This is a genomic window from Mucilaginibacter phenanthrenivorans (genome assembly GCF_024721155.1).
Lineage (GTDB): Bacteria > Bacteroidota > Bacteroidia > Sphingobacteriales > Sphingobacteriaceae > Mucilaginibacter > Mucilaginibacter phenanthrenivorans.
Genome location: NZ_JAHVAP010000003.1, coordinates 1 through 57,671, shown reverse-complemented (window position 1 = coordinate 57,671; position 57,671 = coordinate 1). Strand labels below are relative to the sequence as shown.

The following is a 57,671-nucleotide window of genomic DNA, read 5'->3' as shown; positions in this document are numbered from 1 at the left end:
ATTATTTATATTTGTTTATCAAAAATGATAGCATATACTTCTTATAGTGATACTGAACTAGCCAATTTGCTGCGGTCCAGGGATAGTATGGCCTATACGGAGATCTATCGCCGCTACTGGCGGATATTATATGGCCATATCTTTAAGATGCTCAGGGATGAAGACGAGTCCAAAGATATCCTGCAGGAGCTATTCAGCAGCTTATGGACGAAAGCAGAAAGAATTCCTGAGCAGCATAATCTGGCAGGTTACTTATATGTTACGGCGCGCAACCTGGTACTGAACAGCATCCGTCAGCGCAAATTTCGAAGTGATTATTTAAGTTCGATAGCAGCATTTGCCAACGAAGCCAGTGAAGCAACACTCCATCAGCTGGAAGAACGTGATCTGCTTGCAGCAATCGAGCGGGAGATCCAGGCGCTCCCGCCGAGGATGCGGCAGGTATTTGAAATGAGCCGCAAACAAAATTTAACACATAAAGAAATCGCTGAAAGTTTAGGGACCGCTGAAGAAACCGTAAAAAAGCAGGTCCATAAATCGCTCAAAATACTGCGTGCCAACCTTAAGGAGCCGGGAGGCACCGCTATGCTGCTTTTGCTGGCATCTTTACTGAAATAAGTTAAGCCAAAAAATTTTACGGTCCGATACCCCCCGGGTTATTTTCATGTGTTTTTCCTTTAAATGTCACCTCGTAAAGGTTTAAACAATGAATCAACAGGAAGCTGATCGGTTAATAGCGAAGTATCTGGACAATACGGCCGGGCCTGAAGAACGGGCGCTGATTGAAAACTGGTACATTAAAGAAGCTAATACAAGGAAACTTTCAGACGATGATAATTTTGATCATCTGGCGGGTGAGTTGTGGGCCGGCACACAACGCAGGGCAGGGTTGTCTGTTCAGCCTAAGGTAAACAGGCTTTGGCCGCGCATTGCGGTTGCCGCTTCGATATTGTTCATTTTATCTTTTGGTGCGTTTTTATTCCTGAAATATTATAGTACTGAACAGCAACCGGCAGAAAATCTTGCACTGGAAAACACACCGGCTATCTATCATCCCATACTGGTACTTGGCAGCGGGAAAAAGATCATCTTAAATAATTCCCAAAAAGGTTTGCTCGCCGAACAGGGCGTAAGTACCATCAGCAGATCGGCGAATGGTGTGATAAGCTACCATCAAGCCGCCGGGGACATAGCCGGTAACGCAACCTCGATCTACAATACGCTGGTGATTCCAGGCGGCACGAATAACCAGCAATTGGTATTGCCGGATGGAACTAAAGTGTGGATCAACGCTGCTTCATCGTTACGGTATCCCACTGCATTTACAAAGAACGAACGACAGGTCGAATTAAATGGGGAAGCCTATTTTGAAGTAGCGCATAACCCGCTTAAGCCTTTCCGGGTTGTGAGCAAGGGTCAAACAGTAGAAGTGTTAGGTACGCATTTTGACATCAACGCTTATGATGACGAACCTGCCGTCAAAACAACTTTGCTGGAAGGCAGGGTGAAGGTGACCGCTGCGGCAAATCATGCCATCCGCTACCTGGCTCCCGGTCAACAGGCTGCCTTAGATCCGGATTCTTTCACCGTAGTTCCATCGGACACGGAAGAAGCCATTGCCTGGAAAAACGGCCGCTTCGTTTTCCAAAATGATCACATCCAGCATATTATGCGGGTCATTGCCAGGTGGTATAATATGAAAATTGAATACAAGGGAAAAATTCCAGAGAACAGTTTTGGCGGGACGATCCTGCGGGATAAAAGCGTTTCCGAAAATCTGAATATCCTCCAGCTTACCGGAAAGGTCCGGTTCCATATCAAGGGAAGATTGATCATCGTGTCCAAATAACAGCAGCTATTCGATTTGAACCTATTTGATCTACAATGAAAAAAAACAGCCTTCTCATTTCAATAGCTATGATCCTGGTCAGCGCATCTTCCTATGCACAGCAAATCAACCTTTCACTTAACAAAGCTTCACTGAAGCAGGTATTTAAGGAATTGGAAACCCGGACCGGCTATAACTTTGTATATTCCGAAGAAGACCTGAAGGATGCCAAGCCGGTTACCTTACATGTAACTAAAGCAAAACTGGAGGACGTCCTTCAAAAGGTCTTTGACGGACAACCCGTTACCTACACCATCAGCAGTAAAACGGTCGTAATTAAAGAAAAACCCTCCGGACTGATTGAAAAACTGAAATCCTTTTTTAAATCACTGGTTGGCGTTGTCACTGACGAAAAAGGCAATCCACTTTTAGGCGTTACGGTAACCGTTCAGGGCTCGCAAAGCGGAACCGCGACCGGTCCGGACGGCAGATTTATACTCCACAACCTGGCCAGAGATGCTATCATACAAATCAGTTATGTTGGTTATCAAACCCAATTTATCAATGTTTCGGTTTTAAACGGCAATGAATTGACCGTTCAACTCAAGCCCAACGTTAACGAACTTGAAGAAGTGGTTATGGTCGGTTACGGTTCAACAAAAAGAAAAGATCTCACGGGTGCTGTTTCCTCAGTTAATATGGAAAATTTAAAAAATTCGTCATTTACCACCTTTGACCAGGCGCTTTCAGGGCAGGCAGCCGGTGTACAGGTCGTACAGGGAGACGGCTCTCCGGGAGGCCTGGCTAAAATCAGGATAAGAGGCGGCGCCTCGCTCATCGGGGGAAACGATCCGCTTTATGTGATTGATGGTGTGCAGGTTAACATAGCGAACAGGTATATCCAGGCAGCAGCCGACCTGGTCAACCCGGTCGAAAACCTAACGACTGATCCTTCTGCGGCAACTACTATCGGATCGTCGTTTGCCCGCGGACTGAATACGCTTGCAGGCTTAAACATTAATGATATAGTGTCTATTGATATTCTCAAGGACGCATCTGCAACAGCTATCTATGGATCGAAAGCGAGTAATGGTGTAGTCATCATTACGACCAAAAAGGGCTTTAAGAATCAAAAACCAATTGTAGAGGCGGGTTATTATCAGGCTTACAGCACGCCAAGAACGCTGAAGGTACTTAATGGGAGCCAATATGAATCCATACTCAAGGAAGGAGCTGCTAACCTTAACAAGGAGCTCGCACCCTATCATAATCTAAACGCAGATTCCATCCTGAATATACCATCTTATTTTAAAAATAACACCAACTGGATCGGTTTGGTAACACGCACGGGTGTTAGTCAAAACGCTGATGTAAGTATCCGGGGGGGCGGTTCGGATTCCAGGTATTATACTTCTATATCCTATACGGATCAAACAGGAACAGTGCTGGGTACAGATTTCAGCCGGGTGGCAGGTAAACTAAATCTCGAAAACGACATCACTAAACGGATACGGTTATCCGCCAACCTTGATTATGGTTTTACCAAAAATGATATCAGCAACGGGGTATACAGCTCGGCTGTGCTGGCACCTCCTAATTTAGTGCCTTATAACCCGGACGGATCACCCAAGAAATTTATCCCGGCATTTTTAACCGGGGCGGCCCCCCAAGGTGATCAAAACCCTTTTACGTTGCTGCAGGGAGTAGATCATGCCAACACGGCAATGCTTTTAGGCTCATTTTCTTTGGAATATGCTATACTAAAATCATTGAATTTTAAGAGCACCGTCTCCCTAAACTATACCCATTACCGCCAGCAAAATTATGTGCCTGATGCAGCTTATATTTACTCTACTGACCTGCAGTCAACCGGAGGCCTATCCACGCAAGGCCATACGCAGGAAACGGACATTTTTTACGAGAATACCCTAACCTGGGAAAAAAAATTCAATACGGCTAACCGGCTGACCTTATTAGGGGGAACATCGTGGCAGCAAACCAAAACAAATACTTTTTCTGCTTCCGGCGAAGGCTATCCCGACGACAATCTGGTAGCAGGTTTTTCCTCCGCAGCGGTTGCCTTACCATCGAGTCAATTTAATGATCAAAGCGCGTTGCTGAGCTTTTACCTTCGGGCAAATTACGCTTACCGGGAAAAATATTTGTTAACGATCACCGGCAGATCAGACGCCTCTTCTAAATTCCCGGCCAACAACCGGGTAGGTTATTTTCCTTCAGGAGGTTTGGCCTGGCTGCTCAACGAGGAAGATTTCCTGAAAAATGTTTCCTGGCTCAATGAGCTTAAATTTCGTGTAAGTGCCGGGCTGACCGGGACACAGAACATCAGTAACAATCTTTTCTATACCTTTTATACCCCTGCTATCTATGCAGGGAACAATGCCCTGGTCGCCTCAAAACTCGGCAGCGACATGACCAAATGGGAAACCACGCGGCAAAAAGATGCTGGAATTGACTTCGCATTTTTCAACTTCAGGCTTCGGGGGAGCATCGGTTATTATGATAAAAGATCTACGGATCTGCTGCTTGCATTACCCGTTCCGACCAGCACCGGTTTTTCCAATGCGCTGCAAAATTATGCGACCATTGATAACCGTGGACTTGAAATTGAATTGCGCGGCGATATGATAAAAAACAAGAATTTTCAATGGAACACTACGCTGAACATATCGGGTAACCGTTCCAAAGTACTAAAATTGAATCAGACACTCTCTGACCCGCTCTCCGGCCCCGCAACTGATAACGTTCAGGCAAATGCATTCTATCTTGGAAATACAGTTTTAGCCGTCGGGCAGCCGGTAGGATCGATCTATGGTACCAAATACATCGGCGTTTTGAAAACCATGGCCAAAAGCACTACCAATCCGTATCAATCCTACCCATATCTGCGGCTGGGATCACCACTCTTTCAATTGATCCAGTCAGGGCCATATGCGGGATCTGCGGCACATATGGTGATCGGACACGCTGAACCCAAATTCTTCGGCGGGCTCACTAATACGCTTACCTTCAAAAGTTTCAGTCTGACGACTTTGTTCAGCTTTTCCTACGGAGGTGACCTGATGTATCTTCCGCGGAAGAATGACATGGGCTTGCCTGATCAGTCAAACCATACCACGGCGATCTTAGATCATTACAGTGCATCCAATCCGGGATCTAATAATCCGGCCCTGATCCTGAACTTCAGCGGAAGTTCGCAGGACATCTCCAGCTTTGATGTATTTAATGCCTCATACCTTAAGTTGAAGTCTTTAACACTTACTTATCATTTGCCGCAAAAATTTACGGATAAGCTGCACATACATGAGGCTAACATCTTCCTCGGCGGTAATAATTTATTAATTGTTTCAAAATACCCGGGGCCGGATCCGGAAGTCAGTAATAATCCATACAGCCTGATCGGCGGTTACAGCGATGACGCGTCCTATCCAACCGCCCGTCAATATAGTTTTGGTTTAAGGATGAGGTTATAAAATAGTAAACATGGGCAACAAAACGATCATTAAAAGAGTACTCTCGGTAACTGCAGCGATCATGCTGACCTCGTGTTCCAAAGAACTGAGCATGCTGCCTAAGAATGCTGTGGTCGGCGTGGACGCGATAACCGGTGAAAGCACGGCGCAAATCGTGTTGAACGGCGCTTATTTTCGATTTGCGAACGGAAACGCCAGCAATTATACGGATTGGACCTACCATGAACTACCGGGAAGTGTTTTCGCCGGTTACCTTGGCAATGGGTTTGGTATTGCAGATTCGCAGGAATCCAATAATTATACAACCAGCAGCCCTTTTGTTCAGCCGATCTGGAATAACAATTACCAGTTGGTTGAAGCATCCAATGATCTGATCAGCGGTATTTCCAAACTCAGCGCCGGTGCCTTTACCGGTAGCAGGCGAAATGAAATGCTTGGAGAGGCTCGTTTTCTAAGGGCTTATGCTGATTTTCGCATATTAAGCTTTTTTGGCCAGTGGTGGGACATTTCCAGTAAGTTCGGGATCGTTATCCGGGACCAGCCTTCTGCGGTGAGTAATATAGCCAGGCCGCGAAGCAATGTCAGCGCGAGTTATGATTTTATCATCAGTGATCTTGATTTCGCCATTGCGAATGCACCGGCAACAAATCCTGACTATTACGCAACCAGGTGGGCAGCGATGGCATTAAAAATGCGCGTTTTAATAAGCCGCGGGGCTGCGGGAGATTATGTTCAGGTGATCGCGCTGGCTGAAGCCATCAAACAATCCGGAATCTACACGCTGGAGAATAACCTAAAGGATATTTTCTATGTAAAAGGCCTGGGCAGCTCCGAAGTTATCCTGGGAGTTCAGCCTTATACCGGTCAGGAAAAGGCGCTCACAAATCTAAGCCGGACCTATTACCCGGGAAATATTAATTATTATGTGACCAAAAAGTCCTTAAAAGATCTGTTGGGCGGTGATCCAAGGGGAGCCTGGCTGGTCGGCAAAGAAAACTTCTACATCGCGCTTGCTCCTGACACTTATTATTTTCAGAAATATATTGTTTACGGAGCTATGCCGACCCAATTATCGGAAACCGCCTATGCTTTTCGGCTAAGTGAAGTATACCTGCTGGAATCGGAAGCCACGATCCGATCCGGCGGCAACCTTGGCCAGGCCAAAACTTTACTGAAAGCAGTAATGACCAGGGCTGGTGTTACAGATTTCTCAGCCATCGATCAAGCAAACACGACTGACGAAATGTTATTGCAGAACTACTATGAGATCGTTAGAAATCTCGTCGGCGAGGACGGTGCGGACTGGATGGCGCTGCTGCGGTTACCGTTGGCGACGATCACCCAGTTAAGACCGACGATCACCTCGAGCCAGCAATATATTCTTCCGATCCCTGCAAGTGAATTACAGGCAAATCCGGATATAGGTCCTCAAAACCCGGGATATTGAAATTAAAAAAATAATTATGACTATCCTGATCAGGGAAAAAACGTACGCGCTATGAAAGTTAAGATCATCATTTTTATATTACTGATATGCCCGGCGAGTGTATTGCATGCGCAGAGCGCCGAGGAAAACCCCCGGAATTTGTTAGCAAAACTGGAAAAGATGCCTGCGGATACAGCAAAGATCGGCGCTCTGCTCGGCCTGGCAGAAAGCTTCAATGATCTGCCGGTGCAAAAAGATAGCAGAACGAACATGATCGGATTAATTCTAAACGAGGCACGCCAGCTTAATCATGTTTTCAAGATAAATAAATTCCAGGACCGCATCGATATTTTATCTGTGGAGCGCCAACTGGACAAAGATCCGACGCTTGATGTAAAAAAGCTTTTAATACCGGTCATTGAGCGCTGCCACGCTGCCGGTGACCTTAATAACGAATCCCGGGCATTGCAGACACTGGCCCTATACCAACCTGAGAACCCCGGTTCAAATTTATTTAAGCTTGGGTGTTACCGAAAGGCCCTGTCGATCGCGGTACAGTCAGGCGATCTGCAATCTGTGATCTATATCCGGGGGTGCATTGCACGTACTTACGCCGAGCAGGGGCATTTTGATCTTGCAGAAACTGAATTACTGCGGCTGGTCAGGCCGGAGCAAAAAGCATCGCACACTAACCTGCTGTTTGCCAACGACCTGCTTTGTAATCTGTATATTCAAAAAGGCCAGTATCAAAAAGCTTTAGCTTACGGCCTTCAGACGGTAAAGATGATGCAAAGCCGCAGCGATTCCCTACACGCACTCGGCTTTTACAGCCGGGTTGCCAAGATCCACAGAGATCTTGGCAATCTGTCTGAAAGCCTGGAATGGTATGAAAAAGCATATTCTGCCGTTTTACGCACAAACGAAAACTTCGCGCTGATCATCGCTGTAAAAACAGGTGTGATAGACGTCCTGCTGGCAATGGGGCGGCCGGAAGAAGCTTTGCGGCTGGCCGTTATTGACCGTAAAAAGATCAACTCGTTAAGTCCGACCACTAAAAGAATTTACCTGGTTCAGCTAAGCATTTGCTATGATGCACTTAAAATGTCTGCAGCTGCCGAGAAAAACTATCTGGATATGATTAACCTGGTAGCGCACAACAAAGATGTATTCCCGGATGTGGTTGTAGCAACCTGCTATCACAGGATCGGGAATTTCTACCTGTCGACGGGCCGCCCCGCCGCTGCAAAACCATATCTGCTGGAAGCACTCGAAAACGGTCAGGCAGCGGGTTCAATGAGCGACCTGAAAGATATTTTCCTGTCGCTTTTCAGGGCAGATTCAGCGGCGGGCAATTATCACCAGGCTATGGTCTACCTGCAAAAAAGCAATAAATTAAAAGACTCCATCTTTAACACGGCAAAAGATAAACAGTTGCAGGAGTTGCAGATTAAATTTGATACGGAACAAAAAAATAAGGATATCTCTGTGTTGCAGAATGCGGCTATACTGCAAAAGGCAAGCCTGAAAAATGCGGAGGGTACCCGTAACTGGATCATCGCAGGGTCTTGCCTGCTCCTGATCATCGCCGGGCTGCTTTACAGGCAGGCACTGACCGCCAGAAGGAGCAATCAACAGATCCAAAAGAAAAATCAAACCTTACAGCAGTTCCTCAAAGAAAAGGAGTGGTTGCTGAAAGAGGTCCATCACCGTGTCAAAAACAACCTGCATACCCTGATCTGTTTGCTGGAATCACAAGCGAAATATCTGAAAGACGACGCACTAAAAGCCATTGAAACCAGTCAGAACAGGATCTTTGCAATGTCTTTGATCCATCAGAAGTTATACCGTTCAGATGACATCAAGACGATCAATATGGCTGAATATGTTCCGGAACTCATTTTTAATCTGGAACGGAGCTTTGATATTTCCGATCAGATCCATTTTGATACAGATATTGCACCTATCTTTCTAAATGTCTCCTACGCGATCCCTTTTGGCCTGATCATTAACGAGGCGGTCACGAATGCTATTAAATATGCCTTTCCAACTAAAGGATTTGGCACCATTTCAGTTATGCTCTATCAATATCAAACAGAGGTTGTTTTGACGATCGCTGATGACGGCATAGGAATCCCCCGCAGCTTCAATGCAAAAAACAGTCAATCACTGGGCATTGAACTGATGAAAGGCCTTTGCCAGGACATTGGTGGTGAAATCTGCTTTGATACCAACAGCGGCACCAGGATCATGGTTAGCTGTGATCCTGGTGCCAGCTTTGAGAACGGCGTTCCTGTCAATCCGGAAAGTACCTCTTTCGCACCTTTGCAGAATGGCACCTACCCATATTAGCAGGCTTTGTTAAACGGCAGCATCAACGATGAATTTCTGTTATTTTTCAGCATGCCCGTGGGTAACCGGTCAAACTTCGAGATAATCCAGGTCTGCAGTAAAAGTTTCCCGGGTTCTGCTTACAGCCCAAAACGCGACGATCAGCGTAAGCAAACCTACCAGGAGTCCCGCGTATATCAAGGATCCCGAGAAGGCGCTTCGCAGGTATTGAAATAAAAGAGAAAGCGGAATTACAGCTCCTCTTACAAAGTTGGGTACGGTCGTCGTTACTGTTGCACGGATATTCGTACCGAACTGCTCTGCTGCGATCGTCAAAAAAAGCACCCAGTATCCCGCAGAGAAACCAAAAAAACCACAAACCAGATAGAACTGTAACAGGCTCAGGTTAGTCAAAAACAGGTAAGCGCCGATCGAGATCGCCGTCAATGTAAGAAACAGGTAAACGACCTTAAGCCGGCTTTTCAGATACTGACTGAGCAGGCCGCTGACCATATCACCGATCACGGATGCGCCATAACAGCAGGCGACAGCAGCTCCGGCATTAACCTGTCCCTTTACACCAAGAGCTTTACCGAACTCCGGTGACAGGGTGATCAGTATCCCAACGCCAAACCACAACGGCAGGCCTATCAGGATGCAGTACAGGTATTTGAAAAGGCGTTTTCTATCGGTGAACAAAGTAAGAAACCGGCCTTTTTTTTCAACACGCTGGCTGGCCTGGCGAAATAATGGCGATTCCGCCACGCTGATCCTCAGAAACAGCAGGCAAAGTCCCAGTCCGCCCCCGGTGAAGAAAGCCGTCCGCCAATCGAAAAATTGTGCCACAAAGTAGGCAGCCACAGCTCCAAGAATGCCTACGCCGGCAACGATAGTGGTGGCATACCCCCGCTTTGCCGAAGGCATTAATTCAACCACCAGGGTAATGCCCGCGCCAAGTTCCCCGGCGAGACCAAATCCTGCAATGAAGCGGAACAGTGCGTACCCGGATACGCCGGTAACAAAACCATTGGCAATATTTGCGATGGAATAAAGCAGGATAGAACCGAACAAAACATTAAGCCGGCCTTTTTTATCGCCGAGAATTCCCCAGAAAATCCCGCCAATCAGCAAACCTGCCATTTGCACATTCAACAGGAATATGCCTGTGGATGTCCCTTGAGCGCCTGTCAGCCCCAGCGACTTGAGGCTGGGCAGGCGTACGATGCTGAATAGCAGCAGGTCATACAGATCAACGAAATAGCCTAGTGAAGCCACGATTATTGCGGCAAAGGGAAGTATTGGGGTTTGAATAATATTGGATTGATTTTTTTTCATTTCAAGCAGATCAGATAAGTTTATGAATATCAGTGCGGATGTCGACGTTACCCCGCGGCTTCAGCAGCATCCTTCCATGCTGACCAGGTTTTTAGCCGTTCTTCATACTGCTTAATGACCAGCGGATAAGGCATGTCGCCGAGGAACAGGCGCAAGGGGGGCGCTTTTTCTTCAATAATTCTCAGGATCAGGCCGGTTGTAGCGTGGGGATTTCCTTTTTTTATGTTGAATTGCCGGTACAATTCCGCTCTTACCGAATCATAGGCTGCAATCCTGTTTTCCTGTACCGGTGGGTTTTCATCTTTGCTGGTCTCAAATATTCCCGGTTCAATAAGGGTTACTTTTATTCCAAAGTCCTTTACCTCCTGGGCCAACGTTTCAGAAAAAGCTTCCAATCCCCATTTAGAGGTGTGGTACATGCCGAGGCTTGGGAAAGTTATTATGCCTCCGATACTGGAAACCTGGATAATATGCCCTGAACGTTGCGAACGCATGACTGGCAGCGCAGCCTGGGTTACCCATAACGGGCCGAACAAATTGGTTTCCAGCTGAGTTCGAGCTTCTCTCTCAGTGGTCTCTTCGATCATGCCGTATAAGCTAAACCCGGCGACATTGATCACGACATCTAAGCCCCCGAAATGCCTGCTGCCTTCCGCTACGACGGCGAATACCTCGTCCCGGTTGGTCACATCAAGCTGCAGCGGCAGTACGGCCTCGCCATACCTGGCCTTAAGCCCATCCAGCGCCGAGACATTCCTGGCCGTGGCAATAACTTTATGGCCGTTTTCCAGGGCCGCTTCCGCCCATATCCTCCCGAATCCACGGGAGGCGGCAGTAATAAATATAATTTTTGAATTGTTCATTTCCATCAGGTATTTAAATACCTCAAAGCTCGTTGATGGAATTGCCTTAAAGAATCACCGAATCCGGTGAAATGTGTCACCGTAAACGATAATGCGGAGGCCAGGATCGCCGGTGACGGCCGGACAACGCCGGTTTATTTTATAAAAGAATGATTGACATCAGCAAAGCATTAACGATCCTCCATCCAAGTTAAAAAACTGTGCGATTTTTCTTTGTTGATCAGCAGTTTATCAGGAGTTGGAATAACCAGTTTCACGTATAGCTTTCGGAGAAAATAATGTTCCACCTCCTTGATCGCCTTGAAGTTTACGAGGAATTGCCTGTTCACTCTAAAGAATTGTTTGGCCGATACAGATCCCGCTACCTGGTCGAGTGACTGATTGATGGCAAATTCCTGCTGATCGAAGCACATGATCGATGTACTGTCATTCCTGATATGAAAGAAGGCAATATCCTCTGTTTGAATGGTAGCATATTTCTGATTCTTAAAGACCAGAAAGGTGGTCTTACCTGCCGGAGACCCTAATTTACTCAGGAGGTCACCCAGATCGGGCAGCACTTTTTGCTGAAAAAAGTTCTTGAGCTCATCAACCTTAGCCAGCGCCCGAGCGATGTCATCTTTTGAAAATGGTTTAAGCACATAATCCACGCCATTGCTTTTAAATGCCTCGAGCGAATATTCATCGAATGCGGTGCAAAAGACGACGGGTGCGGTGATCTTCACTGCTTTAAAGATTTCAAAGGATAATCCGTCGGCCAGCTGGATATCCATAAAGATCAGATCAGGCTGCGGATCATTTGCCAGCGCCGCTACCGAACTTTCAATGCTTTGGTACTGGCCGGTGATCCTGGCTTCGGGTCTTAGCGTTAAGATTATATTTTCAAGTGACTTAGCTGTTTTTAGCTCGTCTTCAATGATGATTATATTCATTTATGATGGGAAGTTTAATTTGAAAAAGTTTACCGTCATTATTAATTTGTATCTCCCTTTCCAGCAGGTGGCCGTAACGCAACTGGATATTTTTAAGGCCTACGCCAAGCGAGTTGTTCTCGCCCATTTTTAGCCGGATGGGATTTTCAATGATGATCTGATCATCTTCCATAAATAAGCGGATATGCAGCGGTTTCTCCAGTGAAACGATGTTGTGCTTAATGCAGTTTTCTACCAGCAGCTGGAGTGTAAATGGCGGGATGAGCGTTTGCAATACCTGTTCGGGCAAGTCGTCCTGAAAAGTGAAACCACCTTCAAAACGTGCATTTTGTAAAAACAGGTAAGCCTTCACGATTTCCATTTCTTCCGAAACATGGATCAGATCCAATTTGCGGCTTTCCAGCGTGTACCTGTAAAAGTTTGAAAGCTTCAATATGAAGTCCACAGCGTCCTTATCGCCGGTCTCTACCATAGCTTTGAGTGTATTCAGGCTATTAAATAAAAAATGCGGGTTAACCTGTTGTTTTAAAAGTTCATACTTTGCACCCAGGTTGTCGCTTTTGATCCGTTCCAGCTCCATGCTGACCGTTTGGTTCTCATAGTTCTGCTGGACGACATGCAGGAACATATAGAATACAAGATTGATCAGTATGCCGCGGACTTCAACCATTAGCATGACCGGACCGAAATTGATATGCGATAGGATCAGTTGCTGGATCCAGGCCAGTGCCAGCATGATCAGCAAGCCGAATAGCAGGCTTTCGATCAACCGGGCATAGGAAATGGTTTGTTTTACTTTTTTAGCCGGGTGCCTTGACAGCATAAAGATGTTGAAGTACCACATCACCAATGCGAATGTCGTCGTAATTCCGGCATTCACCGCGGCCTCCAAGGCATTAAAGTGCATGGCCGCGATCTGCGGAACAGAGGATAGCAATCCCAGGAAAATCGAACTGCCCCAAATGACTGCGGGTGCGATCCTGATGTTATTATTCATTTTTTTATCTTTCATTTTAAATCCTGGTCTTTCAAATTTAAAAAGAACTGGCATACTGTTCAAATTTACAGATCTGAAACGCCGAAGCGAGTCCTTAAGCTTTGAACCGGACACATATTAGCCCCAATCAGACAATAGTGGTTTTGAGTTATACAAGTCAAAAAAAGTGAATCAATTTTTATTAAACAATTTTGTTGAATAAAAATGTTGACTATCTTTGCTGCCGCCGCTTCGTGTGATGTTAAAGTAAAAAGGGGCTCAATTATGAGTATAGTGGTTAATGCCTTAAGGTACCATCATCCTGACAAGGAAATCCTATTTGAATCCCTTAATCTGAGTATAGGCAAAGGGGAAAAGGCTGCATTGGTTGGAAATAATGGTGCGGGCAAATCCACGCTTCTGCAACTTCTTGCAGGCGTCGTAACACCGACAGGCGGCGAAATTGTCGTCAGCGAAAAACCCTGGTTCGTTCCCCAGCACCTTGGGCAATACGATCAGTATTCCATCGCGCAGGCACTTGGCATAGCAAAAAAGCTGAAGGCGTTCAAAGCGATCACAGCCGGAGATCCTGACCTGTCGCTGTATGATGATCTGGAGGATGACTGGGAGATCGAAGATAAATTAAATACGGCGCTCAGCTATTGGGACATCAGCCATGTTTCTCCCGAGCAGTTAATGCAGGAGCTGAGCGGGGGAGAAAAGACCAGGATATTCTTAGCCGGCATCACGATATGGGATCCCGGGATCATCTTACTCGATGAGCCTACCAATCACCTTGATGGCGACAGCAGATCCAAACTTTACCAGCTCCTTACCTCCAGCCGCTCATCGATCCTCGTCGTCAGTCATGACAGGAAGCTGTTGAATCTGATCAACAAAACAATAGAACTGTCTAAATTCGGACTGGAAGTATTCGGCGGAAATTTTGATTTCTACCGGGATCAAAAGGAAGGCAAGTTAAATGCCCTGACCTCGCAGTTCGATGAACAATCAAAGTCACTCAAACAGGCGCAGCAGAAAGCCCGTGATCTGACCGAACAGCGGCAAAAAAAAGAAGCAAGGGGCAAGTCGCAAGGTCAAACCAATTCGCTGCCGAGGATCATTGCCGGGGGACTGAAAAGTAAAGCCGAACAGAGTACGGCGAAAGTATTGGATATCCAGGAGGAAAAGACTGCTGGAATTGCACATAACATACAGCAGTTACGCTCCCAGATCCAACAATACCAGGTGCTCAAAATAGATATACATTCATCAGGACTTCATCGCGGTAAGTTGCTGGTAGATGCTTTGAAGATTAATTACAGCTATGGTAATGGTTGGCTTTGGGGGCCTTTAAGTTTTCAGCTGCGGTCGGGCGAGCGCGTGCAGATCGCCGGTAATAACGGCAAAGGAAAAACAACGCTTATCCGGATAATCACTGGTGAAGCCGAACCGATGCAGGGGCAGATCAGCCGCAGCGACTTCCAGTATTTGCACCTTGATCAGGATTATACCATTATCGACGGGGGTTTAAGTGTTTTTGAGCAGGTATCACACTACAATAGCAGGAATCTGGAGGAACATCAGCTCAGATCGTTACTGATCTATTCCCAATTTCCGAAACACTCCTGGGATAGAAAGAGCAGAGATCTAAGCGGTGGAGAAAAAATGAAATTATCGCTTTGCTGCCTTGCTGTCACCACCAATACCCCTGATATGCTGATACTGGATGAGCCGACAAATAACCTGGATGTGCAAAGCCTCGAAATACTTACTGCTGCCGTAAAAACTTATAATGGTACATTGGTCGTTATTTCGCACGATGAGCAGTTCATAAAAGATATCGTTATGGACAAAGCAATCAGATTATAGCAATTCCATCTTAAATTAATTAACATATGCCACTTAAAGATACCGGAACAGAACGATTGATCAAAGATGCAGCCAAGCGCCTTTTATTTGCTGAAGGAAAATTATACGCAACGACCCAGGACATTGCCGATGCGGCGGGAATCAACCGTTCCGCGGTACATTATTATTACAGAACGAGGAATCAGCTGATATCTCAGGTGTTTGAGGAGTCGATGACCGCGCTGAGCTTGCGGCTTGATCAGGCTATGCTGTCAGATCATCCTTTTCCTAAAAAAATAGAAGAACTGATCGATATATACCTGGCCGAAATGATCGCCTATCCCTATGAAGAAACATTTATGGTGACAGAGATCAATAATGCCGGTCACAAACTGGTCACTAAAATTAAAGAGGGACCGGTAAGTTCATTTCTGGAAGAGGTCGCCAGGGAAATGGAGGCCGGCACCATTGATAAAATGAACCCGGTCCATTTTCTGATCAACCTTTTTTCCCTGCTGTCTTATCCTATTATTATGGCACCATTGTACCAGCAATTCTTTCAATTGGCTAAGGACGATTTCAATAAGATCATTCAGGAGCGGCGAGACCTCGTTTACCAAATGATCTTCAAAACAAAAGATGGAAAGACCGACCATGTTAAAATGTAAAACGAAGACAGGCATTACCCATCTTAAGGACAGGCCGCTGCCGTTTTGGTGAACTAAATACCCGGGACTGAGGCTTGAATGCAAAAAAAGGTATACTTTTGTAATCAGTAGCTATACATATACCTATGATTGACGAAAAACGGCTTGAGATGGTAAGGGAGGTACTCTCTAATCCACGAAATCAAAAAGAAGAAGTACAGGCATTACAGGATGCCATTTACGTAATTGGAGGAAAATGGAAATTGCCCATTATCAATTCGATCTGTAACGGGAACACGCGCTTCCGGGAGATCGAACGCAGTATTCCGGGTATTACCACAAGAATGCTTTCCCTGGATCTAAAAGAGATGGAAGCCAACCAGCTCATAAAAAGAACAGTCACACCAACTACACCGGTATCGGTTGAATACACGGCGACAGATTATTGCAGATCATTCGGGGATATTATCCTGGAAATGATCAAATGGGGTAAAACTCACAGGGAACGAATCAAAAAGAGTTGATTTATTTGCAATATGAATCAAACCCTTCGCCGGACAACCTCAATTGCTGAGATCCATAGAACAAAACCCTCCTGCTGACGGGCTTTGTTCTATGGAAAATTAGTGTTTAACGATGAAAATCTGAGACTTTGTTCGCCAGCAAACTAAATGTCTCCGTAATACCCTCAATGAAAGCCGCCGGATTTTCCCATGGGCCAAAGTGCCCCCCTGTTGGATAGGACTTGGCATAGACCGTGTTAAATTGTTTGGATGATGTGCCGTTCTCAAAAATCTTAATCCTGTTTTCTACCGTGGCATTAGGCGGAAACGCGTCACCGTTTAAAAAAGTAAACCCAGCCGGCGCTTCTATCAAAGGCTGACGCTGATGTGATGGCTTCCATGGATACCTTGCAGCATTCGCATAAGAACGGATGGAACTGCCAATGGCCTGATTAAGCCAAAAGATCATTGCAAACGTAATCACCTCATCTTTCGAAAATACCTCCTCGAACTTAATGCTTTGGTCACTCCACTTCATCCATCGCTGAAGTACCCAGGCAAGCATGCCTGCCGGCGAATCGTTTAATCCGTGCGTGATCGTTTGCGCATCAAGCATGTGAACCGCTACATGCGAGGCGTAAGTACGCTGGAAGTTTAATATGCCCTCCCTAAGTTCCGGCGACGCACTTTCAGGAACCAGATGACCTTCGGTCAGGTCCCAGGGACGTTCACTTTGGAAGATACGAAGCGACATTTCCTTGCCTAAATGAATTCCAATTAAACTCTCTGCATACTTATGCCCCAATTGGTTAGTGACAAGGGCACCATAGTCACATCCCGCAGCAGCATACTTTTTGTAGCCCAACTCTTCTGTCATCAATTTTTGCCAAAGATCCGCTATTTTCCAAAAATTCATTGTTCCGTCTTTTACCGGCGTTGAAAAGCCAAATCCCACAAGCGAAGGTATAACGACATCAAATGTGATCTCCGACTTAAGACCCAAACTTTCAGGATCTGTCAGCGCCTGGATAATCCTGCTCCAGTGCCAGTAGGTCCATGGCCAGCCATGTGACAGAATGATCGGTATAGAATTTTTATTCTTTCCTTTTACATGCAGAAAATGAATCGGCTGTTCATCAATCGTGACTTTAAATTGATCATAGGCGTTTAATTTCTTTTCCTGCTCCTTCCAGTCATAAATATGAGTCCAGTGATTCACCAGGTCTTTTAAATACTCGGTCTTTATACCATAAAAAGAATCCTCATTGTTCAGGTCATTTGACCAGCGTGTAGCTAACAGCCGATTGTTCAGGTCCTTCAGAACTTCATCGCTTACATCAATTTTAAATGGCTTTACTTTACTATTCATTTTCCTTCAATTAATAGGTGAACTCTAATTTGATCCTCGTTTGTTTAAGGTTGCTGATAAACCATTCACCATCTGTTTTTATAAAATCAGCGTGGTAATGACCAAAGCCGTGCATCCTCCTGAATGGAGGCATCGCACTTCCCTGCTGAGCTACTAATTTTTCATCCTCAGGACGAATAAGATAATCTTCCATTGCAAAGATTCCTTTCGCCCGGGTATCAGATTCAACTTCGATTTCAAAGGAAAAAAGGTGATGAATTGCTTTGGCGCGTCCCACGCTCTTTAACAGTTTAGCGGATATGTCCTCCCTGCCGGTCATTACCCTGATAGCTACTCCTTCCTCATTTAAGGGTGTGAATACTCCAGTAGGTGTAAATGACCCTGCGAGGCTAACCCAGTCCTTGTTGTCAGCATAACGGACATACCGGGCCATAACGGCTCTTAAATCGTCGGTTATCTTTAATTTCTCTAAATCAGTGATTTCCATTTTCAATATTATTTTATTCAAAAGTAGCCGATAACTGGTATAATATTTATACCAGTATAATCAATGATACCACAAACTGACAATTCTCTGATACCAAAGGGATACGATGTATTACCCTTGGTATCAGCTGAAACTTTTATCGTTAAACCCTATGATCTCATTGATCTTTAAAGAGACAGATTGATTTCCACATGGATGTTGCCACGTGTGGCTTTCGAATAAGGACAGGTTTGATGAGCTGCCTCGATCACTTTACTGGCATCCGCTAATGACAATCCCGGCAGGCTTACATTAAGGCGCGCCTGCAGAGTGAAGCCGTCAGGGCCGGTTGCCAGGTCAACCTCGGCATCGATAGCGGTGTCCTGAGGCAGTGCTATCTGCAGTGCAGCCGCATTGTGACGCATAGCACCGATGAAGCATGCTGACCATCCGGCGGCAAAAAGCTGCTCGGGATTAGTTCCGCTGCCGGCACCTCCCGGCGCAGACAACGTTACATTCAGACGTTCATCACTGCTTTTTGCGGCGCCTTCGCGTCCGCCTGTGATGTGAACTTTCCCGGTATAAAGTACCTTACTGATCAGGTTTCCCGATGTGTTTGCTGATTCAACGATTGGTTGATTTTCCATTTTTGTTATGATATATATTTGATAAATGATCATCTGCTATGCCGGGTCAGGCCATGCAGGTGATGGTTGAAACAATAGGTTACTGATATTTATCCTTGCGCCATTGCTGCCGCCTCTATGACCGCATCTGCAAATGCTTTTGGTGCTTCCTGCGGAAGATTGTGTCCGATACCGCCGTCCAGCGTATAGTGCTTGTATTTGTTTTTAAAATGGATAGCGTAGTCAGCCGGCTTAGGGTGCGGCGCACCGTTGGCATCTCCTTCCAGCGTTATGGCGGGCACAGTGATACCGGGAAAAGCAGCTAGCTTTTTCTCATACCCGTCATAGCGGCTCTCGCCCTGAGCGATGCCCAGGCGCCAGCGGTAATTATGAATAACGATATCGACATGATCCGCGTTATTGAAAGACGCGGCCGAACGGGCGAATGTAGCGTCATCGAATTTCCATTTCGGCGATGCTGATTGCCAGATCAGTTTGGCAAAATCATTTGTATTGGCTTTGTAGCCATCGTATCCGCGTTGGGTAGCGAAATAATATTGGTACCACCAGCTATATTCAGCTACCGGCGGCAACGGTTTTTTGTTTCCTTCCTGGCTGCCAATAAGATAGCCGCTTACGGAAATGAGGGCTTTACAGCGCTCCGGCCATAATGCCGCGATAATGTCCGCTGTGCGACCGCCCCAGTCAAAGCCACCGATCACTGCACTTTTAACTTTAAGCGCATCCATGAACTCCACGATATCCGAAGCAATTGCGGCCTGCTGACCGTTCCTGGCAGTTTGAGCAGACAAAAATTTAGTGGTTCCATGTCCGCGTAAATGCGGGATCAGTACCCGGTAACCCTGCGCAGTTAAAAGAGCGGATACATCGGCAAAGCTATGGATATCATAAGGCCAGCCATGCAGCAGGATGACAACGGGGCCGTTGGCGGGTCCTTCTTCAGCATAGCCGATATCGAGCAGCGATGTTTTAACCTGCTTGATGCTGAGGGTGCGAAGATCGGATTGGATCCCTTTGAATTTGTTTGAGGATTTAGCTATAGGCTTAGCCTGGAGCAAATTTAAGCCGGCAAATTGGGCTGCAGCAGCACCTACAGCGGCGATGCTCAGAAAGCGGCGGCGATTAAGACCATTTTGATTTTCCATATGATTAGTGATTTACTTTTTGATTCATGGCATTGGATCACGCTGATCGTCTGACTGAACAAATGTAGTTTCAAGCTGCCCGTATGGAAATAAGCGACACCCTGAAGTGGACAATTTGGATGGCTGATCAGGCATTTTCAAACCTGAACGTGCAGTGAAGTACGCCAGCAAACTGACTTGAAGCAATTCAGGTAGCCTTCATTTCTCCCGGTGCATTTTGCCCCAGTTGATCATTTCCAGAATGATCCCGCCAAAGGAAAGACAATAATCTGTCTCTGTATATTCCACAATGACCGGGTATGCGGGTATGACCGTTCTTTTAATCAACTGGTTTGCTTCCATGTCCTTCAGTTCACGGGACAGCATCCGGGTGGACATTTCTGGTATGCTTCTGTAAATATCCCGGAACCGCCTGTTGCCATTGCAGATCGAATTAATAATCATAAGCCGCCATTTGCCGCCTACCACGTATATCGTATCCTGGAGCGCCTGAACCTCTTCCTTTTGATTCCGCGGGTCAGAAAGCACTTCGCGGGCTCTTCTTATTAACTCTTCATTCATTATATCTTCAATTATAAGTTGATTACAAAATATATCATCCTGTTTTAAATCGAGCGAATGCCAGTTTGTTGCGCAACGGCTTAAATGAATTAAAGCGCAGATGAAATCACCCGCGCTTTGCAGTTGTCAAGGACAACTATGCATAGAGCGACAAAATAAAACTGATCTTGATACCGCCGCAAAAAGTGGTTTACAGACTAAAGCCGCCGTCGATCACGAGCTCTGCGCCAGTTATAAAACTGGCCGAATCCCCGCAGAAGTAAGCAACCAGCTTGGCCACGTCTTCCGCACTCCCGATCTTCCTTAAGGGAATCTTTGAGATCATCCAGTCGTCTAAACCTTTACGGGCTGCCTCATCCAATCCGAGCTTATTTAAGATCTCTGTTTGTGTAGGGCCCGGACTCACTGCATTCACACGTATTTTACGCGGTGCCAGTTCTGCCGCAGCGATCCTCATCACGGAATTGATTGCTGCTTTGCTTGATGTATACATAGAGGAATTTGCGGAATTGATATGTGCAACGTTAGAGGATAGGAATACTACAGACGCACCATCGTTCAGGATCGGGATGAAGCGACTCAGCGTGAAATAAGCACCTTTGAAGTTTACGTTCATTACGTAATCAAAATCCTCTTCTCTGGCACTTTCAATAGCTGCTCCGCCCAGCACTCCGGCGTTGATGAACAGGATGTCGATCTTACCGAATTTTTTAGTTACCTGCCCGGCCAGTTCTTCGATCGCGGAAACTTTCCCCTGATCGGCAACCAGACCAGTTGCACCTAATTCAGCCGCAGCCTGTTTCACTGCATCGGCACGTCTTCCGGTGATGATCACTTCTGCACCTTGTGCTATTAATTCTTTTGCAGCAGCATAACCTATACCGCTATTTCCACCTGTTACCAGGGCTTTTTTTCCTTTTAAAGATTCCATTTTGTGTCTTATTAATTTTTCAACAAAAGTAATATGAGTGTGATATAATTTTGTTACCAGTATAACAGATGTTACCAGCCTTTTCCATCGGTTATGACATTCGTTTAACAATTAGAAATTGCCTCCTGCGTGTTGTATTATTTCCAAGCAGTTCTTTCCATAGACTTTTGTGCCGGCGGTTTTAGCGTAAAAGACAGCAGCAGCATAATAACCGATACGCTGATCAGCAAAAAATATGATGATGAAAAACTACCGGTAAGATCCCGTAAAATGCCTACACATAAGGGGCCGGTTGCTGCAATCAAATAACCGATGAGTAGTGTAAATGCTGTCCAGGCATTGGTCTCAGCAGGTGAATTGGTATTATCGAGCGGAAGTGTCATTCCCAGTGTGAAAGTGCCGGCTAATCCCAGTGAGGTGAAAAAAACAACGAACTCGGGGAAAACGCTGGGTAAAAAAGCGATCATCAATATGCCGGCCAGGGTGAGTAAAGAGCAGCAGGCCAACCATATGCGCCGGTCATGAGACCTGGACAAAGCACTAACGGCAGGTGTGCCCACGATCAGTGCGGAGGTTAAATAGCCGAGTATACTGTTGGCTGATGCGCCGGGCTTTCCCGCTTCAAGGAACATCAGCGGCAGCCAGGCCAGTAAAGCATAAAAAAGAAGGTTGTTACACGCAAAGAAAATGGCAATCTTCCAGGCGCTTAAATTGCGCCAGGGTAATGAAACATGCTTACTCAATTGCACATTGGCGGTATTAACATTTTTGTGATGCCGGCTTAAAACATACCATGCGATCATCCCGATGAAGCAGAGTAGCGCATATATACCTGTAGCAAAACGCCAGCTTCCTGTTAAGGAAGCAATTGGAGCTGTTAGAAAAGCTGGTATTGTACTGCCTATGCACAAGGCGGTCGTATATACTCCCATCACCAATACCGCCCTGTTAGCGTAGCTCGATTTTATGAAACCCGATAAAAGCGCGCCGGTTACCGCGATACCTGTCCCAACTCCGGCAGTAGTCAATAAGAGGACAAACGGGTTCGGCGAAAATGCTCTTGCCACGGTCGATACCGATAAAATGAACATCGCAATTATGATGAGCTTATCCCTGCCAAGCCGGTGAGCCAGCCATGGCGTTGGCAGCGCCATTAACCCCATCAGCAGATCCGGTATAGCTGTCAGCAAACTGGCAGTGGTATGGGACAAGTGGAATGTTTGCGATATCAGGGGCAATACCGGGCCTACCGAAACGAGTGACGGCCGCAGCGCAAGCGCAACCAATACCAGACCGGCAATTCCTAATACCGTATTCTTCTTCTGACCGGGATGGCTTACAATACCCGCAGCGGCATTTTGCTGCGGGTTCGGATAGATGCTTTGCATAATGAATATGGCGTGTGCCTTTTAATTGGAACTGGTCTTTTATTTAACTAAAGGGCGCAGGGATTTGAAAGCTTTGCGAATCTCTTCACTGAACAGCTGTGGCTCTTCCCAGGCAGCAAAGTGCCCGCCCTTGTTCACTTCATTAAAATAGATGAGGTTATGATAAGCCCTGTTTGCCCATGTTTTAGGCGCTTTGTAGATCTCTCCGGGGAAAACGGTCACGGCTACCGGAAGGGTTAAATTAACCGCATTGAAGTTGTTGGAATGATCTTCCCAGTAGATCCTTGCAGATGAGGCACCGGTGTTGGTCAGCCAATACAGGGAGATATCGTCCAGCATTTCATCTTTGGTCAATGATTTTTCAGGGTCGCCGCCAGAAAATGTCCAGCCTGCGAATTCGTCGTACATCCAGGCAGCCTGTCCAACCGGTGAATCCGCCAGGCTATAACCGATCGTTTGCGGACGGGTTACCATCATGCCGGAGTATCCGGTACTTTTACGGTAAAAGATATCAAGTGTCTTGAATGCTTCCAGCTCTTTAGCCGATAATCCGGCCGGTGCCTTATCTCCATCGGTTAAGGCTTTGGCGATTTCCGGCGGAACAGTAGCAGGCATATTCACATGGATGCCGATCAAACCTTTTTCGTGGTTTTTTGCCATCCGCTGCGAGATCACCGAACCGCAGTCGCCCCCCTGTGATACATATTTTGTGTAACCCAGTCGCGCCATCAGTTCCGCCCACGCATGCCCGATATGATCCGAATCCCAGCCGGTAGCTGTTGGTTTACCTGAGAAGCCAAATCCGGGGATCGACGGGATGACCAAATCAAAGGCGTCTTCTGCCTTACCGCCATAAGCGACAGGATCAGTCAGCGGACCGATCACCTTCAGCAATTCAAAGATAGAACCGGGCCAGCCATGGGTCATGATCATGGGCATCGCATTCGGGTTCTTAGAACGAACATGTATAAAGTGAATATCCAGTCCATCGATATTGGTGATGAACTGCGGATAGGCGTTTAATTTTGCTTCCGCTTTGCGCCAGTCGTAATCAGTTGCCCAGTAGCTGGCCAGCTCTTGTAGCTTTTCCAGCTTCATCCCCTGTGACTGGTCTGCAACGGTTTCTTTTGCCGGCCAGCGGGTTTCAACTATTCTTTTACGCATATCTGCGATCGCAGCTTCCGGAATTTCAGCTTTAAAAGGCCGGATCGACTGATCGCCGGTAGCAGTCACCTGATCGGTGCCCCCGGCTGTTCCGGTTTGTGCAAAACTGGCAATGCCTGTAGTTAGCAGGATACTGGTTGCAATAAGCCTGCTGTAGATTTTGATGTTAGTTTTCATTTTTGAGTCTATTTTTTGCATTTCTGTGTAGTGATGAATCAAAAGTATTTCTGAGCAGTATATCAGCCTATAAAGGACAGGTTTAAGCGGGCGATTTGCCCCGTGTATCGGGCATTCCGGCCCCTGAACAGGATGCGCTTAATCGCGAAGTGATGCGTGCTGAATTCTCTGAGCGGGTGCGCGAAAAAAGAGTTTATCAAAAAATTCATTGCTTGACAATCCTGACCACCGGCTACAAAAAAAGGCGTACATGGTACACCTTCAGCATCATTTACCCCTATTGCCAGGGGTTTTATTGTACGCCGGTATCGTTAAGGAAATTATCCAGTATCCGGGTCATCATGTATTGGTTAGCCTTTATGTGAATAAGTCCGGTCAGCATTTCATTTTCAGATTGTATGAATTTCGCCGGCTGCAGTTCATCTCTGCAGTTTTCAATCATCAGGGCCAATGTTTCGCTGGTAGTTTCCAGATGGAACTGCAGCCCAAGCACATTGTTATTATAAAGAAAAGCCTGATTCCGGTTACCAGCAGATCGCAGCAGCTCAAATCCACCGTAAGGGATCTGAAATTTGTCCCCATGCCAATGAAGCACGACCGGATCGCCGGCAAATAAATCATAGAACCAGGGTAATCTTTCGCTGTCTTTAGTTGTGGTGACCGGAAACCAGCCAATCTCTTTATGCGGGGCGACACCTACCATCGAACCTAAACACCATGATGCGAGCTGCGCACCAAGGCATATTCCGAGCACCTTTTTACCAGCCTGTATACAATCTTCTATAAAAACTTTTTCAGCATGAAGCCAGCTGAATTCGTGTTCCGCAAATACATCCATAGGGCCGCCCATGATCACCAGCGCGTTCAGTTCTTCCAGACCAGGAAGCTGATAGCCGGGTTCGTAGAACCTGGTAAAGGTCAATTGATGACCATTTATCGTTGCCCAATCAGCAATAAAGCCGGGACCCTCAAATTTCACATGCTGTAATACGTGTAAAGTCATTGTAATTCCTCTTTATCATTCCCATATGCGGTTTCCCTAATCCCTAATTCTCCGGCAATACTGCGGCCGGCTGACCGGTGATCAGCTGGATCCGTTGCTCCCTGCTGACATCCGGTTCAATAGTGTTATTTCCTCCAGTGTTTTTTAGCAGGTACGAGTACCCTATCTTACCGGCAGGATCCTGAGCAACTGTAACGGTTTCGACGGCCAGAATTTTGCCGTTCATATTTGTTCCATACCAATGCGGCATCGGCCGTTGTCTCCAGGTTACCATTACATATTGCTCTCCGGCAGTGTGGGTTCTAACGGTATCCTGAGCTGAACGCAAAGCCGGTCCATTGCCGTAAATGATGGAGATGGTGTGATGTTTATTGTTGATCAGCGAGCTGATCACTTTCTGGTCACCTGCATTGTACAGGTATTCAGGCGCCAGCGCAGGGTGTTTACTTTGGCTGCAGGATACCAGCAATACGCCCAGTAGGACTGCATAAATTGGTTTGGTTAACATGATCTTTCTTTTGGTAAGTTATTTAGTCGGTATGTTAAATACAAAATCACTTTCAGGCACCAGCAATCGGTGGCAGTTGATACAGGTTGTAGCGAACAAAGCCGTCTTGCCGGATGGTTTGAGCCGGAGCCCTTCAAACTTGGCAAATCCCCAGCCTTCGGTTGACTTATATTTCTTACTGTCCTTGATCATGATCTGGACATTTTGAAAGTTTCCGGGCGAGATATTCCCCACCTTATCCTCATGTTGCTTACCCCATACTGCTTTCACGATCTTCGCGCCGTCGGGAAAGGGCAGCTGACGCTGTTTAATGGCTTTTACCATGATGTCATTTCCATAGACCACCCTCATACTTCCTCCATCATACTTATCGGTAACGCTGATGATCTTCCAGTTCTGGTAATCGCCTGAGTACTTTATCCCATTTAACGAAACGGGCGCATTGGTACCGGCTGTTTTTGAAGCCGCACCAGGAGCGCCGGCAGATCTGATAATTCTGGCGGTATCAATTTTATGCCTGCCCGGCAGCGAGTTGACGTAGCTTTTTAATGCAGTGAGTTCAGCTGCCGAAATCCCGGCAGCCGGATGAACCATGACATAGCTTTTCAAGGGCATTTTATGCTCTTCGATGGCATTTACCATTTCCCACAGCAATAATTCCTGTACGGCAGGCGGATTCGCTTTCCAATCTGAAAAATTAAACCTCGTCCGACCCTCTTTTATATCGTGCGCAACCAAATAGGAAGCAGGAGCAATCCGGTCAAACCAAGCCGTTTGGGAATGATTTGAGTGACAGTCATAACACGCTCTTTGCAATATTGCCTGAATGTCCCCGGGAAGTTCGATCTCGCTTTTGACCGGGGGATTTTCGATCACCGGCGAGGAAAACTGCAGGGGTATAACGATCACGATGGCTATTGCCAGAAATGCGAAAATCATTTTTAAGGGATTCATTTTTGACTTTTTCATTATTTATTTTGTAGTTGTTACTATAAGTAAAAGTATTGGCTGGTGCGCTGATAGGCCATTAGAATCCCTCCCGTGCCGACAATGTCAGGGTTGAACCGGGCATATCGGCAATTGATCCGGGCATCGTATGTTTGGCGCTATATCTCTGCCTGCAGCCCGCCGGATGAATTGTCAGATTACAGTTGATGACATCAGATCAAGTCCTTGCTTCCTGACCGGCAAGGCTGAAGCGCTGAGCCTCAAAGTGTCTGGTTAACGGGCCGAAGCGTCCAGTTCAGGTGGTTTGTGCTGTTATTAATTTGTGTTGTGAGTGACATTTGTTTCATAAATTTTAAAAACATAAGCCATGACACTTAAAACAACAAAAACAATTTACTGGATCGGAGCTGCATTAACTTCATTATGGTTCGGAGCCAGCGGATTTGGAGAACTGACCCATAACGCGGTCATTTGGGGTATCACCGTTAAACTTGGGTACCCGCCTCACTTTATCTACATTTTAGGCGTTGCCAAACTATCCGGGGTTGCAGTTCTTTTAACACCGAACAAATTACTGCGGTTAAAAGAATGGGTATTCGCGGGCATCTTTTTCGACATCACTTTTGCTTTCCTTTCTAAGATCGCGGTGCTTGGATTTCCGGCAACCATCGACGCAATTATTGCATTTATCATGGTAGCGGTGACCTACACGATGTTTCGTAAACTTTATCCTGCAACCTATAATACTGCAGTGGCTGACAACGAATTTTCAGTTGGAAAAGTTGATGCCTAAAACCTTGGTTAGCGCCTTACAAGTCAGTTCCTGTTAATTGAGGAACTGACTTTTGAATTAACAGGATCCCGCAGATGATAAAGAACTATGAACATGAAATATATAAATGATCGGCCGCAATATCTCCAATCAGGTGTTGACACTGGTACACTTTCCTTAGCTGACCTGATCCAGGACGACTGCTCAGCAGGGCGGCGCGGCCTGTTATGTCCCGAGGCTAATGCTGCAGCCGCCTCAGGGCAAGCCGAGCAAACGGTGATGGAAAAAGAGCTGGCCATATTTTTTTTGGATATCAGGAACTTTACCGGTTTCCTCCAATCCGGATCACAGCTTGAAAATGTCCAAACCGTTAAAAAGCTGCTGGACCTTTTTGTTAAGATCATCGATAATTTTGGTGGCCGCGTCGTAGACCGGGCTGGCGACAGTCTCTACGCGGTTTACGGCTTGGAAACGAACCCCGAAACAGCTGCCAATGACGCGCTGCAAAGCGCCAGGATGATCTATGAAGCCCTGGATTTTGTCAACCGCGAATATGTGATGGCTAAGTTCGGGTTTCCGCTGCAGGCAGGTGTTGGCCTGAATGCCGGCGGCGTTGTTGTTGAATACGCACATAGTCCTGAAATGCCGCTATCCGTTATGGGCCTGCCCGTTAACGTCGCTGCCAGACTGCAGGAACAGACCAAGCACCAGAATAATGATCTGATCCTTTCCGATGCTTTTTATAGTCTGTTAAGCGATGATCATAAAAAGAGCCTGAACCATGAGCGGCGTCACCTGAAAGTAGCCGGAGTACAAACCCTGCAAACCGTTTGGCTCGCCGGGAAATCATATGCCAGAAATTTATCTCATCATACGATGGAAATGGATTATTTCATGGCGATCGCCGGTTAATCAAAGGTACGCCTTTAGTGGCGGACGGTGGGAAATGGCCAAGAGGCTCCCTGCCCGGCTGAACCCTAAAAATGCCCGCTTCAACCATGATCCCGTAGCTCCGGAAATGATACCTCCCTATTTTCAGCTGCCTGAAATGATTATGCATTTCTTAATTCTTTTACGATCCTCAACGAAATCAAAAAATGGACAACAAAAAATTAACCAATCGCACCGGGGCGCCGGTAACAGACAACCAAAACATCATGACTGCGGGCAGACGCGGACCTGCATTGCTGCAGGATGCGTGGTTCCTGGAAAAAATGGCTCACTTTGACCGGGAGGTCATTCCTGAAAGACGCATGCATGCCAAAGGTTCCGGAGCTTTCGGTGTATTCAAAGTCACTCATGATATTACCCGTTATACCAGGGCAAAACTGTTTGCGGAGGTGGGCAAAGAAACCCCGTTATTTCTGCGTTTCTCTACAGTAGCCGGCGAGCGCGGCGCAGCCGACGCAGAACGCGATATCCGGGGCTTCGCCATCAAATTTTATACGGAAGAAGGTATCTGGGATCTGGTAGGAAATAATACACCTGTCTTCTTTTTGCGGGACCCTTTAAAATTTCCGGACCTTAACCATGCGGTTAAAAGAGATCCGAGAACGAATATGCGAAGCGCTGATAACAACTGGGATTTCTGGACGCTGCTTCCGGAAGCCCTGCACCAGGTTACTATCGTTATGAGTGACCGCGGACTCCCGAAAAGCTACCGGCATATGGACGGTTTTGGCAGTCATACTTTCAGCCTGATTAGCAATGATCAAAAACGTTACTGGGTTAAATTTCACTTCAAAACCGCTCAGGGCATTCAAAACCTGACGGAACAGGAGGCCACTGCCCTGGTTGGCCACGACCGGGAAAGCCACCAGCGTGACCTTTTTGAAAGTATAGAAAGAAAAGATTTTCCAAAGTGGACGATGTATGTGCAGGTCATGGAGGAGGAAGCTGCCGACTCTTATCCTATCAATCCATTTGATCTGACCAAAGTATGGCCGCATGGAGATTACCCGTTGATCCAGGTAGGTGAACTGACGCTGAACCGCAACCCGGAGAACTACTTTGCAGAAGTGGAACAGGCTGCCTTTAATCCTGCCCAGGTTGTTCCGGGTATTGGCTTTTCTCCGGACAAGATGCTGCAGGGCCGATTATTTTCATACGGAGATGCGCAACGCTACCGTTTAGGCGTTAACCACCATCAGATCCCTGTTAACGCACCGAAATGTCCTTTCCACTCTTATCACCGGGATGGAGCCATGCGTACAGATACAAACTATGGGGGTGCCAAGTCTTATGAGCCCAATAGTTTCAGCGAGTGGCAGGAACAGCCGGATTTCAGCGAACCTCCGCTTAAGATAAATGGTGATGCAGGCCATTGGGATCACCGGGAGGATAATGATTATTACAGCCAGCCCGGCAACCTGTTCCGTTTGATGTTACCTGAGCAGCAGCAGTTGCTGTTTATGAATACCGCAGCAGCGGTTGGCAGCGCAGCGCAGTTTATCCAAATACGTCATATCAGGAACTGTTATAAGGCTGACCCGGAATACGGTAAAGGTGTTGCCGGTGCGCTGGGATTATCGATGCAGGTAGTAAACGACTACGAGGGCTATGAGATGAAACCTATAGTTAACCCCTAAGTAACACATCAAACCGGCCCTGCGACTCCCGCGGGCCGGTTTATCATAAAGCCGGATAACCCAGCTTTATGCGTTTTACGGACGACTGCGGCAAAGTCGCCGTAAATCCAGATCTGAGTGCATTTTCAGGCAAGCTTTCCGTTATTAAAAAACCTGTCCATTAACAGTACACCGAGGTCTCCGTTACCTGTGTCAATGGTATGGATATACTTAAAGCTTTGTGTCAGCTGGTCGTATCCCTGGTCGACAATCTGAATCTGTACCGCATGCACCGGCAGCCGCTCGTTGTTCTGTGCGCACAACAGGATACAGTCTTCCAGCATCAGAAAATCGAAGTGATAACCCTTATGGTGCAGGTCAATGACCCTTTTGGTAATGGAACCATTCAATCTGCGGTTTCTTTTGTCATTGTTTTTCATCATGTTGATCATTAAAAGCCTAATACCGGTAACGAAAACATCATGCCATACTCATAATTATTTAACAATCAATAACTTATGCGATAATTCAAGAATTTAATATTTGGGAATTCATGATATCATGAAAATTCCGGTGAGATATCATGACGATGAATGACAATAGAACCTGGTAAGTTCCGGACGATAGAAGAAGTGTTAACGATCAACCGAAGACCAAACAGTTAAGTTAGTTCCTGCCCCAAAAAGTCCGTTTGAAAATGCAATCTGTCCGCTTCAGATGTTCATTCGTTTCCGATCCAGCGCGTTGATCTTAAGTTTGTGATGTTTAAACCGATCATTCACCCGATCGGTAGATACATTGAATTAGTAGGTGATCAAATAACCGCTGCGAATTTCGCAGCATCAATAAAACAAAATAGAAATGAAAGATAGCCATGTTGCCAAAGAGGCAGCTGCTGCGGCATTACACATCGACAAGATCATTAATACCGGCAAGGTCCGCACCAACGGCGGACGAAACGATACTGCGCAAAGTGATGACGGGTGTTTGGATGTTACCCTTAATCCGTCGGGTATCCCCGGCAAAGGAACGAACCCGGAACAATTATTCGCGGCAGGATGGGCGGCCAATTTTATGGCCGCAATCAATGTTTATGCCTTAAAGCAAGAGATAGTGATCCCACGTCATGTTTCTGTAGACGCTGAGGTCGCGCTTGCCGGCTTAAATAAAAACACCCACCTTCAGGCACGGTTATATGTAAACCTGCCGGGCTTATCCTTTGAGGATGCCAATGCTATTGTTATCGGCGCTAATGAGCTATGTCCCTATTCGAAGATCACGCAAAATAATATCGATATGGAGATCAATGTGGTGATCTGAGGCAAATAATCGCCAGTCAAACAACTGGAAAGCGGGGCGTTGCTCAGACTGATTGGTCAACATTGGCTATCTGGTATAACGAAGGTTACCACTCCAGTTTTGGTTACCCCGGTATGTTCCTGTATCTTCAACTTAAAATCGTATTTTGTATTTAAATTTGCTGCGCTTTTTTTTCACGTTTAGAGGTATAAAAAGCAATTCAGAATTTTGATACTGCTAATCTTAAAAACGAAATTAAAGGCGTTATGAAGGGTAAAGTATTAATAGTAGAGGACCAGTTTATAGAGGCAAACAATCTCCGGAAGGTTTTAGAGCTGGCAGGGTATGAGGTTTGTTCTGTCGCCCGGTCGGTGGATGAAGCGCTCAGGATACTGCGTTCGGACCCGCCTGACCTGGTGCTGCTGGATATCTTTCTGAAAGGAGAAAAGACGGGAATAGACCTCGCGCCCGTGCTTAAGGAGCGTAACATTCCCTTCATTTATCTCTCGGCTAATTCGGACGAGCAGACATTTAAGCTCGCCAAGCAGACCTCACCTTATGGGTTCCTGGTCAAACCATTTCGTGAAAAGGATGTGCTGGCCATGCTGGACATTGCCGCAGACCTGCACAACGAGCACCGTTCGCTGGCACGTGCTGCCGCTAAGCCTAAAGCCCCGGCCGATCTGAAAAACGGGGGTACAGATAACTTTGGAATGGCCGGAAAAAGTTCAGGGCTAAAAGATGTCGCCCGCCTGATACAGATCGCCGCTGCTGCTGAAAGCCCGGTGCTGATCCTTGGAGAAAGTGGAACCGGCAAGGAACTGGTGGCAAGGGCGATCCATGATCATTCTGCACGCGGTAAAAAGCCGCTGATCATCGTTGACTGCGCAGCCATATCGCCCACACTGATCGAATCCGAACTTTTCGGGCACGAAAAGGGAAGCTTTACCGGTGCTGCAGACAAGCGGATCGGCAAGTTCGAACAGGCTGAAAACGGCACGATCTTTTTGGATGAGATCGGGGAAATGCCGCTGGAGATCCAGTCAAAACTGCTCCGCGTACTACAGGAAAAAGAGATCTGCCCGATAGGCGGAAAGCTAAAGAAGGTCAATGTCCGGATCATTGCGGCCACCAACCGGAACCTGGAAGAAGAGATCGCGGCCGGGAGGTTCAGGCTGGACCTGTATTACCGGCTTTACGTGTTCCCGGTAGAATTGTCACCACTGCGGGAAAGGAAAGCGGATATCATGCCGATCGCCGAACATTACCTGGGTGTATTCGCGGCTGCCAATAACAAGCACATCTCCGGGTTTTCTGAACCAGTCCGGCAGGCTTTACTTGATTATCCCTGGCCAGGCAATGTCCGGCAGCTTATCAACCTGGTCGAACGGTCCGTTCTGCTTTGTGAGGGCCGCCTGATCGACCGGGTAGTCCTGCCGGTCTTCAGGCAGACTGTCGCCGGCAGTGCAGAGCCGAAAGGCATGAAGTCAATGACCGATAACGAACGCGATCACATCCTGGATGCTCTGGCCAAATGCAACTGGAAAATATATGGGCCCGGAGGTGCGGCAGACCTGCTCCATATCAACTCTTCCACCCTCAAATCAAGAATGGTCAAGCTCGGGATCTCCAAACAATTCGGTTGATGATTGAATCCTTATATTTGGCATTTTAAAACATTCAATGAAGAAACTGTCAACATCGTTCCTGACTCTTTTCATAACTGTGACCGCTTTTGCCCAGTTGAAGAACCAGGACCGAGAACAGTTACTTAAAAAGCTCAAAAACATAGGCCAGGATACGCCGCGTCTGGCAGTACTCATCGCTTTATCCGCCTCTTATGATGACCTGCCGGCTGAAGGCAAAACCGATTCTGCGGAAATTTATTTGGACCAGGCCAAAAAGCTCAATGAGCAATTCCGTAACGTTCATTATCAAAACAGCATTAATCTTGTAGGAGCGAAAATCCAATATAGCAAAAAACCAGACCTGAATCTTGAGAAGCTCTTTTTGCCGCTTATCAGTGACTGTTTAAGAACCGGCGATAGCCAAGGTCAACTGGCAGCGCTACTGGCGTTAATTGAAAGAATGACCGATAAACCACGGCCAGACCCGTCATATCAATCCTTTCTCTGGCAAGCGACCAGGCTTAGCCGGCAGCTTCACGACAGAAAAGCGCAGTTAACGCTGCTGAAATACATGGCCGAAGTTCACATTAAAGAACATAAACTGGATTCCGCTGAAAAGGAATTGATTCAAATATCTTCCGATCCGGCTACGTCAAACGAGGACCTGTTAAATTGTTACGACAGGCTTGCCGGCTTGTATACCACTAAAGGAAAATATGAAAAGGCGCTAAAATATGCGTTTAAGACACAGCATGCGATCCGCTCAAGTTTGGATACCGCTAATATCCTAGCCACCTCCTACGGCCGGCTGCGTTTAATATACAGTTTATTAGGCAACCCATCAGAAAGTAACATCTGGGCCAAAAAGGCATTCGACTATTGTTTAAAGAAAGGGCAATATGACGGCTTAGCCCTTATTCGCGGCTCCATAGCCAGCAACCTGATCGCTGAGCGCAAGCCTCAGGAGGCATTGCGGTTCGTTTTGGATCATGAATATAAAAGGCAATTAGCAAGTCCTAACGCTTTGATGTTGTTTCAAAGGCAGGTTGGAGACTGCTATTACGCATTAAGAGAATACCCGCTCGCAGAAAAAAGCTATCAACAATTATTGCTTTTGATGAACAGTCATTCCCATGACCTTTCTGTATATGATGGCGCCGTCTATAATTTCGTAATCGGAAAATTTTATGTGAATACCGGCAGAGAAGCATTTGCCCGGACTTACCTGCTCAACGCACTGGCGGGTTACAAAGCTACCGCATTCGTCAGCTTTATTAAGGATACCTATTTACTTCTTTTTAAAGTCGATTCGGCAGCCGGGCATTATTCCAGCGCCATCAAATATTTGCAGGAAAGTAACAGGTTGAAGGATTCCATTTTCAGTTCGGAAAAAAGCAAACAGATAGAAGAATTGCAGATCGCTTACCAAACCGAACAAAAAAATAAAAATATACAGCAATTACAGAATAATTCAAAGTATCAGCAATTAAAACTGCTACACGCTGACTCAACAAGAAACTGGATTACCGCCGGTTTAAGTTTGGTTTTGATTATTGCGGGCCTCCTTTACCGGCAGGCGCGGTCCGCCCGAAGAACCAATAAGGCCACGGCCCGCAAGAACGAAATTTTGCAGCAACTGGTCCATGAGAAAGAATGGCTTTTAAAAGAGGTACACCACCGTGTAAAAAACAATTTACATACGGTTATTTCTTTACTGGAGTCACAGGCAAAATATCTCAAAGACGAAGCTTTGAAGGCGATAGAGACCAGCCAGCACCGAATCTTTGCCATGTCTTTATTACATCAAAAACTATATCGGTCGGATAAGATCAAAATGATAGAGATGGCAGAGTATATCAGTGAATTGATGCTTAATCTAGAGAAGAGCTTTGGTGTTGCCGGTGAGATTGATTTTGAAATAAAAGTTGATGCGCTAACCCTGGATATTGCTTATGCCATTCCGCTAGGTCTCATCATCAATGAAGCCGTTACAAACGCTATTAAATATGCATTCCCCAAAAATGGAAAAGGAAAAATAGGCATTGTCTTATACCAATCTGACGAAAATATTCATTTGGAAATGACAGATAATGGGATCGGCATTCCCAAATGCCTTTACGTTAACGAGTCCGGTACGCTGGGAATTGAATTAATGAAGGGTCTATGCGGGGACATCAACGGGCAAATCATGTTCGATGCCTCCAATGGCACCCGTATCCATGTATCATTTGCTCCGACGGCCACGTCATATTTTTAGTTGGCCCGTATTAATACCAGCCGACGAAATCCTTAATCCTCATCTTGCTTAATCGCCGCCCGGCAGATTCTCAAAGTGTTCACTATCATTGCATTTCGCATTAATATCATGATATCATGATATTAAATGATTTTAATGCTTTGCAACATAATCCAATTTACTGGCTATCAACTCCATAGCTCACGGCATAACCTTTGCAATTACTGGCAGTCAGTTGGGCGAATTTTTTGTCCATCCCTACTGAACGGCATTAATTAAAATTTCTTAATCAGATCGTTAATCTGCCCATTAACGCAGCCTATTTGGTTATTGAAATTCTATTGAAGAAATTTTGGTATGAAAAATAAAGTATTAATAGTTGAGGACCAATTTATAGAGGCAAACAATCTCCGCAAAGTGCTGGAAGCAGCAGGATATACCGTTTGTTCTATTGCCCGGTCCGTTGACGAAGCACTTAGAATCCTCCGTTTGGAACCGCCGGACCTTGTGTTGCTGGATATTTTCTTAAAAGGGGATAAAACCGGTATCGATCTGGCGCCTGTGCTCAAGGAACGCCATATTCCTTTCATTTACCTCTCGGCGAATTCTGATGAGCGGACGTTTAAGCTCGCTAAACAAACCTCGCCTTACGGGTTCCTGGTCAAACCATTTCGTGAAAAAGATGTACTGGCCATGCTTGATATTGCGGCCGATCTGCATACCGAGCATCTTTTACTAACACGCTCATCCGCGCATTCGAAAGCCGCCGCCGATACTAAAGGCAGCGCCCCCGACAATTTCGGGATGGCTGGCAAAAGTCCCGGACTGAAAGATACCGGCCGCCTGATACAGATCGCTGCCGCTGCTGAAAGCCCGGTGCTGATCCTTGGTGAAAGCGGCACCGGTAAGGAACTGGTAGCAAGGGCTATCCATGATCATTCCGCGCGCGGTAAAAAGTCGCTGATCATCGTTGACTGTGCGGCTATATCGCCCACGCTTATTGAATCCGAACTGTTCGGCCATGAGAAGGGAAGTTTTACCGGTGCCGTTGATAAAAGGATCGGCAAATTCGAACAAGCGGAGAATGGCACCATCTTCCTGGATGAGATCGGTGAAATGCCGATGGAGATCCAATCGAAACTGCTCCGCGTATTGCAGGAAAAAGAGATCTGCCCGATAGGCGGAAAACGAAAAAAAGTTAATGTCAGGATCATCGCTGCAACCAACCGCAACCTGGAAGAAGAGATCGCGGTCGGCAGGTTCAGGCTGGACCTTTACTACCGGCTTTATGTGTTCCCGATAGAGCTCTCCCCGTTGCGGGAAAGAAAAGCCGACATTATGCCGATTGCCGATCATTACCTGGGCATTTTTGCTGCAGCGAATCATAAGCATGTTTCCGGCTTCTCCGATTCAGTCAAAAAGGCGCTGCTCGACTATCCCTGGCCGGGGAACGTCAGGCAGCTCATCAATCTTATCGAACGTTCCGTCCTGCTTTGTGAGGGCCGCCTGATCGATAAGATAGCCCTGCCCATTATTAAACAGTCCGCAACAGGCAGTCCTGAAATTAAAGGTATGAAGACAATGACTGATAACGAAAGGGATCATATCCTGGACGCACTGGCCAAATGCAACTGGAAAATCTACGGACCGGGTGGTGCCGCGGATCTCCTTGATATCAACTCCTCAACACTCAAATCCAGGATGGTCAAACTCGGGATCTCCAAACAATTCGGTTGATAAAAAAACGGTTCATGCTTACAAATCGATCAATGCATTGCAGGCAGAAACGATCTGGCATTTGAAAATAAATGAAAACAACCATCACTATTATTTTATTCCTGATATCCGGTGCGACGGTCATGGCGCAGAAGGCCCATTCAACCCTAGACCAATTGTTGGAAAAATTAAAAAACCGTAAAGAACTGGATTCTGCGCGAATTCCGATACTAATCAAAGTGGCTGGCTTTTATGTAGATTCAGCGCTTGTTTTCTATCCGGACTCTATTGAATTTTATTTAAATCAGGCAGAGAAACTCAATACAGAAGCCCCAAGCCTGGACTTTATAAACCGCATTAACATCCTCAGAACCAAGATCCGGTGCCGATCAAATCCTAAATCAGATGCCAAAAGTCTTTTTCTTCCCTTAATAGCAACATGTAAAAGTACAGGAGATATCAGCAGCGAATGGATTGCCTGGAAATACCTGGCTGATCAGCCCAGCAGCGATGCGAAACGAACCCAGTTCAGATTAAGCTGTTACCAGAATGCCCTTAAACTGGTAAGACGGTTGAATGACCCGGAGTCCGAATACGAACTGCTCAGGAAAGTTGCAGATATCCATATTCAGCAACGAAGCTATATTACCGCGGAAAACGAATTACTACAAACCCTCAAACCGAGCCGGCCGGCATCACATAGCAGTTTGCTCTTCTCTTATGATCTGATGGCCTGGCTATATATTTCTAAAGGCGAATACAACAAGGCCCTACTTTACGCACTGAAAACGGTAAAAACGATGCGAACGGCGGCCGACTCGCTATATACTATTACCTTTTATGGCCGGCTGCAAACCATCTACCGGGATCTGGGAAATGAAAACGCCGTCCTGGAATGGTCCAAAAAATCCTATGAAGCAGTTTTAAAAATAAAAAGCTACCGCCGGTATATTGTATCGACCGGAAGTACGGTCGTCAACAGTTTAGTTAAGTTAGGCAGACCGCGGGCGGCCTTGAATTTTTTATTAAATGAAAGCAAAAACTATGGCCCATTCGATCCGCACGATCAGATCATATTACTCTCCAACATGGCAGGTTGTTATTACGGTCTTAAAAACTATGATTTAGCTGAAAAGAAATATCTTGAAATAATCAATCTGATCGAGAAAGGCAATGCTAATTTAATACGCAGCCAGGAGGCTGTAGGTTACCAGTCCATCGGAAATTTTTACCTGCTGAGAAACCAGCATCGGATAGCCAAACCTTATCTCCTTAAAGCGCTAAAGGGATTTGAAAAAGGTGATGATGTGAAAGATATACAAGGTATTTCCCTCCTGCTATTCAAAGCCGATTCAGCCGCGGGAAATTATCAAAGTGCGATTACCTATTTACAGCGAAGCGACCAATTAAAAGATTCCTTATTCAATTCGGTCAAAAATAAGCAAATCGAAGAACTGCAAATTGCGTATGACACCCAACAAAAAGACAAGCGTATCAATGATCTGAGGAACTTTGCAAAACTCCAAACTTTGAATCTGGCAGATGCCGACTCTACCAGAACCTGGACGATTATCGCATCATGTTTGCTATTAGTGATCGCCGCCCTCCTTTACCGGCAGGCGAAAGTGGCAAAAAAAACCAACGCGATGATCACACGAAAAAATGATATGCTTCAACAGTTGGTCGTTGAGAAAGAATGGCTGTTAAAGGAGGTTCATCACCGGGTAAAAAACAATCTTCATACCGTGATTTGTTTATTGGAGTCACAGGCGAAGTATCTGGAAGATGATGCCTTAAAAGCTGTAGAAAGCAGTCAGCACCGGATCTTTGCAATGTCGCTTATCCATCAAAAGCTGTATAGGACCGATAATATCAAAACGATTGATATGACGGAATATATTCCCGAGTTGGTCAATAACCTGGAAGCAAGCTTCGGTGTTGCAGGTTTCGTCAGTTTTACATTTGATATCGACCCGATCACGCTGAATATTTCTTATGCGATCCCTTTAGGTCTTATCATTAACGAGGCGGTCACCAATGCTATTAAATATGCTTTCCCCGGGTTTATAGCAGGTGAAATTCATATTGCATTAGTTGATGACGACCACCAGATCCTATTGGTGATCGCAGACAATGGTATTGGGATGCAAGAAGACCCATTCAGCACGGAATATCAATCGTTGGGAGTCGAATTGATGAAAGGATTGAGTGCAGAGATCAATGCCGATCTCAAATTCCAGAATTCCGGGGGAACTCGCATCTCCGTCAGTTTTAAACCCACGCTACAGATGTAGGTGGCAAAAAAGTCACCAATCGTCTTAGGCGGCCAAAATTGACCGGGTGGTTAATTATTTAATAAGATAAGTATGTAAATGATCCCATGTTATGAAATGGTCCCTATTAAGTATTCTCATCCTAATTGCCTGCGCAGATTTAAAAGCACAACGAAGCGCCGCGATCACTGATCAGATCGATAAGGCAGATTCACTATGCCGTCAAGCTCCATCCGAGGATGCCAAACGATTATTTTTACCGATCATTCAGCAATGCAAAAAGACCGGAGATGAAATTAACGAAAGCATAGCCTGGCAGTATTTATCGATTAATATCAGATCAAACCAGGAAAACATTCCCTTCAGAATACATTGCTACCAAAATGCTTTAGTCCTGGAAAGGCATCTTAATAACCACCAGTCGGAACTCGACGTCCTTCGTAACCTCGCTGATCTTCACCTGCAGCAACGCAATTTTCATTTGGCTGAAAAAGAACTTTTCCAAATCATTGATACCGCGCAAAAGCCATCTCACCAAAATTTATTGTTTGCTACCGACCTCCTGTCGGCACTCTATACCATTAAAGCAGATTATCATCAAGCGCTATCCTATGCCTTGAAAACTGAAAAAATGATGCAGACAGCGGAGGATTCCTCGCATGCCATCACTTTTTTTGGCCGGATCAGCAGGATCAATAAAGATCTGGGGAATACTTCTGAATATTTATCGTGGGCATACAAAGCCTTTTATTACTCCGTCCGAAAAAAAGACTATGGGCTCGTAGCCAATATCAGGGGGTCCATTGTTACCGGTTTAATTGAACAAGGCAAACCCAAGGAGGCTCTTTCCTTTATTTTAAATCATAGCGCCAAAAGTAATCCGCCGATCACTGACAATATGATCTTATTGTACAGCCAGCTTGGGGATTGCTACACTGCACTTGATCAATATAAATTGGCAGAGTTAAATTACATGGAGATGCTGCGCCTTATGAACGAAAAACTTGATAACTCTTCAATATTGGAAAGATCTTTTGGTTATTACCGGGTTGGCCAATTTTACTTATGTACGAAAAAACCGAATAAGGCCAAATCCTTTTTGCTGAAGTCATTAAAAGGTTTTAAGATTGACGGCTCTCCTATCTATCTGAAAGGCGTTTTCTTAGCATTATTTAAAGCCGATTCCACCGCCCGGGATTTCACAACCGCCATACGGTACTTACAGCAAAGCAATAAATACAATGATATAATCAAGTCGGATAAAAACAAGCTGGTACAGGAACTGCAGATAGCTTATCACGCTGATCTAAAAGATCGGAGCATCCGTAAATTACAGGATGAGTCAAGACTTCGGGATCTGAAGCTTGTCCACACTAAAAATATCCGAAACTGGACCATTTCAGGGGCTTGCCTGATGATGGTCATCGCCTGCTTACTTTTCCGGCAGTACAGGATCTCAAAAAATAACAGCGCAGTCATTAGCTGCAGGAATAAAATGCTGCAGCAACTGATCAGTGCGCGGGAATGGTTGTTGAAGGAGGTTCATCACCGGGTAAAGAACAATCTACACACCGTAATATGTTTATTGGAATCACAAGCAAGGTATTTGGAAGATGACGCGTTAAAAGCTGTAGAAAATAGTCAGCACCGGATCTCTGCCATGTCGCTTATTCATCAAAAGTTATATCATTCAGACCATATCAAAGCTATTGACATGGCCGAGTATGTTCCAGAGTTAGTAGGGAACCTGGGTGTAAGTTTTGGTGTTTATGACAGCATCCGTTTCCCTGTCGATATTGATCCGATTACGCTGAATTTATCGTATGCGGTTCCGCTAGGCCTTATTATAAATGAGGCTGTAACCAACGCTATTAAATATGCTTTCCCCGGAAAAGGCAGTGGCACGATAAACATTTCATTAAAGCAAAACGATCAGGATATCGTACTTGTAATTGCGGATGACGGCGTAGGCCTGCCAGATGATCCAAATCGTACCAAATTTAACTCATTTGGCATTGAATTGATGAAAGGCCTGAGCGAAGATATTAATGGAGCTATCCAATTTGAAATCATCCAAGGAACCCGCATTACCGTCAGTTTTAAACCATACGGGCTTCCAGGTTCCGAAGCTGATAAACGCGCCTTTGCCGTCATAGCTTAATCCTTTTTATACAGCATACTTAAAGCACAGCCGGTTTTGGGTTGAATAATCACCCGGATTCATCATTAAATCTCATTCGAGGACATTTAAAATCATGAAATCCCATGGTTTCATGATTTATAATACCAATTTAATCTACTGATTTTCAGCCAAATAATGAACGGCACAAGCTTTGTATTTAGGACAAGCATGAGCCGCAAAAAATAAAGCTCAACTGAGACAAACTTGTGTTCACGAATATTAAAATAAAAGAAAATGGAAATCATGTTCCTCTTTACCCATCTCATTATGGCGGCCTGCGTGATCGTCATCATCCGGACAGTCATTCCATTCAGAAAACCAAGTTTCGGTCCTGTACATATTTTTTTAAAAAAGAAACGACGGGTTTACGCCAGAAAACAACCCGACTACGTAGCTCCATTGCAAAATAGGGAACCCGGCCTCCAAATCGCATTCACCAAACTACATCCATAATTTCACCATGAATCAAACAAAGATGCAAAGTTCCAAAGGCCTCATCAATGCCTGCTGTGTACGTAACCTTCAATGTTAATCGCAGGAACTTAACCGCCCTATAAACAGAAGTATTAAATTCAAAAAGTATCGATATGTATAATCACTTAAAAAATTCAGCAATTATAGATCTGCAAGGTCCGGGATTCGGTCATGATATGATATTTGTCAAAGATCATTTGTTATACCTGCCGGGAAATAACCTGATCGGTTCAAAGGAGATCAAGCTGGCCGAAACGTTGCTGATGAACAGCTTTCTCCCAAAGGAGATCCCCGGTGTTCTTACCTACAAACCGTCAATATGGGATGCAGAAAATACCCTTAAGGAAGAGCAGCCAGTTAAAACGACAGGCACAAAAACCAGTTTTCTTGTTTTCAAGAATCAAAAGTACACGACGGTGCAAACAGAAAATATAGCGTTCTTCTACATCCGGAACGAAGCAGTATCCATGATGTGCTTCGATCAGCAGGAATACACCCTCAACCAATCTCTGGATCAGATCACGAGCTCAGTATCGTCGGGACAGTTTTTCCGGGTCAACCGTAAATACCTGATCAATTTCAAAGCGATCAAGGAAGTGGAACATTATTTCCTGCGTAAACTTTTTGTGAAGCTGCTGATCGATACTCCTGACAAGCTGCTGATCCATAAAGAAAAAACGAATGCTTTTCTTTCCTGGATGGGAGACCGATAAGCAACAGATCTTCAGGGCGGATATTTCCCGGTTGAGGCGTGAATATGTCTGATTCGGCAACTAAACACTAAAGCACGGTTAAAACGGCTGCTACTTTTGATTCAAAACAAAAATAAATCTCATGAAACCGATAAAATTGTCCGTTATAGGTGCCGCTTTTGTGCTCCTTGTTATCACCGCAGCTTTAGTTACCAAAAGCTTCGCCTCAAAAACAAACAGAAGTATTGCCGGTGACGGCTTTGCCGTCCTGGAATTATTCACTTCAGAAGGCTGTTCGAGCTGCCCTCCTGCAGACGAGCTTTTAGCCCGTATACAAAGAGAGAACGGCAACAAGCCTGTCTATGTACTGGCTTTCCATGTTGACTACTGGAACCGCCAGGGGTGGAAAGATGTTTTCAGTAATCCGTTGTTCAGCAAACGCCAATATCAATACAGCAGTTCATTCACCGGCCAGGTTTACACCCCACAGGTCATTGTGAACGGAAAATCTGAATTCGTAGGCGGAGATGAAAATGCCGCACAAAACGCTTTGAATGATGCCTTAAGCGCTCATGCAACCGAATCCTTATCCTTAAAAGGCGAACAACATGCTCGTAAAATGAAAATAGATTACCAGTTGGAGGGCAATACTAAGGACAACCAGCTTGTCATAGCCGTGGTAGAAAAACACGCGGTCAGCAAAGTTACAAAAGGGGAGAACGAAGGCAGAACATTGCACCATGCCCAGATCGTCCGCAACCTGTATACGTTCGATCTGAAAACAGGCAAGAACGGATCAGTGCAAATTGATCTTCCTGCGGATTTTGATGCGAAGGACTGGGAGATCGTTGGCCTGCTGCAAAGTCCGGATACCCGTGTGATCAATGCGGCCGGCCGTGCTCAGCTTACATCGGAAGCCGCTACACCTGCAGCCTCTAAATAAACCATCAATTAAACATAAAATCATAATTCCATGAAAACAACAACAAATTCATTAAGCGGCATTAAATTGCTGATCGTAACCGCCTTAGTATTTACAAGCCAGCTACTGACTTTCTCCACAGCTAACGCACAAAAAGCACCGGTGAAAAATATCGTCCTTGTTCATGGCGCGTTCGCAGATGGTTCGGGATGGAAAGCTGTTTACAACATCCTTACCAAGCACGGATACCATGTCAGCATGGTTCAGAATCCATTAACCTCGCTTGCTGCAGACGTCACCGCAACGAACAGCGTTATTGATTCGCAAAACGGGCCGGTCATCCTTGTTGGACATTCCTGGGGCGGAACGGTAATTACGCAGGCAGGCGTAAATCCTAAAGTCGCCGCCCTGGTCTATGTAGCAGCCTTTCTTCCGGATGCCGGAGAAAATACGGCTAAGTGGGTTTCAGCCGCACCCCAAGCACCGGAAGCAGGATTTACCAAACCGGATAAGTATGGTTTTGTGTACTTCGAACCGGCAAAATTCCACAGCGGATTCAGCGCTGATCTGCCCAAAGCGCAAAGTGACTTTATGCGCGATTCACAAGCGCCCATCATTGGCCAGTGCTTTGCAGAGCCGGTGAGTGAAGTAGCCTGGAAAACAAAGCCAAGCTATGGCGTCGTAGCCACACAGGATAAAGCGATCAATCCCGGCACCGAACGCGAAATGTATAAAAGAGCTAAGGCCAAAATAACCGAGATCAGAGGCTCCCATGTGGTGTTCATATCGCAACCGGAAGCTGTAGCCAAGGTCATTATGGCAGCCGCAAATCATCAGTAACAACGGCGGAAAAGGCTTTGCAACACGGATAGCAAAGCCTTTTTCTTTTACCACTAATCCCAAAATCAATGAAAAACCTGATCAACCGCCTTAAAGGAAATTTATTCGCATTTTTTATTGGTGTGGCTTCTGCGTTCAATATTGCCGCGAGCCGCCTCGAAACAAATCCCCAGGCTTGCGGTATGATGATCACGAGCCAGAAAAAGAAAGTAAAACAACCTTCTAAAGAACCAAATAAAGCCGAATAAATCAAAAGGCCGGGTTAATTCATCCTATTTTTATTAACGTTAGCTATCATACCATGAAAAACATCATGCTGTTCCTTTTTTTAGCATTCGCCGCTTATAGCGCCAATGCACAAAGTTCAGGCCCTAACGAATTACATTGCACAGAACAAGCAATCACTTTTAAGGCCGATATCCGTTCAGGCTGGCATTTCAGTACGGTAAGCATCGGTGCCCGGCAGTTCTCCGGCAGGATGCCTGCAAATTCATTAAATCAGGGTTTAATGCCGGATCAATTAATACCCGGCCCGCTGTTGACCTTCAATGCAAAGCCAATGGCAGATACCAGCAGCATATTCCGGATCAGCCGTTCAGCCTTTCATCCTAACTATTTTACACCAATTAACTTCCTGCTTCCTGCTCCGGTGAATTACACCCTTACTTTTTATAATTTACCCCTGGATCTATCTCATAGTGATACTTCCGTACTTAAGCTCAACAACTGGTAAATCCAGACTTGGCTGCTTTCAATAATACCTTCTCAATCATTTCTACAAAGAATACATAGTTCGACCACATACCCGATAGGTGGTCAGACTATGTATTGCCCGTTTGACCAGTTCTTTTATTCATCACCCGCTTTCTTGGTTTTAGTTATATGCGCTGACGATTGCTTTTATCAATCAGGACCGTCCCTGGATCTCTTGTGTCTATCAGCAAAAAAGTGTCCGTATGCTGGAAATACACTAAAATATTCAGGGGATAAAATGCCCTTTTCAAACCTGAAACAGCCCGTTTCGGCGGTTTTCAAGTTGAGCCGGGGCGCGTTCAGCAATACTTTTGGCTCATCAACTACTAGCAACGCATTATGACAACACAAGTAAATTACTGGGAGCGTAACAATGGCAGTGATCAATTCCATGATGAGCAAATCAAATGCGATCTGATGGCTGTCCTGACCCACGAGCTCAAGTCACCGCTCTCCGTAATTAAGCTCTATGTTCAAATGATGAAGAAGCTGGCCAAAAGGTCCAAAGATCAAAGCACGGTCTGCCTATTGGAAAAAATTGATATCCAGGTAATGGAAATGGCATCCCTCATGGACAATGTTCTTGACATGTCATTGATCTTTAACGGAAAGATCACCCTGAGGAAGACCTGCTTTAGTATAGGTGACCTGTTGCTCGAAGTCGCTTGCGATCATTTTCAGCATCTCGAAACTCACCGCCTGATCATTACCGTCTTAGACGAGGAATGCGTATATGCAGACCGGGGAAAGATCAAGCAGGTCGTTTATAATCTGATAGCCAATGCGGTTAAATACTCACCCGACCAAAGCGAGATCATGATCCGCTGTCAGCGCCTTACCGGCATTTTAACGATCTCGGTCAGCGATCAGGGGATCGGGATCAGCGCAGAAAACCAGCAAAAGTTATTCAACAGATTTTTTCGCGCAGACTGTCAAGAGGTTACTGATCAAAAAGGCTATGGTATCGGCTTATACCTGGTTAAGGAGATCGTCAGCCATCACGGGGGACAGACCTGGGTAAAAAGCGAAGAAGGCCGTGGTGCATCATTTCATTTTTCCCTTCCGTTGCCGCAGTCGGTAGTGTCAGCTTATCGAACATCCGGCCATGGATGAGGCAGCCCTTTTATTCTCATATAATTCAAATATAAATTCATAATTAAATTCAACAGTAAATGAAAACACAATTTAAATTAGCCGCCGCCGCCATTATGATCATAGCAGGCACCATTTCAGTAAAAGCACAAACCAGCAGCACCAATGGAGCGATGAAAGGTATTCTTTATAACGTAGGTATTGAATCCGGTATTCCTTTAGGCGGCATGAGAGCGGGCTATACCTGGAGCCAGGGAGCCTCCCTGCAGGCCGATATCCCTATCGCAAACCAATTTTTCCTGACCATCAATTCGGGTTATCAACATTATTCCAGCAAAGGTTATGATCCTGTAAGGCGAATATTATATTCCGATCTCCATATAATCCCGGTAAAAGCCGGCCTAAAATTTTTCCCCGTACAACAATTGTATGTTCAGGGTGAAGCAGGTACAGATTATTCAATCAACGCGCGCTATGCAGTATTTGTTTACGCGCCACAGGTAGGCTACCAATTCAAATTTAAAAGGAAAAGTTTGATCGATGCAGGCGTACGTTATGAACACTCCACTAATAATTTTATTCAAGACGAGGACGCCACCAGGATCAATGTATTGGCCCTCCGACTGGCCTATTTCTTCCCGACAAAGTAACCGGCCTGTTTAATAAAAAAAGCGTCATGACGAATGTTATGGCGCTTTTTTGGCACATGCCGGAAAAGTAAAAATGACCGTCGGCTGTATTTAAAAAGCTCAGGGCCGGCAGGATGATTTTTTAATTAGGCCATTAACATCTATCTAAACACTATCATGAACTATGACTTCTCACCGCATTTGCTTTTGCGCAGGCCGGTTAAAAATCAAGCCGATTACAGCGCTGAACCACAGATCTTTCTGGATGACCCAATCTTCCGAACAGCAATAAGACTCGCTACGCCGGCCTTCTTTAGCCTACTGGAACGCCAGCAGTTCCAGGCGGCTAAGTTATCTGTCAAAGAAGCGAATACTTTACAGAAATATATCAACAGGTATTGTTACCGTCCGACGCCTTTCGGCCTATTTGCTTCGGTGTCATTGGTGACGTGGCGGGACAAGCTCGGATCAAAAGATCATCCCGCAAGCTTCAGCGCATTTATAAACGTGGCCATGCCGATGCAAAATTTACTCTTCAAATATTTGCCGGATCAAGCGCTTAAGGAAAGCGCAAGATTTCAAAGCAACCCTTCCCTTTACCGGGTGTTGAATGAATACCGCTTTTTTCGAACCGGCGTGGATGAAGCAGGACAGCGGGAATACCAGTTGCAGTCGATCGCATTTTCCAAAATGCTTAAGGACCTGCTGACCGGAAATCCCAACGGTTATTTGCGGCAGGAGATCGTTAGCCAGATAGCCGTCGCGGCAAATTGTGCGCCCGCCGAGGCCGAAGATTATGCAGACTTTCTGATCGACGCTCAACTGCTCATCGATAAAAACCAGATGAATATAACCGGCCCCGATTATCTGGAAGGGTTAGCAAAAAAGCTGGAGGAGAGTCAATTAAAAAACAACCTGCTTCATATATTTGCCACGCTGAAAAATCCGGCTGAGATCAATCCCGGCTTTATCGACCAGGTCGAACAAAGCCTGCAAGCCTTTTCGCCTGCAAGTCCTCTCCCTGCTGATAAGTTAAATATTATATTAAAAAGGCAAGGGAATGAAGAACAATTGGGCGTGGGTTTTCAGGATAAGCTCCGCGACGGCATTTCAGCGTTAGCTTTGCTATCGCCAACCGGACAATCCGCAGCGATGTCGCAATTCATTCAATCTTTTCAGCAGCATTTTGAGGGACAGACGCTGCCGCTTTTACGGGCGCTTGATCCGGAAGCTGGTGTAGGTTATCAGCAACCGGAAACCGGGAAAAACAACCCATTGCTTGAAACGCTGCATATCCCTTACCGTAACCAACCGAATCAAAACGCGGCCTGGTCTGCGGCTCACAGCATATTGATGGAATGTTGGCTCAGGGATAAATCGGAAGACCCTGTCATACGTATCGCAAATGAAGATCTTGAGCACCTAAAATCCGGCTATTTATCCGAACAGCTGTTGGGCATGTCGGTGCTTTTTCGCATTACTGAAAATAAAGTCTTTATCGAAAACGCCGGCGGCATTAACGCGCCTGCATTGATGGGACGTTTCACCCTGACCGGTGACGAGATCGCGCTGGCTGCACAGGAAATGGCTTTACTGCTGGAAGAACAAAATCCCGGGCTTATCTTCGCCGAACTACTCCATCTGGCAGATCCGCATACGGACAATGTTAATCGCCGGGCCCATATTTATCATTATGAATTACCGGTCACAGCGGCATCGGCCTTACCGGCAGAACGGCAGCTCCAGCTATCGGATCTGTTTATCAGGATCATCGATAACAAGGCCATGCTATTTTCCGGGCAGCACCGGAAGTTTGTGATACCCCGGTTAAGTTCGGCTTATAATCACAGTCTCAATAAGCTGCCTTTGTTCCGCTTCCTGGCGGATCTGCCTTATCAATACGGGCGATCAAATCTGGGAATCGATCTGCGGCAGTTTTTCCCAGGCCTTGGCTTTTATCCGAGGATAGAGCATAAGGAAAGTATTTTAAGCCTGGCTACCTGGATCATCAAAGAGGAGCAGCTCGCCAAATTACAGGTTGAGCGTAACGACATCAGCGATATCTTCAATACCCTCAGCAAAACAATCCGCCTGCCGCGCTATTTCTCACTTGCCGAAGGCGACCAGGAACTGGTTTTTGATGGTCAAAACAAGCCTGATGTGATGTTTTTCTGTGATTGTATCCGTCAGAAAAAAGAAGTGATTCTAAAAGAATTTCTGAATCAGCCGGAAGTAAAACAGTACAATTCTTACCTGCTGCCAGCCGAACCGCTTGTCCTGCCGAGCCCAGGGACCTTCAAAGACCCTAAACCGAAAGCCCAGCGCAAATACATTCCCGGTTCCTCCTGGCTTTACCTGAAGATCTATGCGCCGAAGATCGGTGTTGACCGGCTACTCTTACAGTTAGCCCCTTTGCTGGTGAAGCGTTACGAAGGCTTTAAGATCAGACAATGGTTCTTTATCCGCTATGAAGATCATGCCCCGCACATTCGTTTAAGGCTGCAGGTAAGCCCGGATTCGATCAATCAGCTATTACTGGCTTTTAAAGCTAAACTGGAGGATCGCATCCAGCAGCATGTTATCCGGGAATTTCAAATTGACGTCTACAGCCGTGAGCTGGAACGGTATGCTGCCGGTGGGATTGAAAATTCTGAACGTTTTTTCTGGTTTAGCAGCGAACTGGTATTAAGCTTTTTAGAGCAGGTAAAGAAAAAGCCCGTTGCCAGCACGCACGCTTTCGCTATATATTCCACCTATGTAATGATTCAGGCATTTATCCGCGATCCAAATGAGCAGCTTTGGTTTACCCTGGACAGCTTTCAGCAGTTCCTGCCGGAATTTACCGACAAGCCATTTAAAGTAGAACTGGACAAGAAATATCGTGAATTGACAGGCGGAATCATGTCGGCGTTTCAGCTCGCTGACCCTGGATTGCTCAGTGGGTCGTTAAGGGCCGGTGAAAATTTCCGCCAAAGTCTTCAAATCATACAAAAACATATGCCCGGAGAAACCGATCTGAATTACCTGCGCAGCATCATCCACATGCACCTCAACCGGGTGTTTACAGATGAGTCCCGGAAACAGGAAATGATTTGCTATTACCTGCTGCATAAATACCTGCTGTCGGTAAAAGGAAGGCTTAAACGATCCGGTTAAGCCTGTTTACGTTCTGTCTTGATCAGATGCTCATCCATCAGATCAAGAAACCGCTGTTTGTAATAATCACCCATGATGAGGGCATCGCCGTTCTCCATTCGAACCTGGCTGCGTTCAATTACTTTAACATGATTAACGTTGATCAAAAACGAACGATGGATCCGTGCAAATAATGGTTTGGGCAAATAACCTTCGATATCCTTCATGGTCAAGTAGGTCATATGCTTGCCTTCGGTCGTATGGATTTGAATATAATTGATAGCGCCTTCGATATAGATCACTTCGTCAAATTTGATCTTGACCATCCTGCCTTTCACCTCACTTTTAATATTGAAAAAATCCTCCCGTATCGGATAATCATTTTTTGCCATCAGTTTCTTTTTACGCTTGGCATGCAGGATGCACTTGGCAAACCGCTCGTAAGTGATTGGTTTTAATAAAAAGTCGAAAGCCTCTTTTTCAAACGCTTCCAAAGCGTATTTTGAAAACGCCGTCGTAAAAACCACGGTCGTATATAAGTTGACCATTCCGGCCAGGTCCATACCTGAAAGCAAACGCATGTCCACATCCAGGAAAGTGATATCCGGAGCATTGGGACCGGTTAAGTCGTCCAGTGCCGCGACCGGATCCAGTGAAGACCCGATCAATTCCAACCCGGGCGTTCTTTCAATGTATTCGCGGAGCAGTGCGATCGCCCCGTCCTCATCGTCTACCACATAGCAGCTGATTGTATTCATAGATCAATAGTTAGGTTAACAGTAAATAGTTCCTCATCCTCGCGCATGAGCAACTGATACCGCTCCTGGTAATAATTGCTCAGCCTTTTTTCAATATTTTTAAGCCCAAGGCCGCTCTTCGGATAAAGGTTGGTGTTCCTTTTCTTATTGCAGATCGAAAAGCTTAGCCGGTCTTCCTTAACTTCCAGCAATATCCTGGCGGGTTGTTTTTTATCACCCATGTCACCATGCTTCATCATATTTTCCACCAGCGTGATCAAAGTCAAGGGGATGATCTGTACGGAAGCAAGCTTTCCCTGTTTTTTGATACGCAAATAGAATTGCTCACGGAATCGCATGCGGCAAAGCTCAACGAGGTTTTCCATTTGCGCTACTTCCTGGCTTAAAGGGACAGTCCGGGAATCATCGGCGCTGACCAGCGAATAACGCATCAGATCCGAAAGCCGTGATACACTGTCTCCGGCTTCAGCTGATTCTTTATATACTTTGTTGTAAATAAAATTTAGGGAATTGAATAACAGATGCGGACTGATTTGATTCTGCAGGTACGCGTTTTCAACAGAGAAATACTTATTTTCCAATTCAAGCTTATCGGCTACGGATTTCAATTGCTCGGTTTCCATTTGATGATTTCGTTCTTTAAAAAAAATCATGTAACGCATAGACCAATAGGCAATACTAAAACCAATAAAATATATACCTCTCCAGGCATTGATCATTATATAACTTTCATCTTTTCTCAACTGAACCAGCAGCGATTCAGTTGAAGGAGCTATACTATAATCTAATGCAAATTTAAAAACGAGGTATCCCACAAGTTCTAATAAGATAAGAGATACTGAAATTAAATAGGGCTTTGTGGTTTTAAAGAATGCAAAATCAAGAATAACGTTAGCATTAAAATAGAAAAGACCAATGTTTAAAACATAAAACATGAGAAAATGAGAGACACTTGACGTCACCCCAGCAGCGAATTTCACATAGCAAACCTCGTAGGTTATAAATAATATCCAAACCAATACATGTCTTAAAATGACGGATCTTATTTTCAAAATTATGCGTTGTAAATGTCAAAATTATATCACCAACACCTTTATACATTGAGCAAATCGGTCTCCGCGTAACAAAGTTCATTGAGTTTTCATACCGAAATAGTTTTGAGAAAAAAAGAAGCTATGAAAACATCAAAATCAAAAAAACTGAATAAAAATATAGACACCATTTGTCATTTTAATTCAGCGAACTCACAAAATTACTTTGGAGAAACTGACCCGCCGACGGGCACAGATCCAACCAACACTACGATAACAGTGCTTACAACTGCTACCCATTTAGCACCTCAAAAGTTAACTGCATAGAAATATTTGTTAACATTATCGTGCAAAAGCGCCCAGTTGCCTACTTAAACACACAATTTTATATTAACTAAATGTTAATCAACTTGTTTGCATTTTGCTTAAATCAGCATTATACCGGCTTGAAAACCTCATTGGAGAAGTCCTGAAGAATAACAGGACCGCTAATGAACCTGACAACTTTGAAAGGTTGCCAGATCAGGTAAAGTCCGTCCAAACGTTATGTGCGGAAATAAAGGAAAAATGGGTGCAAGAGCTTTTCAGCTCCGCGAAAGAACAGGTAATCACAAGGTATGTTCAATTCCACCAGGCCGGTATCACTCAGCTATCTAATCAGATCAGCCGAATCATACCTGTTGGTGGTGCTCATTCGAAAAACGCAACCGGCCCAGATCCTTTTGAGCAAATTTTAAGCGAGCTTGAGCAGCTCTTGAATTTCCTCCGCCATCAATGCTACCATTATTTCGATCTGGATTACAAAATAACTAACCATTCCTGCCGCCGGCAGTGCGCCCAAATAGACGCATTCAGGAAGGAATTGATCTCCTATTCAGGAAAAGAGATAGCAATCCCACTGGTAGAAGTGATTGGTATTTCCGTACAGGAAAAGACCGATGACGCTTTACAATCCGGGATATCATACCGGCAAACGGAACATACACTGAACCTGCTTCGAATGGTACATCAGCTTATGTATACGGTTCATGGAATAACAACGAATAGTTTAGCCCAGGCACTTTACCGGCAAAACCTGAACACGCAGTGGTTTTTAAACTGGTATCGTGAGCATATCCTGTTTCAATTCAATAAAATATCCGGTAAACGGGAACAGACAATTTTTATCAGTCAGCAAATTAAAATGTTCACAGGGATATTTGTGGACCCTGAAAAAGCATTTGAACCGGAACTTCCTTCTGCCGATCTCGTATTGCTGCCCTGGCTCTATGAAAAAAGCGGGAACCAGGATAAAACTATCCGGGCAATCAAGAAATCCAATATTCCGATCCAGCTTCCGCTTAATCTTTCCGTACCACAATTTGCCTTGTTTATCCGCATCTTTTCAAAGGCAGGATGTTTCCCGGATACGAATGTCTCGAAGATCACCAGGTTCTTTACTCAATACTTTACCACCAAAAAACAAATCCATATTTCACGTGAAAGCTTTAGAAAGGCCTTTTACAGTCTCGATCAGGCCACGGCAGCAATCGTAAGAGATTACCTGCAAAAGATGATCAACTATCTCAATAAAACCTATTTTCCCTGAACTAAAACCGAAAGGACTGCTATGAAAAATTGATACAATTAAGGCTTTGTTTGCGACACCGGTTTCTGCTAACTGGTGGCAAAGCCATTTATCAAAAAGGTAACATGATGATAACTAAATTTAGCGACCGGCTATATGCGGACCTTAACAAAGATCTCAACGCACTCACGCTCGAAGAAGATCAGGTAATAAAAAGGCTGGAAAAATCCATACACGCCTGCTTGAAATACCTCCGGAAATTAAAAGACTATTGCAAGCTTAATGACCCTGGCACACCAGCTGAAGAAATTGTTTTTTTTAAGCACATCAAACCAAAATTCAAGTCACAACTCATTTTTTACCAATCGCTGCTGAATATGGAGATCAGGAAGCCTATTGGTGACGGCAAAGTGGTATCGGATTATTTCGCCAATGAAATTAAGATCCTTTATCATTTTTTTGAAAGTAATCTCTCCTTTTACCAGTATGTACGTACCCAGGCGACCTACCTTGATGAATACTATTTTGTCCGGGGCAACTACGATGTACATCTTGACCCGGATCAATGTGTCATTGACTTTGATCCAACCTTTAGTACCACGCATGATCATAAACTTGCCCAGGTATTAGCCAGCGAACTGATGCAGGAACATCTGGAACAGGCTATTCAGAGGATCAGTCAGAAAGACGCCATTATACAAATTGATTCTGAGTTCCGGGATTTTGACTGGAAACAAACCAAATGCGCCCTGATCGAGCTGATCTATTGCTGGCATGCTACAGAAGCGTTCGGCAAAAAAAACCTGAAAAGCATCGTCAAATTCATTGAAAAGTCCTTTAATATTTCCCTTGGGAATTTCTATGATACCTACGATTTCGGCAAAAAAAACCTGAAAAGCATCGTCAAATTCATTGAAAAGTCCTTTAATATTTCCCTTGGGAATTTCTATGATACCTACGACTGGCTTTGCGGCCGCCCCAGTCCGACGGTTTATATTGACGAAATGAAAAGCGCCTTTTTACTCCGGATTCAAAAAAAGCTCAGGTAGAAACTTTGTTTAAAGCGGCTAAACGCCGCTTTTTTCATTTTTATAAAAAAAGTTGCTGTCCGAGTCGGACAAACTCGGATAAGATTGAAAACCCATCTTCGGAATTTTGTCCTGTCGCCGTCAGTAATTAAGCAGGCGGATAAATTAAAGATTATGCTTCATTCAATTTCATGGTTCACTTATGGGTCAGCAGTAATTTTTATAGCGATTGCCTACTATGGATATGTGGGCCTGACCTTTTACAGATCGGAACTTCAGGCAGCGATCTACCGCCTGACAGGAAAAAAGCCCGCAGTAAGGCAATTTGCCGGAGGAGATTTCCAGCTAACGGATTACCCGGTAACAGGAACAATAAAACCGGAAGGTATAGATTTCGTTGCGCAGGAAGAATTATCTTTTGGCCCGGCGGATGAAAATGAGTCGTCTGTAATTCCTCATCCCTCAGCAACTATTGGCAGCATTTCAACTGATACCCACCTGCTTGGTGATTTTTCAGAAATGATCTCCGAGGTTAAAACGTTGATCCGTGTCATCAATGAATCCAGCGAATCGAAGGAGAATTTTGAAATGCTTTTTCGGCTGATCGTCCAAAAATACACTTCGCTGACGGGATCTGTTTATGAAAACCAGATCAACGAGTACCTGATCAACGAAGGCGCTGCTGAGTTTCCTTTTCCCCTGACTTTAACCGAACTGCAATCTTATTGGAATAACGACAACAATAAATAAATCGGATATGAAAACGAACTTATTAAAATTCAAAACACTTTGGACAAAACAGGCAAAGTGGATCTCAGCGGTAATCAGTTTGCTGATCTGGAACCTACAGTCCGTACGGGCACAGGATGGCAATGCCGGGATCAACCAGGCAACCTCACAGGTAAAGAGTTATTTCGATACCGGGACGAACCTGATGTATGCCATCGGGGCAATTGTGGGACTGGTTGGTGCTATCAAAGTATTTAAGAAATGGAACGATGGCGAACATGATACCGGTAAGGTCGCATCCAGCTGGTTTGGCAGCTGCATTTTCCTGGTGGTCGTTGCCACTGTCTTAAAATCATTTTTTGGAGTATAAAAATTAAATCATGGCGGATCACAAAACATCAAAAAGCATGGCGCGCAAGCTGCCTGAATATGTAATCGGCGGTACACTGTTCACTGTGGATGCACGTATTTACGAGTTCCGGGAAACAGCAGCTCCCTGGAACATAATATCTATGAAGGATTTTTGGGAAGATGATTCTACGGTTATTCCTTTCGATAAAGAGAAAAAGAACATTTACGACGGTAATATAAAAGCCGGCGAACGTCCCGAAAACGTCGAAATAGTTACTGTTCCACCGATCATCGAACTGGACCCGATCGGCTTGGCCCGCCACTATAACCTGGCTGATGGAACCTTCATTCCGAAGGAAAACCGTGAAAAGACTTTGTCGGAACAGTTAATCGGTTTGCAGCAAAATACCAGAACACGAAAAAATGGAAGGGGGGTCAAGTAATGCCGGTTTATCAAATCAATAAAGGCATCAATAAACCGATAGAGTTTAAGGGGCTCAAGGCTCAATATATAGGCTTCCTCGCCGGTGGATTGGTGGGATTGCTCGTCCTGTTCGCTATCATTTATATCATTGGTTTTCCGGTCTATCTCTGCGTTCTCGTCATCAGCGTCTTGGGCACGGGCCTGTTTATGCAGGTCTACAAACTCAGCCATAAATACGGCCAATACGGTTTGATGAAGCGCGGTGCGAAAAATTACCTGCCGGGTTACCTAAAATTCCGTTCACGCAAATTGTTCACCCGATTAATCAAATAAAGATGTCAGTATTCAGTAACGCGGAAAAAATTTTTCCGATCTACAAAGTTGAACATGATTGCATGGTTTCGGTCCACGGAGATCTTACTGTAGCTTATCATGTTTTCTTACCGGAGATATTTACTTTATCAGAGGAGGACTATGAAGTTTATCATCAATCCTGGGTACGCGCGATCAGGGTTTTACCCAAGCATAGTATCTTACATAAACAGGATATATTCATCCGTAATTCCTATAAGGGCGCAGCCGGACTGCCCGAGAATTTTTTGACGGCAGCGGCAGACCGGCATTTCACTGGCCGCCCTTTCCTTGATCATTCCTGCTACCTGATGCTCACGCAAAAGGCAGCCGACCGGAAACAAGCCAGCAGCGCCTTTTCGGGTATTCTGCGGAAGAACGTGGCTCCAAAGCAAACTACCGATGAACGGATGTTACCTGAGTTCCTGGAAAAAGTCGGGCAGTTCGAAAGGATTCTGGGCGATTGCGGGCTGATCAAATTAAGCCGACTAAAAAATGATGAACTGGCCGGAACCGAAGTTAGACCCGGCATTTTGGAACAGTACTGTTTTTTGCTATCTGCCAAAGATCGTCCGATGATCAAGGATATCCATCTGAAAGACAGGATCCAGATTGGTGACCAGCACGCCCAGCTGTTTTCGCTTGGCGATGCGGAAGATCTGCCGGCGCTTTGCGGCAGCCGGATGACCTACGACAAATACAGTTCGGATAAGACTAAATTTCCAATAGGATTCACCACGCAGCTGAATCTGTTACTGAATTGCAATCATATCTATAATCAATATCTTTTTATAAGCGATACCGGGAAAACCCTGAAGGCCCTCGAGGCCAAAAAGCTCCGGCTGCAATCCCTATCTGCTTATAGCCGGGAAAACGCAATCAGCCGTGACGCAACCAACGATTTTCTGAATGAGGCGATAAGCCAGCAAAGGCTGCCCATAAAAGCCCATTTCAATGTACTAGCCTGGACGAATAACAAAGATGAATTACAGGATATCAAAAACCAGGTAGGTTCTGCTATGGCGCAGATCGGCGCGAGTTGCAAACAGGAGTCGGACGGTGCCGCACAGGTATGGTGGGCAGGCATACCCGGCAATGCCGCAGATTTTCCGGAAAACGACACCTTCGATACTTTTTTGGAACAGGCCGCTTGCTTTTTAAACCTGGAGGGGAACTATCGAAGTGATCCGCCTGCGGAGGGCATCCGATTCTGTGACCGGCTTACGGGAAAACCGGTTTTCATCGATCTTTTCGACGCACCCCGGAAAACCGGGATCACCTCCAATATGGGTATGCTGGTCTGCGGCACCTCGGGAGGCGGTAAAAGCATGACTGTGAACCATATCTTAAGAACATTATATGACCAAGGTGCGCACTGTGTCACCGTGGATATAGGCGGCAGCTACAAGGGGTTATGTGAGCTAGTCGGCGGTTATTATTTTACCTATGAGGAAAGCAATCCTATCCGTTTTAACCCTTTTTACCTGCCGGCAGGACACTCTTTAGATACGGAAAAGAAGGAAAGCCTGAAGGCACTGCTGGTCACACTCTGGAAACAGGAAAACGAAAGCTTTATGCGCAGTGAGTACGTCGCGCTTTCCAATGCATTGCAGGGGTTTTTCCAATTCCTGGAGGCCAACCGCAAAGTTTTCGCCTGCTTTAATTCCTTTTATGAATACCTGCGAAAAGAATATGTACAGATCCTGAAGAACCATAATGTAAAGGACAAGGATTT

Annotated in this window: 52 protein-coding genes and 1 pseudogene; 35 read left to right on the top strand and 18 right to left on the bottom strand. The window is 45.5% G+C overall.

From position 1 onward, the window contains the following. Window positions 1-24: 24 nt before the first annotated feature. From KXD93_RS06740 to KXD93_RS06720, 5 genes are all read left to right on the top strand, one after another. On the top strand, window positions 25-618 hold the full coding sequence (locus KXD93_RS06740) for an RNA polymerase sigma factor (RefSeq protein ID WP_258136191.1): 594 nt from the start codon (window positions 25-27) through the stop codon (window positions 616-618). Window positions 619-706: 88 nt separating this feature from the next. Continuing rightward, window positions 707-1,849: a FecR family protein gene (locus tag KXD93_RS06735; protein WP_258136190.1), complete on the top strand. Its 1,143-nt coding sequence runs from the start codon at window positions 707-709 to the stop codon at window positions 1,847-1,849. A 35-nt stretch (window positions 1,850-1,884) separates the two neighbouring features. Continuing rightward, window positions 1,885-5,319, top strand: a complete 3,435-nt coding sequence (locus KXD93_RS06730) for a TonB-dependent receptor (protein ID WP_258136189.1) — start codon at window positions 1,885-1,887, stop codon at window positions 5,317-5,319. A gap of 10 nt (window positions 5,320-5,329) precedes the next feature. Continuing rightward, window positions 5,330-6,766 carry a RagB/SusD family nutrient uptake outer membrane protein gene (locus KXD93_RS06725; RefSeq protein WP_258136188.1) on the top strand — a complete coding sequence of 479 codons (1,437 nt, stop codon included), beginning with the start codon at window positions 5,330-5,332 and terminating at the stop codon, window positions 6,764-6,766. Between the two features lie 51 nt (window positions 6,767-6,817). After that, window positions 6,818-9,094: a sensor histidine kinase gene (locus tag KXD93_RS06720; protein ID WP_258136187.1), complete on the top strand. Its 2,277-nt coding sequence runs from the start codon at window positions 6,818-6,820 to the stop codon at window positions 9,092-9,094. A 69-nt stretch (window positions 9,095-9,163) separates the two neighbouring features. On the opposite strand, the gene KXD93_RS06715 is transcribed toward KXD93_RS06720, so the two are convergent. From KXD93_RS06715 to KXD93_RS06700, 4 genes are all read right to left on the bottom strand, one after another. Continuing rightward, window positions 9,164-10,348, bottom strand: coding sequence for an MFS transporter (locus tag KXD93_RS06715; protein ID WP_444700098.1), 1,185 nt, complete (start codon window positions 10,346-10,348; stop codon window positions 9,164-9,166). Between the two features lie 107 nt (window positions 10,349-10,455). Beyond that, window positions 10,456-11,271, bottom strand: coding sequence for an SDR family NAD(P)-dependent oxidoreductase (locus tag KXD93_RS06710; RefSeq protein ID WP_258136184.1), 816 nt, complete (start codon window positions 11,269-11,271; stop codon window positions 10,456-10,458). A gap of 170 nt (window positions 11,272-11,441) precedes the next feature. Continuing rightward, window positions 11,442-12,203, bottom strand: a complete 762-nt coding sequence (locus tag KXD93_RS06705; RefSeq protein WP_258136183.1) for a LytR/AlgR family response regulator transcription factor — start codon at window positions 12,201-12,203, stop codon at window positions 11,442-11,444. Then, a complete protein-coding gene (locus KXD93_RS06700) occupies window positions 12,184-13,215 on the bottom strand; it encodes a sensor histidine kinase (protein WP_258136182.1) in 1,032 nt (343 codons plus the stop codon). The genes KXD93_RS06705 and KXD93_RS06700 overlap by 20 nt, the downstream gene beginning before the upstream one ends. Window positions 13,216-13,548: 333 nt before the next feature. Between KXD93_RS06700 and KXD93_RS30610 the strand changes: the two are divergent. The 4 genes and pseudogenes from KXD93_RS30610 to KXD93_RS06685 form a co-directional block, all read left to right on the top strand. Beyond that, a pseudogene (locus KXD93_RS30610) lies at window positions 13,549-13,911 on the top strand (ATP-binding cassette domain-containing protein); the annotation flags it as partial. Between the two features lie 516 nt (window positions 13,912-14,427). After that, window positions 14,428-15,051: an ATP-binding cassette domain-containing protein gene (locus KXD93_RS30605; protein WP_373417353.1), complete on the top strand. Its 624-nt coding sequence runs from the start codon at window positions 14,428-14,430 to the stop codon at window positions 15,049-15,051. A gap of 26 nt (window positions 15,052-15,077) precedes the next feature. Beyond that, window positions 15,078-15,698 carry a TetR/AcrR family transcriptional regulator gene (locus tag KXD93_RS06690; protein WP_258136180.1) on the top strand — a complete coding sequence of 207 codons (621 nt, stop codon included), beginning with the start codon at window positions 15,078-15,080 and terminating at the stop codon, window positions 15,696-15,698. A 125-nt stretch (window positions 15,699-15,823) separates the two neighbouring features. Beyond that, window positions 15,824-16,201: a winged helix-turn-helix transcriptional regulator gene (locus KXD93_RS06685; protein ID WP_258136179.1), complete on the top strand. Its 378-nt coding sequence runs from the start codon at window positions 15,824-15,826 to the stop codon at window positions 16,199-16,201. Between the two features lie 106 nt (window positions 16,202-16,307). Here KXD93_RS06685 and KXD93_RS06680 read toward each other — a convergent pair whose 3' ends face one another. The 11 genes from KXD93_RS06680 to KXD93_RS06630 form a co-directional block, all read right to left on the bottom strand. After that, entirely contained in the window at window positions 16,308-17,549 is a 1,242-nt protein-coding gene (locus KXD93_RS06680) for an epoxide hydrolase family protein (RefSeq protein WP_258136177.1), read from the bottom strand. 10 nt (window positions 17,550-17,559) lie between these two features. Continuing rightward, window positions 17,560-18,036 (bottom strand): nuclear transport factor 2 family protein, encoded by a 477-nt coding sequence (locus tag KXD93_RS06675; protein ID WP_258136175.1) that lies wholly within the window; start codon window positions 18,034-18,036, stop codon window positions 17,560-17,562. A gap of 167 nt (window positions 18,037-18,203) precedes the next feature. Continuing rightward, the gene (locus KXD93_RS06670; RefSeq protein ID WP_258136174.1) at window positions 18,204-18,662 is read right to left on the bottom strand and encodes an organic hydroperoxide resistance protein; all 459 of its coding nucleotides are present in this window, start codon (window positions 18,660-18,662) and stop codon (window positions 18,204-18,206) included. Between the two features lie 89 nt (window positions 18,663-18,751). After that, entirely contained in the window at window positions 18,752-19,807 is a 1,056-nt protein-coding gene (locus KXD93_RS06665) for an alpha/beta fold hydrolase (RefSeq protein ID WP_258136172.1), read from the bottom strand. Between the two features lie 198 nt (window positions 19,808-20,005). Then, window positions 20,006-20,368 carry a winged helix-turn-helix transcriptional regulator gene (locus tag KXD93_RS06660; RefSeq protein ID WP_258136171.1) on the bottom strand — a complete coding sequence of 121 codons (363 nt, stop codon included), beginning with the start codon at window positions 20,366-20,368 and terminating at the stop codon, window positions 20,006-20,008. Window positions 20,369-20,558: 190 nt separating this feature from the next. Next, entirely contained in the window at window positions 20,559-21,299 is a 741-nt protein-coding gene (locus KXD93_RS06655; protein WP_258136169.1) for an SDR family oxidoreductase, read from the bottom strand. 137 nt (window positions 21,300-21,436) lie between these two features. Continuing rightward, on the bottom strand, window positions 21,437-22,687 hold the full coding sequence (locus KXD93_RS06650) for an MFS transporter (RefSeq protein ID WP_258136168.1): 1,251 nt from the start codon (window positions 22,685-22,687) through the stop codon (window positions 21,437-21,439). A gap of 39 nt (window positions 22,688-22,726) precedes the next feature. After that, window positions 22,727-24,028 carry an epoxide hydrolase family protein gene (locus KXD93_RS06645; protein ID WP_258136167.1) on the bottom strand — a complete coding sequence of 434 codons (1,302 nt, stop codon included), beginning with the start codon at window positions 24,026-24,028 and terminating at the stop codon, window positions 22,727-22,729. Window positions 24,029-24,320: 292 nt separating this feature from the next. Further along, window positions 24,321-25,031 (bottom strand): type 1 glutamine amidotransferase, encoded by a 711-nt coding sequence (locus tag KXD93_RS06640; protein ID WP_258136165.1) that lies wholly within the window; start codon window positions 25,029-25,031, stop codon window positions 24,321-24,323. A 43-nt stretch (window positions 25,032-25,074) separates the two neighbouring features. Then, a complete protein-coding gene (locus KXD93_RS06635; RefSeq protein ID WP_258136164.1) occupies window positions 25,075-25,539 on the bottom strand; it encodes a hypothetical protein in 465 nt (154 codons plus the stop codon). Between the two features lie 18 nt (window positions 25,540-25,557). Further along, window positions 25,558-26,508: a heme-binding domain-containing protein gene (locus KXD93_RS06630; RefSeq protein WP_258136163.1), complete on the bottom strand. Its 951-nt coding sequence runs from the start codon at window positions 26,506-26,508 to the stop codon at window positions 25,558-25,560. Between the two features lie 346 nt (window positions 26,509-26,854). On the opposite strand from KXD93_RS06630, the gene KXD93_RS06625 reads away from it, so the two are divergent. From KXD93_RS06625 to KXD93_RS06615, 3 genes are all read left to right on the top strand, one after another. Then, window positions 26,855-27,280, top strand: coding sequence for a DoxX family protein (locus KXD93_RS06625; protein WP_258136161.1), 426 nt, complete (start codon window positions 26,855-26,857; stop codon window positions 27,278-27,280). Window positions 27,281-27,373: 93 nt separating this feature from the next. Further along, on the top strand, window positions 27,374-28,171 hold the full coding sequence (locus KXD93_RS06620; RefSeq protein WP_258136160.1) for an adenylate/guanylate cyclase domain-containing protein: 798 nt from the start codon (window positions 27,374-27,376) through the stop codon (window positions 28,169-28,171). 185 nt (window positions 28,172-28,356) lie between these two features. Continuing rightward, window positions 28,357-29,847 (top strand): catalase, encoded by a 1,491-nt coding sequence (locus KXD93_RS06615; protein ID WP_258136159.1) that lies wholly within the window; start codon window positions 28,357-28,359, stop codon window positions 29,845-29,847. 125 nt (window positions 29,848-29,972) lie between these two features. On the opposite strand, the gene KXD93_RS06610 is transcribed toward KXD93_RS06615, so the two are convergent. Continuing rightward, a complete protein-coding gene (locus KXD93_RS06610; protein ID WP_258136158.1) occupies window positions 29,973-30,269 on the bottom strand; it encodes a hypothetical protein in 297 nt (98 codons plus the stop codon). Window positions 30,270-30,687: 418 nt separating this feature from the next. Here KXD93_RS06610 and KXD93_RS06605 point away from each other — a divergent pair, with 418 nt between their 5' ends. The 15 genes from KXD93_RS06605 to KXD93_RS06535 all read left to right on the top strand — a co-directional run bounded on the left by KXD93_RS06605 (window position 30,688) and on the right by KXD93_RS06535 (window position 49,718). Then, window positions 30,688-31,146, top strand: a complete 459-nt coding sequence (locus KXD93_RS06605; protein WP_258136156.1) for an Ohr family peroxiredoxin — start codon at window positions 30,688-30,690, stop codon at window positions 31,144-31,146. Window positions 31,147-31,391: 245 nt separating this feature from the next. Next, on the top strand, window positions 31,392-32,771 hold the full coding sequence (locus KXD93_RS06600; RefSeq protein WP_258136154.1) for a sigma-54-dependent transcriptional regulator: 1,380 nt from the start codon (window positions 31,392-31,394) through the stop codon (window positions 32,769-32,771). Between the two features lie 37 nt (window positions 32,772-32,808). Continuing rightward, a complete protein-coding gene (locus KXD93_RS06595) occupies window positions 32,809-35,010 on the top strand; it encodes a tetratricopeptide repeat-containing sensor histidine kinase (RefSeq protein WP_258136152.1) in 2,202 nt (733 codons plus the stop codon). A 336-nt stretch (window positions 35,011-35,346) separates the two neighbouring features. Then, complete coding sequence (locus tag KXD93_RS06590) at window positions 35,347-36,726, top strand: sigma-54-dependent transcriptional regulator (RefSeq protein WP_258136150.1); 1,380 nt, start codon at window positions 35,347-35,349, stop codon at window positions 36,724-36,726. A 71-nt stretch (window positions 36,727-36,797) separates the two neighbouring features. Then, window positions 36,798-38,999: a tetratricopeptide repeat-containing sensor histidine kinase gene (locus KXD93_RS06585; protein ID WP_258136148.1), complete on the top strand. Its 2,202-nt coding sequence runs from the start codon at window positions 36,798-36,800 to the stop codon at window positions 38,997-38,999. A gap of 91 nt (window positions 39,000-39,090) precedes the next feature. Further along, window positions 39,091-41,139 carry a tetratricopeptide repeat-containing sensor histidine kinase gene (locus KXD93_RS06580; protein WP_258136147.1) on the top strand — a complete coding sequence of 683 codons (2,049 nt, stop codon included), beginning with the start codon at window positions 39,091-39,093 and terminating at the stop codon, window positions 41,137-41,139. A gap of 255 nt (window positions 41,140-41,394) precedes the next feature. Further along, complete coding sequence (locus KXD93_RS06575) at window positions 41,395-41,613, top strand: hypothetical protein (protein WP_258136146.1); 219 nt, start codon at window positions 41,395-41,397, stop codon at window positions 41,611-41,613. Between the two features lie 134 nt (window positions 41,614-41,747). Beyond that, entirely contained in the window at window positions 41,748-42,347 is a 600-nt protein-coding gene (locus KXD93_RS06570; RefSeq protein ID WP_258136144.1) for a LytR/AlgR family response regulator transcription factor, read from the top strand. A gap of 121 nt (window positions 42,348-42,468) precedes the next feature. Next, window positions 42,469-43,269, top strand: coding sequence for a DUF1223 domain-containing protein (locus KXD93_RS06565; RefSeq protein WP_258136143.1), 801 nt, complete (start codon window positions 42,469-42,471; stop codon window positions 43,267-43,269). A gap of 30 nt (window positions 43,270-43,299) precedes the next feature. Beyond that, window positions 43,300-44,088: an alpha/beta hydrolase gene (locus KXD93_RS06560; RefSeq protein WP_258136142.1), complete on the top strand. Its 789-nt coding sequence runs from the start codon at window positions 43,300-43,302 to the stop codon at window positions 44,086-44,088. A gap of 68 nt (window positions 44,089-44,156) precedes the next feature. Next, complete coding sequence (locus KXD93_RS06555; RefSeq protein ID WP_258136141.1) at window positions 44,157-44,336, top strand: hypothetical protein; 180 nt, start codon at window positions 44,157-44,159, stop codon at window positions 44,334-44,336. 53 nt (window positions 44,337-44,389) lie between these two features. Then, window positions 44,390-44,821, top strand: coding sequence for a hypothetical protein (locus KXD93_RS06550; RefSeq protein ID WP_258136139.1), 432 nt, complete (start codon window positions 44,390-44,392; stop codon window positions 44,819-44,821). 359 nt (window positions 44,822-45,180) lie between these two features. Next, window positions 45,181-45,954 (top strand): sensor histidine kinase, encoded by a 774-nt coding sequence (locus KXD93_RS06545; protein WP_258136138.1) that lies wholly within the window; start codon window positions 45,181-45,183, stop codon window positions 45,952-45,954. A gap of 59 nt (window positions 45,955-46,013) precedes the next feature. After that, window positions 46,014-46,583, top strand: coding sequence for a hypothetical protein (locus tag KXD93_RS06540; protein ID WP_258136137.1), 570 nt, complete (start codon window positions 46,014-46,016; stop codon window positions 46,581-46,583). Window positions 46,584-46,739: 156 nt separating this feature from the next. Continuing rightward, on the top strand, window positions 46,740-49,718 hold the full coding sequence (locus KXD93_RS06535; protein WP_258136135.1) for a lantibiotic dehydratase: 2,979 nt from the start codon (window positions 46,740-46,742) through the stop codon (window positions 49,716-49,718). On the opposite strand, the gene KXD93_RS06530 is transcribed toward KXD93_RS06535, so the two are convergent. Then, a complete protein-coding gene (locus KXD93_RS06530; RefSeq protein ID WP_258136134.1) occupies window positions 49,715-50,455 on the bottom strand; it encodes a LytR/AlgR family response regulator transcription factor in 741 nt (246 codons plus the stop codon). The two genes, KXD93_RS06535 and KXD93_RS06530, sit on opposite strands and share 4 nt — an antisense overlap. After that, on the bottom strand, window positions 50,452-51,270 hold the full coding sequence (locus KXD93_RS06525) for a sensor histidine kinase (RefSeq protein WP_258136133.1): 819 nt from the start codon (window positions 51,268-51,270) through the stop codon (window positions 50,452-50,454). The genes KXD93_RS06530 and KXD93_RS06525 overlap by 4 nt, the downstream gene beginning before the upstream one ends. Window positions 51,271-51,630: 360 nt before the next feature. On the opposite strand from KXD93_RS06525, the gene KXD93_RS06520 reads away from it, so the two are divergent. The 8 genes from KXD93_RS06520 to KXD93_RS06485 all read left to right on the top strand — a co-directional run. Continuing rightward, complete coding sequence (locus KXD93_RS06520) at window positions 51,631-51,813, top strand: hypothetical protein (protein WP_258136132.1); 183 nt, start codon at window positions 51,631-51,633, stop codon at window positions 51,811-51,813. Window positions 51,814-51,907: 94 nt separating this feature from the next. Beyond that, window positions 51,908-53,074, top strand: coding sequence for a hypothetical protein (locus tag KXD93_RS06515; RefSeq protein ID WP_258136131.1), 1,167 nt, complete (start codon window positions 51,908-51,910; stop codon window positions 53,072-53,074). A gap of 104 nt (window positions 53,075-53,178) precedes the next feature. Beyond that, window positions 53,179-54,102, top strand: coding sequence for an RteC domain-containing protein (locus KXD93_RS06510; RefSeq protein WP_258136129.1), 924 nt, complete (start codon window positions 53,179-53,181; stop codon window positions 54,100-54,102). A gap of 153 nt (window positions 54,103-54,255) precedes the next feature. Next, the gene (locus KXD93_RS06505; RefSeq protein ID WP_258136127.1) at window positions 54,256-54,831 is read left to right on the top strand and encodes a hypothetical protein; all 576 of its coding nucleotides are present in this window, start codon (window positions 54,256-54,258) and stop codon (window positions 54,829-54,831) included. 7 nt (window positions 54,832-54,838) lie between these two features. Beyond that, the gene (locus tag KXD93_RS06500) at window positions 54,839-55,180 is read left to right on the top strand and encodes a DUF4134 domain-containing protein (RefSeq protein WP_258136126.1); all 342 of its coding nucleotides are present in this window, start codon (window positions 54,839-54,841) and stop codon (window positions 55,178-55,180) included. Between the two features lie 10 nt (window positions 55,181-55,190). Beyond that, the gene (locus KXD93_RS06495) at window positions 55,191-55,604 is read left to right on the top strand and encodes a hypothetical protein (protein WP_258136125.1); all 414 of its coding nucleotides are present in this window, start codon (window positions 55,191-55,193) and stop codon (window positions 55,602-55,604) included. After that, the gene (locus KXD93_RS06490) at window positions 55,604-55,918 is read left to right on the top strand and encodes a DUF4133 domain-containing protein (protein WP_258136124.1); all 315 of its coding nucleotides are present in this window, start codon (window positions 55,604-55,606) and stop codon (window positions 55,916-55,918) included. The genes KXD93_RS06495 and KXD93_RS06490 overlap by 1 nt, the downstream gene beginning before the upstream one ends. Before the next feature lie 2 nt (window positions 55,919-55,920). Next, the coding region (locus KXD93_RS06485) for a TraG family conjugative transposon ATPase (protein WP_258136123.1) at window positions 55,921-57,671 on the top strand (1,751 nt) is incomplete at its 3' end.

Excerpts from the sequence above, each read along its gene's own strand:
- KXD93_RS06740 (WP_258136191.1), top strand. The coding sequence starts at position 25 with ATGATAGCATATACTTCTTATAGTGATACTGAACTAGCCAATTTGCTG.
- KXD93_RS06735 (WP_258136190.1), top strand. The coding sequence starts at position 707 with ATGAATCAACAGGAAGCTGATCGGTTAATAGCGAAGTATCTGGACAAT.
- KXD93_RS06730 (WP_258136189.1), top strand. The coding sequence starts at position 1,885 with ATGAAAAAAAACAGCCTTCTCATTTCAATAGCTATGATCCTGGTCAGC.
- KXD93_RS06725 (WP_258136188.1), top strand. The coding sequence starts at position 5,330 with ATGGGCAACAAAACGATCATTAAAAGAGTACTCTCGGTAACTGCAGCG.
- KXD93_RS06720 (WP_258136187.1), top strand. The coding sequence starts at position 6,818 with ATGAAAGTTAAGATCATCATTTTTATATTACTGATATGCCCGGCGAGT.
- KXD93_RS06710 (WP_258136184.1), bottom strand. The coding sequence starts at position 11,271 with ATGAACAATTCAAAAATTATATTTATTACTGCCGCCTCCCGTGGATTC.
- KXD93_RS06705 (WP_258136183.1), bottom strand. The coding sequence starts at position 12,203 with ATGAATATAATCATCATTGAAGACGAGCTAAAAACAGCTAAGTCACTT.
- KXD93_RS06700 (WP_258136182.1), bottom strand. The coding sequence starts at position 13,215 with ATGAAAGATAAAAAAATGAATAATAACATCAGGATCGCACCCGCAGTC.
- KXD93_RS06690 (WP_258136180.1), top strand. The coding sequence starts at position 15,078 with ATGCCACTTAAAGATACCGGAACAGAACGATTGATCAAAGATGCAGCC.
- KXD93_RS06685 (WP_258136179.1), top strand. The coding sequence starts at position 15,824 with ATGATTGACGAAAAACGGCTTGAGATGGTAAGGGAGGTACTCTCTAAT.
- KXD93_RS06680 (WP_258136177.1), bottom strand. The coding sequence starts at position 17,549 with ATGAATAGTAAAGTAAAGCCATTTAAAATTGATGTAAGCGATGAAGTT.
- KXD93_RS06675 (WP_258136175.1), bottom strand. The coding sequence starts at position 18,036 with ATGGAAATCACTGATTTAGAGAAATTAAAGATAACCGACGATTTAAGA.
- KXD93_RS06670 (WP_258136174.1), bottom strand. The coding sequence starts at position 18,662 with ATGGAAAATCAACCAATCGTTGAATCAGCAAACACATCGGGAAACCTG.
- KXD93_RS06665 (WP_258136172.1), bottom strand. The coding sequence starts at position 19,807 with ATGGAAAATCAAAATGGTCTTAATCGCCGCCGCTTTCTGAGCATCGCC.
- KXD93_RS06660 (WP_258136171.1), bottom strand. The coding sequence starts at position 20,368 with ATGAATGAAGAGTTAATAAGAAGAGCCCGCGAAGTGCTTTCTGACCCG.
- KXD93_RS06655 (WP_258136169.1), bottom strand. The coding sequence starts at position 21,299 with ATGGAATCTTTAAAAGGAAAAAAAGCCCTGGTAACAGGTGGAAATAGC.
- KXD93_RS06650 (WP_258136168.1), bottom strand. The coding sequence starts at position 22,687 with ATGCAAAGCATCTATCCGAACCCGCAGCAAAATGCCGCTGCGGGTATT.
- KXD93_RS06645 (WP_258136167.1), bottom strand. The coding sequence starts at position 24,028 with ATGAAAACTAACATCAAAATCTACAGCAGGCTTATTGCAACCAGTATC.
- KXD93_RS06640 (WP_258136165.1), bottom strand. The coding sequence starts at position 25,031 with ATGACTTTACACGTATTACAGCATGTGAAATTTGAGGGTCCCGGCTTT.
- KXD93_RS06635 (WP_258136164.1), bottom strand. The coding sequence starts at position 25,539 with ATGTTAACCAAACCAATTTATGCAGTCCTACTGGGCGTATTGCTGGTA.
- KXD93_RS06630 (WP_258136163.1), bottom strand. The coding sequence starts at position 26,508 with ATGAAAAAGTCAAAAATGAATCCCTTAAAAATGATTTTCGCATTTCTG.
- KXD93_RS06625 (WP_258136161.1), top strand. The coding sequence starts at position 26,855 with ATGACACTTAAAACAACAAAAACAATTTACTGGATCGGAGCTGCATTA.
- KXD93_RS06620 (WP_258136160.1), top strand. The coding sequence starts at position 27,374 with ATGAAATATATAAATGATCGGCCGCAATATCTCCAATCAGGTGTTGAC.
- KXD93_RS06615 (WP_258136159.1), top strand. The coding sequence starts at position 28,357 with ATGGACAACAAAAAATTAACCAATCGCACCGGGGCGCCGGTAACAGAC.
- KXD93_RS06610 (WP_258136158.1), bottom strand. The coding sequence starts at position 30,269 with ATGATGAAAAACAATGACAAAAGAAACCGCAGATTGAATGGTTCCATT.
- KXD93_RS06605 (WP_258136156.1), top strand. The coding sequence starts at position 30,688 with ATGAAAGATAGCCATGTTGCCAAAGAGGCAGCTGCTGCGGCATTACAC.
- KXD93_RS06600 (WP_258136154.1), top strand. The coding sequence starts at position 31,392 with ATGAAGGGTAAAGTATTAATAGTAGAGGACCAGTTTATAGAGGCAAAC.
- KXD93_RS06595 (WP_258136152.1), top strand. The coding sequence starts at position 32,809 with ATGAAGAAACTGTCAACATCGTTCCTGACTCTTTTCATAACTGTGACC.
- KXD93_RS06590 (WP_258136150.1), top strand. The coding sequence starts at position 35,347 with ATGAAAAATAAAGTATTAATAGTTGAGGACCAATTTATAGAGGCAAAC.
- KXD93_RS06585 (WP_258136148.1), top strand. The coding sequence starts at position 36,798 with ATGAAAACAACCATCACTATTATTTTATTCCTGATATCCGGTGCGACG.
- KXD93_RS06580 (WP_258136147.1), top strand. The coding sequence starts at position 39,091 with ATGAAATGGTCCCTATTAAGTATTCTCATCCTAATTGCCTGCGCAGAT.
- KXD93_RS06575 (WP_258136146.1), top strand. The coding sequence starts at position 41,395 with ATGGAAATCATGTTCCTCTTTACCCATCTCATTATGGCGGCCTGCGTG.
- KXD93_RS06570 (WP_258136144.1), top strand. The coding sequence starts at position 41,748 with ATGTATAATCACTTAAAAAATTCAGCAATTATAGATCTGCAAGGTCCG.
- KXD93_RS06565 (WP_258136143.1), top strand. The coding sequence starts at position 42,469 with ATGAAACCGATAAAATTGTCCGTTATAGGTGCCGCTTTTGTGCTCCTT.
- KXD93_RS06560 (WP_258136142.1), top strand. The coding sequence starts at position 43,300 with ATGAAAACAACAACAAATTCATTAAGCGGCATTAAATTGCTGATCGTA.
- KXD93_RS06555 (WP_258136141.1), top strand. The coding sequence starts at position 44,157 with ATGAAAAACCTGATCAACCGCCTTAAAGGAAATTTATTCGCATTTTTT.
- KXD93_RS06550 (WP_258136139.1), top strand. The coding sequence starts at position 44,390 with ATGAAAAACATCATGCTGTTCCTTTTTTTAGCATTCGCCGCTTATAGC.
- KXD93_RS06545 (WP_258136138.1), top strand. The coding sequence starts at position 45,181 with ATGACAACACAAGTAAATTACTGGGAGCGTAACAATGGCAGTGATCAA.
- KXD93_RS06540 (WP_258136137.1), top strand. The coding sequence starts at position 46,014 with ATGAAAACACAATTTAAATTAGCCGCCGCCGCCATTATGATCATAGCA.
- KXD93_RS06535 (WP_258136135.1), top strand. The coding sequence starts at position 46,740 with ATGAACTATGACTTCTCACCGCATTTGCTTTTGCGCAGGCCGGTTAAA.
- KXD93_RS06530 (WP_258136134.1), bottom strand. The coding sequence starts at position 50,455 with ATGAATACAATCAGCTGCTATGTGGTAGACGATGAGGACGGGGCGATC.
- KXD93_RS06520 (WP_258136132.1), top strand. The coding sequence starts at position 51,631 with ATGAAAACATCAAAATCAAAAAAACTGAATAAAAATATAGACACCATT.
- KXD93_RS06510 (WP_258136129.1), top strand. The coding sequence starts at position 53,179 with ATGATGATAACTAAATTTAGCGACCGGCTATATGCGGACCTTAACAAA.
- KXD93_RS06505 (WP_258136127.1), top strand. The coding sequence starts at position 54,256 with ATGCTTCATTCAATTTCATGGTTCACTTATGGGTCAGCAGTAATTTTT.
- KXD93_RS06500 (WP_258136126.1), top strand. The coding sequence starts at position 54,839 with ATGAAAACGAACTTATTAAAATTCAAAACACTTTGGACAAAACAGGCA.
- KXD93_RS06495 (WP_258136125.1), top strand. The coding sequence starts at position 55,191 with ATGGCGGATCACAAAACATCAAAAAGCATGGCGCGCAAGCTGCCTGAA.
- KXD93_RS06490 (WP_258136124.1), top strand. The coding sequence starts at position 55,604 with ATGCCGGTTTATCAAATCAATAAAGGCATCAATAAACCGATAGAGTTT.